The organism is Arthrobacter sp. ZBG10, from assembly GCF_001238605.1.
Lineage (GTDB): Bacteria > Actinomycetota > Actinomycetes > Actinomycetales > Micrococcaceae > Arthrobacter.
Genome location: NZ_LFQH01000060.1, coordinates 1 through 46,339 on the forward strand (window position 1 = coordinate 1; position 46,339 = coordinate 46,339).

A 46,339-nucleotide genomic window follows, 5' to 3' on the forward strand; every position below is an offset into this window, starting at 1 on the left:
CACCGGCGCCGGACCCCACGGACCCGGAACAGCCGTCAACACCGAACCAACCTTCGCCGTCCCGGACACCGTCGGCACCGGCGCAGACAACGTCCCGGCAGCAACAGTGACGGACGCCTGGCCGTGGTACGGCTGGAGCGGCCAGTCATAAACGCTGAGCCGGGCGGTGACTTTTTTGCCGGCGTCTGAAGTCTGCAGAAGGAACGTCCGCTGATTGGACCTGTAGTCCTGGACGCCATTCACGAACCAGTCGTAGTAGGGACCAAAATCGGGGACGGGGCTAAGTGTTCCGTGGTTGACGGTCAGGGTGTTTCCCGCGCTGGGTGTGCCCGAAATGGTGAACGGGGCCGATGCAGTGACGGCCTCGGCGCCCGATGCACCGGCGTGCACGGTCTCGGAGTAGGACGAATACCCGGCTTTGGTCCCCGTGACCTTTGCCCAGATGTCATACCCGGCATCGGCGGCAGTGGGCACATACGTGGTGGCTGTGGCGCCGGCTATGTCCTGGAGCTGGGCACCTTCCTTGGAGCGCTGCCACTGGTGGGCCAGATCCACCGGAGCGGGTCCCCATGCGCCGGGATCAACTGTGAGGGTCTGTCCTGCCTGCGCCGATCCGTAAACGTAGGGCCTGCCCGGAGCCATCGACAGGCCGTCCCGCTCCAGCTGGATTGCTGCGGGCACCCGCTGCCCGGCTGACGTTGCGGTCAGGATGGAAGCGGCTTCCATCGTGGCGACGTTGTTGTAGCACTCGGGCTTGTACCGGTACTCCCGGGGTGCGCCGCCGTAGACCGTGTCGGAAACGCAGAGCTTGTATTTTTTGCCCACGGTCATGCGCCAGTAGATCTTGCCGTTGGCGTCCGAGGTCAGTGGCCCCATTTGGGGGCCGTCCCAGGCGCCGGTTGCGTCGTTGTAGACCCACGGGACGTAACCGACGTCGGCAATGGGGGCGCCGTCCGGGCCCGTAACGGTTGCTTCGATCAGCGTTTCATTGCTCATTACAAAATTGGCGTTGGTCCACTTAACCCCGGCAGGAACAGTGGCTGGGGTGTAGGTGTCCACGGCAGCGGTCCCGTTCCAGTACTTCTCCAGGTAAAGCCGCTGCCCGGACTCGTCCCTGACGCTGATGTAGGCCTTGTTGGGCGGGACCTTGCCAAGCGTGTAATACCCGTTGGCATCGGGTTTGGTGCTGCTGACCTGCCCACCGCCGGCGGGCGACGCCTCGACGGAAACGGCTGTCAGCGGCTGCCCTGCCTGGTTGGTGATCCGGCCGCTGATGGTGCCGTACGCCTCCAGCTGCGGGTTGAACGTGGTGGTGGGGGCAGCATCGGTCACGGCCACGGGCGTCGAGTTGTAGGAGCCCGACTCGTTGTTGTTCCACTCGCTGGCATAGGTTGCCGAGCAGGGCCCGCTGCTGCAGGTGGTCCACATCTTGTAACTGCCGGCTGCCGGTACGGTGAAGCTGTAGGACCCGTCGGCCGCTGTCCACGCGCCGGCCACGGAGGAGGCCGCGGAGTTGTTGGTGTAGGCCCCCACCCACACATCCCCCAGCGGCGTGGCCGTTGCCGTGGCGCTCAGCTTCCCCTTAACAACGCCCTTGAAGGTATAGGTCGCGGCCGAGGCAGGAACGGCGCCGGCGAAGAGGCCGGCGGCCACCAGCACCACCGCCGCCAGGACAGCCCAGGGCCGCGCCCACACCCCCTGCCGTGGTCTTTGGATCGGATGGTCGGCAGCAGATCGCGGCAACGGCATGGGTAAGGTCCTTTTCCCCAAGAAAGTGACAGAAGGGACCGAGCGGTCCGCTGCCATCGTAGGCGCCGGTCCGCAGCAGCGCCATGGGGAGTTCTGCCCGGCGTCGCGGCAGCGCGGCGTGAACGGACGACGGCGGCGCGCACCCGGGAGCTCAGGTTCAGGCTCCTGGGTGCGCGGCTTCCTTAGCCCTGGCATCAGTGAGCAGGGCACCGGCCATCAGCGTGGCAGTCCGCACAATCGCTGCCCGGCGCCGGACGGCCCGGTCCGGCGCGCTCCCGGCCAGGAGGGCGTCGATCTGTGGCAGCACCGGCCAGCCGTCGCACAGCGTGACAACGGTGATCAGCAGGTCCGCCGCGTCCTCGCGGTCCACGCCCGGCAACACCTCCATCACCTGCCCCACCTTGATAGCGCAATGATCGGTGCGGGTGGCTCTGCTAACGGTTTCGCGCCCGCGTTCCAGCCCTTCCCAGAACACCAGCCGGGGCAGCACGCCGTCCGTGGTGTGCCTGTCGAACAGCCGGCCCGCATAGTCGCCAAAGGCTTCCGGGCCAGAGCCGCGGATGGGAACCTCGGTCATCACCCGGATCATTTCGGCGGCCAGGACGGCGTCGAACAGGTCGTCCTTTTTGCCAAAGTATTGGTAGATGCGCTCCTTGTTGACGCCCGCGGCGGCGGCGATCCGGTCCACCCGGGCACCGGCGAGCCCGTTGGCACTGAATTCCGCGGTGGCGGCAGCAAGCAGCAGCTCTTTGGTGCGTTCGGTATTCCAGGCCATGGCACCCATCCTACGCAATTTCCAACCAAGTAGTTGCAATTAGCCGGACGTCCCCGTAGTGTCGCCATCAACATAAGCAACTAACCAGTTGGAGATTTCGATGACTGCCGTGCCACAGCCCGCCACCGACACCCCTCCCGCGGCTGCCCTGACGCCTCTGCCGCCCGCACCGCCGTCCATCCATGCCCGCGCCGTCATGACCTGGCTGGCCATCTTTCCGCTCGTTTCCATCGGCATGCTGGCCCTCGGTCCGCTGATGGACAGCTGGCACCCGGTGCTCCGGGCCATGGGGCTGACCCTGCTGGTGGTTCCGTGCGCCGTTTACGTGGTGCTCCCCCGGTTGTTCCGGCTGCACGGGGCCATGGCCAGCCGCCGCGCCGCCCGCTGACAGCAGGCGTCACTGCAAAAAGGTGCGGTGCCGGCGAAAGCCGGCACCGCACCTTTTCCTGCATCTTCCGCTTACCCCGGCTGGGGCAACCGGGCGTGAACTAGCGCCTTGCCTCGACGAGGTCGGCACCGTCGTCGGACTTGGCAACGTCCCAAGCGTGGCCCTGTTCCTCATCCAGCTGGGTGGGCTTCTTGTTTTTCAGCGCGAAAATGTACACCAGCAGCGACAAGGCAATGGCCACCGTGACGTAGGTGAAGAAGAGCTCGATGTTGCCTGCCTTCTGCAGCGCCGCGCCAATCAGGGGAACCGTTCCACCGAACAGGGAGTTGGCGATGGCGTACCCCAGGCCCACGCCGAGGGCGCGGATGGAGGCCGGGAAGAGTTCGGCCTTCACCAGGGCGTTGATGGACGTGTAGCCGCCCACAATGACCAGGCCGCCGAGCATCAGCAGGAAGGCCGTGAAAGGATCCCGGGTCCCGCCCAGCGCGGACAGCAGCGGCCACGTAAACAGGACGCCGGTGATTCCGAACCACAGCAGCAGCGGCTTGCGGCCCACCTTGTCGGAGATGATGCCGTAGACCGGCTGCAGGCACATAAAGATCAGCAGCGCCCAGAAGTTGATCACGGACGTCTCGGTCTTGGCGATGCCGGAAGTATCGTTCATGAACTTCAGGATGAAGTTGGTGTACGTGTAGAAGGCAACGGTGCCGCCCAGCGTGATGCCGATGCAGATCAGCAATGGCTTGAGGTGCTTGGTCAGCAGGAGGCGCATCGTTCCGGGCTGGGCCTCGCCGGCAACCTTCACGTGTGCGGCGCGCAGCTGGTCGGAGGACAGCGTCTCCTCCATGGAGCGCCGGAGCCAGAGAACCACCAGTGCCGCCACCCCGCCGATCGCGAACGGGATCCGCCAGCCCCATTCGGTAAGCACGGTGCCGCCCATGCTGTTCTGCAGGATGATCAGGACCAGCAGCGCCAGCATCTGGCCGCCCACCAGGGTCACGTACTGGAAGCTGGAGAAGAACCCACGACGGCGGGACGTTGCCGCTTCCGACATGTAGGTTGCGCTGGTGCCGTACTCGCCACCGACGGAGAAACCCTGTACCAGGCGGATGAACACGAGGATGATGAGCGCCCAGATCCCGATGACGTCCTTGGTGGGCAGGATGGCGACGGCGAACGAGCCGGCGGACATCATGGTCACGCTCAGGGTCAGGGCGGCCTTGCGTCCCTTCCGGTCGGCGTACCGGCCGAAGAACCAGGCTCCGATGGGCCGCATCAGGAAGGTCGTGGAAAACACCGCCATGGCCTCAAGGCCCGCCTGGAGGTCACTTTCGGAGCTGAAGAAGTGGGACTGGAAGTAGGCGGCGAAGACGGTGTAGACGTAGAGGTCGTACCATTCAACGAGGTTGCCGGCGGATCCTTTCAGGATGTTGCCCACGGCCCTCCGGGTCTGGGCCGCCTCGTTACGCGGCGTTGCGTGTTGGGTGCTCATCAGTGAACCTTCCTTGGCGTGGACAGTCTCCCGAACGGTTGGAGGACTTCCACCAAGTTAGGGGTGATGCGGCGCACAACCAACGCCGGGACGGCTTTCCTAACACTTCCTTAGGATTCGCCCAGCCGGGCCCCGCCCATGCCGCCGCAGGTATCCGGCCAATGGCCCGCCCCGGGTAATTCCGGCCCGCACGCGATAGTCTCCAGTGACGCTTCCACCCGGCAGCGCAGAAAAGGACAGGCAATGGACGTGCTGATCGTCGAGGACGACGACGCCATGGCCGCTGCCCTGACCGCCGCGGTTGGCTCAGCCGGACTGCATACCACCCGGGTCTCCCGCGGAGCCGACGCCCTGCTCTCGCACCGGAACTTCCAGGTGATCCTCCTGGACCTGGGGCTGCCGGACATGGACGGGCTGGAGGTCCTGCGGAAGCTCCGCCAGGTCACGGACTGCCCCATCCTGATCCTGACCGCCCGCGATGATGAACGCAGTGTGGTCCTGGGCCTGCGCTCCGGCGCGGACGACTACCTGGTCAAACCCGTCAAGTTGGTGGAGTTGTTGGCCAGGATCGAGGCGGTGACCCGCCGGGCAGGGCGCGCCCGGGACAGCGCGCCGGCCACCATTTCCCTGGCCGGGCTGGAGATCGACGTGAACCGGCGGTCCGCCACCCGCGACGGCGCGGTCCTGCCGCTGACGGCCACGGAGTTCGACCTGCTGGCCCTGCTGGCCCGCCATGCCGGATCCGTGGTCACCCGGGAACAGATCCTGGACGCGCTGTGGGGCGATGCGTTCCTGGCCTCGTCCCGGTCGCTCGACGTGCACCTTACCGGGCTGCGGGCCAAGCTGCAGAAGCCCGGCTTCATCATCAACGTGCGTGGGGTGGGCTATCGGGTGGAGGCTGATCCGGCGTGAGGATCCGGGTCCTGGGCATCCTGAGCGTGCTGTGCCTGGCGGTGGTTTTCCTGGTCACCGGAACCATCCTGACCTCGGCGTCCCGGGAGCTGACCCAGGAACTGCAGATCAACCGCGCAGCCTCGCTGAACCGGCTGGCGCAGGTGGCCTTCGATGCCTCGTCCGACGGCGACACCGCCCGGCTGCAGCGCGACATGGACACGTACTCGGGGTTGTACGGGGAGGGCATTGTGGTCCGGGTACAGCAGTCAATGCTGCGGTCCGGCGGCCTGGACGGAGACCGGGCGGACGTCGCTGCTGCGTTGTCGCAGGCCAGGCTCAATGTAAACGGCACCTCGCTGGCGCCGATTGAGCCGTTCGGTGCCGGTTCCCAGCTCATGTTCCGGCCCTTCGGAAGTGCCAGCCAAGTGCTGGGGGCGGTGGTCCTGGAAGTTGACCTGGACGCCGCCCGCCAAAAACTCCGGGAACGCTGGCTGCTGGTGGGAGCTGCCGCACTGGCGCTGGCAGCCGTCCTGCTGCTGGGGGCCGCACGGCTGACCGGCTGGGTCCTGCGGCCCGTCCTGCGGCTGGATTCCGCCGTGACCGAGCTGGAACGGACAGGCCGGGCAGGCAGGCTGCCGGAGGACGGCCCGCCGGAGCTCCGCCAGCTGGGCAGGTCCTTCACTGCCATGGCCGGTACGCTGACGGCCAGCCTCGACTCCCAACGCCAGCTGATCGCCGACACATCCCACCAGCTCCGGAATCCCGTGGGAGCCCTGCGGCTGCGGATGGACCTGCTCCAACTGGAGTTGGCAACGGCCCGGGAACGCGGCGCCGCGGACAGTGTCATGGCGGAGCTGGAACGTGTGGAGGAAATCCTGGACGGCGTTCTTAAGCTTGCCGCCGCCGAGCACCGGTCATCCGAGGACGCCGCCCGGCCGTTCAGCGGTCCGGCCCGGCCGCCGGCCCAGACCATGGACCCGTACCCGGTCCTGCAGGGGGAAGTGGAGCGGGCCCTGCCGGCGGCGGAGCGGGCGGGCTGCCGCCTGGTGCTGGCCCCGCCGCCGGCGCCCAGCGCGTTGGTGGGCTGCCATCCGGCGGAACTCGCGCAGATGGTGGCTGAGTTGCTGAACAACGCCGTCAAGTATGCGCCGACTGCAACGGTCACAGCGAGCCTCCAAGTTGACCCCGGCACTGCAGTGGTGGAAATTTCCGACGACGGTCCCGGGCTTTCCGCGCCGGACCGGGCCGCCGCCGCCACCAGGTTCTGGCGGGCGGCGCAGCACTCCGCGGTCCGGGGGACGGGGCTGGGGATCACTATTGTGGGTGAGCTGGCGGCAGCCAACGGCGGCCGGTTGGTGCTGGCCGCGGTCGAACCCCATGGCCTGGCGGTGCGGCTGGAGTTCCCGGTGCTGCCGGATCAGCGGCTGGCCACGGACCCGGGAGCCAGGCGTGGCTGACGCCGGTGCGGGGCTTTCACGGCGGATGGTCCTGCGGGGCGGGCTTGCCGCAGGACTCGCCCTGGGACTGCCGGCTGCGCTGGCCGGCTGCACAGGTGCCGGCCGCCCTGATCTGGTCACCGTTGCCGGTGGTGAGCCTGGCGGCTTCTACCTTGAGTTCGCTGCCCTCCTGGCCGCTGCGCTGGAACGGCACGGGGTGGCCGGCAAAGCCACTGCCGTCCCCACCGGCGGCAGCCTGGACAACCTGGCGGAACTGCGGGCGGGCCGGGCCACGTTTGCCGTGGCCCTGGCGGACGCCGCGGGCACCGGAACGCCGGTTGAGGCCGGGACGGATCTTGCTGCCCTGGGCCGGGTTTATGAAAACTATGTTCATTGCGTGGTGCGGCGGGACAGCGGCATCAGTGCACTCGGCCAGCTGGCCGGCCGCCGGATCGCCGTGGGCCAGCCGGGCTCCGGCACCTCCCTGACCACACCAAGGATCCTTGCGGCTGCCGGCCTGTCCGCCTCGCCGGAAGGTGCGGCATCGAAGGCGGGGACCGTCGTCGTCCTCAACCTGGGGCTCAACGAGGGACTGGCCGCCCTGCGGGCTGGCTCCGTGGACGCCTTGTTCTGGTCCGGCGGTGTGCCCACGGCGGCCATCGCCGTTGCGGGGCAGGACGTGGCGCTCGGGCTGCTGGACCTGTCCGCGGTGCTCCCGGAGCTCCGCCGGCAGCACGGGGCGGTGTACGACAGGGTGCTGATCCCCGCCGACAGCTACCCGGGCGTGCCGGCGGCGTGGACCGTGGGCGCCGCGAACCTGTTGCTGTGCCGGCCCGACCTGGACGCCGCAACGGTGCAGCGGACCGTGAAACTGCTGGTGGACAACGCCAGTGAGCTGATCCCGGAATCAAGCCTCGGGGTGCAGTTCCTCAGCCCGGAAAGCCTGATCAACACGGCCGGCATCACCCTGCATCCGGCGGCCGCTGCCGCGTACCGGGAGTTGCACGGCTAGGGCGTTTCGCGGTGTTTTCCACATACGTCCGATGGGTCGTGGCTGCCGGATATCTTCGGGCCTAGCTTTGGAGCACAGCCTGTCAATGCTGACAGCGCAGGAGAGGAAACGATGGCCACAAAATCACGCAACGCGAGGGGTCAACGGCATCATGCCAGGTGTCAGCCGGGAAACCCCTTCGTCAACGCAGACCAACACGTGGTTCTGCCCTCGCCAGCTAATGTACGCGAACTGGAAGCCCTCACTCCGGCCTTTATCCGCTGGTTCCGGGCGGGCCCCGGTAATCCTGACGCGACGTTTGTCGTCGAGCATCTGGCCTTCTTCTTTCGCTTTTACCCGCGGGACGAAGAAACATCCTCCATCACTGCATTGCATCCGGAGGATGTGGCCGCGAAGATGGCTTCGCTCCTTCTGCATACAGTCCAGGAAGGAATAGTGGCCATGTACTGTTTGATGCACTTTGTGGAATTTCTCCGCGATTCCAGCCGGTGGACCGGCGACCAGGAATCGTTCCGGGCAGTCCACGGGCTCCTTACCGATTTCATCTGCATCGATCTCAGGGCGGCGCGCCAAAGCCTGGACAGGGCAGTACGCCGCGGCTAAGCCGGCTCAGCTTCCCGAATGCGCCTGCAGGAAGCTGTACACCTCGGTTTCGTCCACGCCGGGGAACGCGCCGGGCGGCATCGCGGCCAGCAGGTGCGAGTGGGCGCGGGCGGACGGCCAGGCGTTTCCCGCCCATTCGGACGCCAGCGCCGCCGGCGGCCGCTTGCAGCAGTTGGGGTCCGGGCACAGCGACTTTTCCCGTGCGGTGGTCTCCCGTCCGCGGAACCACTTCACGTGCTGGTACGGCACCCCGATGGACAGGGAGAACTCGCCGTTGGCGGAGCGCTCCGTCCGCGCTGTGCACCAGTACGTGCCGGACGGCGTGTCCGTGTACTGGCTGTAGGCACTGAACTTGTCGGGCACATCGAAGACGGCCCGCGACGTCCACGCCTTGCACGACGGTTGGCCCTCGATGGCGCCGGTATGGTCCTGCGGGAACGTCACGCCGTCGTTCTCATAGGCCTTGTAGATGATGCCGCTTTGGTGGGTCTTCTGGAAATGGGTGGTGATCCCCAGATGCCGGGTGGCGAGGTTGGTGAAACGGTGCGCGGCCGTCTCGTAGGAAACCGCAAACGCGTCCCGGATATCCTCAACAGCGATCTCCTTCGCCGCCTTGGCCTTCTGCAGGAAGTCCACCGTCGTCTGCTCAGGCAGGAGCAGCGCCGCCGCGAAATAGTTCGTGGCCACGCGCTGGGCCAGGAAATCACCGTAGTTTTTCGGCGTCTCGTGCCCCAGCACGTAGTGGCCCAAGGCCTGCAGCAGCACGGAACGGGGGTCATGGTCCTGCCGTTGGCTTTGCGTCAGGTAAATTCGGCGGTTCTTCAGGTCCGTCACCGACCGGGTGGAATGCGGCAGGTCCCCTACGTGGTGGAGGCTGAAACCCAGGTTCTCCGCGATGTCCGCGATGACGTGCTGGGACAACGGACCGGAGGTGTACCCCACGGCGGCCAGCACCTTCTTCGCCTCCGCCTCGTACTCCGGGAAGTAGTTGCCGCGCTCGCGCATCATGGCCCGCAATCCGCCGTTGGCCCGCCGGGCCTCCTCGGGGGTTGCCACCTGTTCGTTCAGCTTGCGTTCCAACTCGTGCAGCAGCCCCACCTGGGCTTCCAGCACATCCAGCGGAAGCCTTGAGCTGATGCGGATTTTGGGGATGTTCAAGGTCTCATACAAGGGCCCCCGCTGGTAGCGTTCCAGCTCGATCTCCAGGGCCGCCCGGCGGCTTGGCGGTTCGGCCCCAAGCAGCTGTTCGATCCCCACCCCCAGGGCAGCGGCGAGCTGCTGCAGCATCCCGAGTTTGGGTTCCCGCTTGCCGTTCTCGATCAGGCTCAGCTGGCTTGGCGCAGTTCCCACCGCGGCACCCAGGCCGTCAAGGGTCAGGCCTGCCGCTTTCCGCAGGTGCCGGACCCTGCGGCCCAGGCTGATGACGTCCAGTTCGGGGACGGCGGCGGGGACGGTGGACGGCGCAACGTTGCGGTTCCAGCTGGTAGGCGGCATTTATGCAGGATAAGCGAAGAAACGCACTTCTTTCCAGTCTTTTGATCTATTTTCCGGATTGCAACTACGGAAAAGTGTTGTTCACGGAAAAGATTTGCACCACCGTACCGGCCCGCCGGCAACCGCAGCGAAGCGGCCCGGCGGCCGGAACCCTGGCGCATAAACGAGGAGACAACGATGACTGCAGCTTTTGAGCCCGCCCAGCAGACGCCCGGCCAGCAGGCAGCGGCCCTGGAACTTGAGTGGGCTGCCAACCCCCGCTGGGAAGGCGTGACCCGCGACTACTCAGCCTACGACGTCGTCAAGCTCCGCGGCCGGGTCACCGAAGAGCAGACCCTGGCCCGTCGCGGTTCGGAAAAGTTGTGGAAGCAGCTCACGGAAGAGCGCCAGACCGGCGGCTACACCAACGCCCTTGGCGCCCTCACCGGCAACCAGGCCGTGCAGCAGGTCAAGGCCGGGCTGCGCGCCATCTACCTCTCCGGCTGGCAGGTCGCCGCGGACGCCAACAACTCCGGGCACACCTACCCGGACCAGTCCCTGTACCCGGCCAACTCGGTCCCCACCGTGGTGCGCCGGATCAACAACGCCCTGCTCCGGGCGGACCAGATCGAGTTCTCCGAAGGCATCCAGACCGTCGAGGACTGGCTGGTGCCCATCGTGGCCGACGCCGAGGCAGGCTTCGGCGGGCCGCTGAACGCCTACGAACTCATGAAATCCATGATCCAGGCGGGCGCGGCCGGCGTGCACTGGGAAGACCAGCTCGCCTCTGAAAAGAAATGCGGCCACCTGGGCGGCAAGGTCCTGATCCCCAGCCAGCAGCACGTCCGCACCCTGAACGCTGCCCGGCTCGCCGCCGACGTCGCCGGCACCCCCACCGTGGTCATCGCCCGCACCGACGCCGAGGCCGCCACCCTCATCACCTCGGACGTCGACGAACGCGACCAGGAATTCATCACCGGCGAACGCACGGCCGAAGGCTTCTACAAGGTCCGCAACGGCGTCGAACCCTGCATTGCCCGCGCCAAGGCCTACGCCCCCTACTCGGACCTGATCTGGATGGAAACCGGCACCCCGGACCTGGACCTGGCCCGCAAATTCGCCGAAGCCGTCAAAGCCGACTTCCCGGACCAGATGCTCTCCTACAACTGCTCGCCCTCCTTCAACTGGCGCAAGCACCTGGATGACGACACCATCGTCAAGTTCCAGCGTGAACTCGGCGCCATGGGTTTCACCTTCCAGTTCATCACCCTGGCCGGATTCCACGCCCTGAACTACTCGATGTTCGACCTTGCCCACGGTTACGCCCGGGACGGCATGAGCGCTTACGTCGAGCTCCAGGAAAAGGAATTCGCCTCCGAGTCCCGCGGCTACACCGCAACGAAACACCAACGCGAAGTCGGCACCGGCTACTTCGACAGCATCGCCACCGCGCTCAACCCGAACGCGTCAACACTCGCCCTCGTGGGATCCACAGAAGAAGGCCAGTTCCACTAATCCCCAGCCGCCTTTCCCACCCACTTGCCCTATCACCTATGGTCCCTATCGACAGCTGTTGGGAGCCATAAGTGATAGGGCAACGGGGTGGACAGCCAAGGAGCAACTCCCATGAACACTTTCACCGACAACTTCAGCATCAACGGAATCACCCTGACCGCGCAGCCCGTGTGCCGGCAGGACGAGGTCCTCACCCCTGACGCGCTGGCGTTCCTCGCCAGGCTCCACCGGGCCACGGCGGGACGCCGCCAGGAACTGCTCCAGGCCCGCCGGGCACGCCGCGCCGGAATCGCAGCAGGACAGGACCCGAGGTTCCTCCGCGAAACCGAGGACATCCGCAACGACCCCACCTGGCGGGTGGCTCCCCCGGCCCCCGGCCTGGAGGACCGCCGCGTGGAAATCACCGGCCCGGTGGACAAAAAGATGACCATCAACGCCCTGAACTCAGGTGCCAAGGTCTGGCTGGCGGACATGGAGGACTCCTCCACCCCCACCTGGCGCAACGTCATCAAGGGCCAGCTGAACCTGACCGACGCCCTGGAGCGCCGCATCGACTTCACCTCGGAGGAAGGCAAGGAATACCGGCTCCGCCCCGCCACCGAGCTGCCCACCATGGTGGTCCGGCCACGGGGCTGGCACCTGCCGGAAAAGCACATGCTGGTCGACGGCACCCCCATCGCCGGCGGAATCGTGGACTTCGGGCTGTTCTTCTTCCACAACGCCCGCCGCCTGCTCGCCCAGGGCAAAGGCCCCTACTTCTACCTGCCCAAGATCGAGAACCACCTCGAGGCCCGGCTCTGGAACGACATCTTTATCCTGGCCCAGGACCTGCTGGGCATCCCGCAGGGCACCATCCGTGCCACCGTGCTGATCGAAACCATCACCGCCGCCTTCGAAATGGAGGAGATCCTCTATGAACTGCGGGACCACGCCGCCGGCCTGAACGCCGGCCGCTGGGACTACATCTTCTCCCTCATCAAGAACTTCCGCACCCGCGGCCCCCGGTTCGTCCTCCCGGACCGGGCCCAGGTGACCATGACGCAGCCGTTCATGCGGGCCTACACGGAGCAACTGGTCCGTGCCTGCCACAAGCGCGGCGCCATGGCCATCGGCGGGATGGCGGCAGCAGTGCCCAACCGCAAGGACGAGGCCGCCAACAGCATCACCTTCGAAAAGGTCCGTGCCGACAAGGCACGCGAAGCCGCTGACGGGTTCGACGGCTCCTGGGTGGCCCACCCGGACCTCGTTCCGGTCTGCCGCGAGGTCTTTGACGAAGCCCTCGGCAGCAAGCCCAACCAGCTGGACCGGCTCCGGGCGGACGTCACCCCCGATGACCGGGCCCTGATCAACGTGGCCGCCACGGAAGGGACCATCACCGAACACGGCATCAGGATCAACATCGAAGTGGGCATCCGCTACATCGAATCCTGGCTCCGCGGCAATGGCGCCGTGGCCATCCACAACCTCATGGAAGACGCCGCCACCGCCGAAATCTCCCGTTCCCAGCTGTGGCAGTGGATGTACGCCCACGCCATCACGGACCAGGGCGAGATCATCACCCAGCAGTGGGTGGAGGAACTCCTCGATGAGGAATTCGCCCGCCTGGAGCGCTTCGACGGCGACCGTTTCGAGGATGCCCGGGACATCTTCGAAGAGGTCACCCTGGCCCAGGATTTCCCGTCCTTCCTGACGCTGCCCGCCTACGCCCGCTACCTCACCGAGACCCGCGAAAAGGCCACCGTGGAGGAACTCGCCGCGGCCTGACATCCTTCCATCCGCCGGCCCGGCACGCCCCTCGCAACAAGGCACCCCGAAATCCGGGGCGCCGGGCCGGCACGGAACCCCCGTCCCACCCCCTCCCTGAGTGGGTGGGACAATCCCGTTTTGCTGGCGGGCGTTCGGGGTCGCGTACGACGGCGGCACCCGGCTCAGCGGCCCCGCGGCACCTGGCGCACGGACAAGGTGGTGCCGGCGAAGAAGACCAGTACGGAACCAAGGATCAGCAGCAGGGGCAGGGTCCAGGAACCGGACGCATCATGGACGAAGCCCACCAGGGGCGGCGCGAGGGCCGCGAAGCAGTAGCCCAGGCCCTGCACCGTGGCGGACATCCGCCCGGCGGACGCCTGGTCCCGGGCCAGCCGGATGACGGCGATGAACACGACAGTGATGCCGCCGCCCTGGGCGATACCGCCGGAAACGCTCCACAGCCACCACAGCCCAGGCGCCAGCAGCAACCCGACAGGAACCGCGACCCACAGCACTCCCAGGGTGATGGCCACCGTTTTCATGCTCCAGTACTTGGCGGCAAACGGAACGCCCAGGCCGCCCACGATGGCCAGGATCTGGAAAATCGAGGAGGCCGCGCCGGCTCCGGACGCGGACATGCCGAGTTCGTCGTGCAGGTAGCTGGGCAGCCAGGCGGTCACCCCGTAATAAGAGAAAGCCTGGCCTGCAAAGCCGGCAGTCACGCCTGCCGTGACCCAGCCCGCGCCCTTCACCGGCGGCAACGGCGCAACTGCAGGCACCTGGCCGGACACCAGGAAGGCGTTCCGCGGCCCCACCGCCAGCGTCCACCCCACGATGGCGAGGACGGCCAGGACCGCCACGGCCGCGAGCGCCGTCCGCCATCCTGCCGCGGCTGCCAGCGGGGCGGTCACCACGGACGTCAGAAAGGACCCCACGTTCAGGGCGGCCGTGTAGATGCCCATAGCGGTGCCTTGCCGGCCGGGAGCAAAATCACGCCGGATGATCAACGGCGCCGCAATGTTGCCCACCGTGATGGCCACGCCGATCAGCACGGTGCCGGCCACCACCAGCACCGGCCCCCCGGCGGACCGCAGCAGCACACCGGCCAGGACCCCCAGGATGGTCAGCGTCACCGCGAACTCGGCCCCGAATTTTCTGGCCGCGAGGGATGCCAGCGGCGCCGCGAGCGAGAAGCAGAGCACGGGGATGCTGGTCAGCAGCCCAAGCATCACCGGTGAGAACGCCAGTTCCGCCTGCATCAGGTCCACCACAGGCGCTACGGCCACAAACGGCCCGCGCAGGTTCAGCGCCAGCAGGCCAATGCATGCCAGCAGGATCCAGCCGGCAGGAATCCTGGCGGAAAGCCGGCCGGTCATGGGCGGCGGGCGGGTCGGGGCCGAAAAATCATCACCCCCATTGCTATCACGGCGCCCTTCCCCGCTTCAGAGTGTTGCCCCGTGAGGGCCTGCTTTACGATGAACATCACGCCATTCCGGGACAAAGGACACCGCCATGAAGCACCGCCTAGCCATCCTCGACGACTACCAGGACGTGGCCTCCGGTTTCGCCGACTGGGCCGCGCTCGAAGCCCAAGGCATCACGGTCACCACGTTCCGCAAGCCGTTCGCGTCCCCGGAGGCCCTGGTGTCGGCGCTGGCCGGCATAACAATTGTCATCGCCATGCGCGAGCGGACCGCATTCCCCCGCGAGGTCCTGGAACAGCTCCCGGCGCTGAAACTGCTGGTCACCACCGGCATGGCAAACGCCGCAATCGACACCGGGGCAGCAGCCGACCTCGGCATCACCGTGTGCGGGACGCCGGGCTCCCCTGCCGCCGCACCGGAGCTGACCTGGGGGCTGCTGCTTGCCCTCGCCCGGCACCTGCCCGCGGAGGAGCGTTCACTCCGTGCCGGCACCTGGCAGTCCACGGTGGGCTTCGAACTCGCCGGCAAGACCCTGGGGATTGTGGGCCTGGGCAAGATTGGCCGCAGGATAGCCGGCTACGGCAAGGCCTTCGGCATGGACGTGGTGGCCTGGAGCCAGAACCTGACGGCAGAGGCTGCTGCGTCCGCCGGTGCCCGGCTGGTCAGCAAGGAGGAACTGTTCCGCGCCGCAGACGTGGCCACCCTGCACCTGAGGCTCTCAGCCCGTTCCGAGAACGTTGTGGACGAACCGGAACTGCGGCTCCTGGGGCCGGAAGGGCTCCTGGTCAACACCGCCAGGGGACCGCTGGTCAACCAGGACGCGCTGGTCAGGGCGCTGAACGGCGGCTGGATCCGCGGTGCCGCCCTGGACGTCTTCGACCAGGAACCCCTGCAGGCGGGCCACCCGCTCCTCACCGCACCCAACACCGTCCTCTCCCCGCACCTTGGCTACGTCACCACGGAAAGCTACCGCCAGTTTTACGGCGGCGCCTTCGAGGACGTCACCGCTTGGCTGGCCGGTTCGCCCGTCCGCACCATCACCGCCTGACAGGAAGACCCATGAGCCACCTCCTTCGGCAGGCAACAGCGGACGACGCCGGCGCGCTGGCGGAGCTGGCGGCCGTCACCTTTCCGTTGGCCTGCCCGCCGTCGTCGTCGGCTGTTGACATCGCCGCGCACCTCGCGGCGACCCTCAGCGAAGCCTGCTTCGACGACTACCTCGCGGACCCGGACATCACCATCACGGTGATTGACTCCGAGGGTGCGCTGGACGGCTACAGCCTCCTGGTGGCCCGGCCCGCCACCGACCCCGACGTGGCGGCCGCCCTGACCCTGCACCCTTCGGTGGAGCTGAGCAAGTGCTACGTCCATCCGGCCCAGCACGGGCTCGGCGCCGCCGCCGAACTGATGCGCGCCACGCTGGCCGCAGCCGCCGCTACCGGCGCTGCGGGCATCTGGCTGGGTGTCAACAACCAGAATGAGCGGGCGCTCCGGTTCTACACCAAGTCAGGTTTTCGGCAAGTGGGAACCAAGTCGTTCCGGCTGGGCACCACCGTGGAACACGACTTCGTCCTGGAGCGTGCCCTCACCCCTGAACCGCCGGTGTGGGATATCCAACAGCGGCAGGAGGAATAGCCGCCGCTGCCGTGCGGTTGTGCCCACCATGAAGGTAGAGATCTGGTCAGACGTTGCTTGTCCCTGGTGTTTTATTGGCAAGCGCCGCTTCGAGGCCGCGCTGGCCGAGTTCCCGCACCGTGCCGCGGTGGACGTCCAGTGGCGCAGCTACCAGCTGGATCCGGCACTGCCGGAACACTACGACGGCACCGAACAGGACTACCTGAGCACCCGCAAGGGTATGGCGCCGGACCAGGTACAGCAGATGTTCAGCCATGTCACCGAGGTGGCCAAGGGCGAAGGCCTGGCGTATGACTTCGACTCGGTGGTGGTGGCCAACAGCTTCACCGCCCACCGGCTCATCCATCTCGCCGCCACGCAGGGCGTCCAGGATGCCGCCAAGGAGCGCCTGCTCAGCGACCATTTCGAGCACGGCAGGGACATCGGCAACCAGGACTACCTGGCCGCACTGGGCCACGACCTTGGCCTGCCCCAGGCTGAGGTGGCGGAACTCTTCACCTCGGACAAGTACGCAGCGGACGTCCGCTTCGACTTCGAGGAAGCCCGGGCCCTGGGCATCAGCGGTGTGCCGTTCTTCGTGATCGACCGGAAGTTCGGACTGTCCGGCGCCCAGCCCGCGGCCACGTTCACGGAGGCGCTGACCCGCGCCTGGGAGGACGCCAACCCGCTGGTGCTGGTTGACGCTGCCAACGCCGGGGAAGCCTGCGGGCCGGACGGCTGCGCCACCAACTGACCGTTTTACTGACACATCGGGGTAAAGTGTCTGTATGCCACGGATTACAGCCGCCAGCAACGCAGACCAGCGCGCGGACACGCAGCGCCGGATCCAGACGGCGTTCGGTGAGCTCCTGTTTTCCCACGGCCTGCCCGGCCTGACCATGACGGATGTTGCCCGGCACGCCGGGGTTGGCCGCACCGCCGTGTACAACTATTACGCGGACATCGAGGAACTGCTGATCGCGTACGCGCTGGATGAGACGGAGAAGTTCCTCACCGAGCTCCGTGACTCGCTGGCCACGCTCGAGAACCCCGTGGACCGGCTGGCACTGTACGTGCGCGCCCAGGTGGTGGACCTCTCCCGCCGCCACCTCCCGCCGGGCCCTGCCATGGGCGCTGTGCTGTCGCCGTCGTCCTTTGCCAAACTGGCCCATCACGTGGGCGACCTCAGCGTGCTGCTGCAGGGCATCCTGCGCGACGGCATGGAGCAGGGCTTCCTGCCGGCCGCGGACATCAGCCAGCAGGCGCAGCTGATCCTGGGGACGCTGTCCTCCAGCGCGGCCCGCGGCAGCGACGAGGCCGCGGAACTGGAGGCACGCGTGGCCCGGACGGTGCGCTTCATCCAGCTCGGTGCCGGCGCCAGGTTTGACGACGGCGGCCGGCCCGTCCGCCAGGGGCTGGACCCCGCACCCCTCCCCTGACTTGCGCTATCAGATGTGGTCCCCATCGCCCCGGTTTAACGACCAGGACTGATAGCTCAACGCGAGGGCGGGGGCCTAGGGAGCGGCGGACGGGACGACGGGTGACTTATCGTCGTCGGCGATCCGGCGGCTGTCCCGCGGGCAGCTGAGCCGGCCGGGCGTCTGGTCCACAACCTCCGGCGCAGTCAGTGCGCTGTAGGCCTGGGACAGGATCACGTCCACGCTGCCATCGGTCCTGCCGTCCTGGAAGTAGTCCGAGCCCGGCAGGTTGCGCTGGATGCTGAAGGCCGAGGACTGGCCGGTGGGGCCGGAGACCACGGCGGCGATGCCCCGGTAGCCGGCGTCGATGTTGGCCACGGCGCCCACCACGAACTTCCGGGCCAGGAGCTCATCCGCCACGGCGCGGGCCAGGCCGGGGCGGCTGGTGGAGTTGTACACGTTGACGTTGATGGTCTCGTTGGGCGCATAGTCAAAGGTGGCGGGAGGACAGGTGGCAGCAGTTTCCCTGGCTGCCTCGGCCGCCGGGATCTTGAGCTGTCCGTTCATGATGGCCATGGCGGTGATGATGGCTGCCGCGATCATGCCGACGAGGAGCACCAGCACTGCCCCGTGCACCGCGCGGCGACGCACCTTGGCGGTGCCGTCGTCGTCCCGGACCGCATCCAGCGCGGCACGAAGCTCCGGTCCGCTGACCACATGATGGCCGTGCAGGACCGTGGTGTCCTGCGGCTTTCTCCTAGCCATCGAGCACCAGGACCCTGGCGTGGATCGCGGTGCGCTGGTGCAGTGCCGTCCGGACGGCCCGGTGCAGGCCGTCCTCAAGGTAAAGGATCCCCTGGTACTGCACCACGTGCGGGAAAAGGTCGCCAAAGAACGTGGAGTCCTCGGCCAGCAGGGCTTCGAGGTCCAGGGTGCGTTTGGTGGTCACCAGCTCGTCCAGCCGGACCGGGCGGGGCGGAAGCGAAGCCCACTCCTTGGGCGTGGTGTAACCATGGTCGGGGTACGGGCGGCCCTCGCCCACAGCTTTGAATATCACCATGCCACCCTAGGCATCCTGCCAGCCCAGCGAAAGTCTCCAGCGCCGGCGGCGGGCAGGTTGTAGCCAAAAAGCAACCATTGGCCACGTCCCGGGCGGGCCCGTAACGGGGGCCTGCCCGGCGCCGCCCGCCTGACAGAATGGGACCCATGACAGGTTTCCAGTCCCCCGCCGTGCCCACCGCCGAAGCCCACCACCCGGCAGCGCCGCCGCTGGCGCTTTTGCTCGACGTCGACGGGCCCGTGGCCAGCCCCGTCACGCGCTCGGTCAAACCGGAAATCATCAACGACCTGCTGGCGCTGGCCGCCGCGGGCATCCCCGTCATCTTCAACACGGGACGGTCGGACGCCTTTATCCGCGAGCAGGTTATGGACCCCATGATCCAGGCCGGCATCCCGGCCGGCACCCTGATCCACGCCATCTGCGAGAAGGGAGCCGTATGGTTCACGTACACGGCGGCCGGTGCGGGCCCCCTGCATGTGGACCACGAACTTGCCGTGCCTGCCGCCTACGGCAACGACGTCAGGACCCTGGTGGCTGACAAATACGCGGAACACATGTTCTTTGATGAAACAAAGCGGGCCATGGTGTCCGTGGAGCAGCACATCGGGGTGGCCAGCGCTGACTACCTGGCCGAGCAGAAGCTGTTCGACGCCGATGCCATGGATTTGATGACGAGCCATGGCCTGGGTGTGGTCCGGTTGGACCACCACGTCCCCGATTCCGATGATGCAGTGGACTACCGGGTGGACCCCACCATCATTTCCACCGACATCGAGTCGGTCCGGCTTGGGAAGGACCTGGGCGCCAGCCGGGCGGTGGAGCTGCTGGCCGCGCAGGGCATCACGCCGCAGGCCTGGCGGACAGTAGGCGATTCCCGCACGGACTACGCCATGGCCGACTGGCTGCACCACAACGGCCATGCCGTAAAACACGTTGATGTCCGCCCCGCGGATGGCGTCCCGGTCAAACCGTACACAGTGCTTACCGCGGCGGACCTGGGACTTGGCGAAGACGTCATCCACGACGACGCCGGCGGAGCATTCCTGCGCAGCTGGCGGGAGGAATCCAGCCGCTGAACCGGGTGGCCCCGGGCAGTCAGGATCGGTCCGGTAAACATTGCGTTAGCCCGGCAGGACTATCATGCAGGTAGGAACGCAACATATACCAGCATGGAGACAACCATTACAGAAGCAACGGTTCAGGACGAGGTCTACTACGGTGGACAGGCGTCGGCAGCAGAAGAATTCCATGCAGAGGTCACATCGGCCGAGGCGCAGCAGCGCCTGAAGCACCGCCCCGATGTTGTCCGGCACAAGGGCCGCTACGCCCTGATCAACGACACCAGGACGCCTTACCAGGCCATGGTGGAGGATCTGGTCTTCCTGCGCAACGTGCTCACCGACGCTGGACTGGCCTATCTGCTGGTCCGTGGCAACAACCACCGCCCCGTCATCGCCCTGGACTGGAAAGACCGGAAGAAGCTGCGGGCGGCGCTGGTTGAATCCTGCCGGGACGAGCCGTTCTACTCCATGACGGTGGACGCCAAAAAGAAAACGTCGGTCCTGGTGGCTGACGGGGAACTGTCCTCCAACCGGCAGGCCCGGATCTTCCGCCTGTACCGGCCCCGGGTGGAACCCGTGGGCGGCTTCGAGTTCGGCGCTTCCGCGGGCGTCCAGATTGAGCTGTGGTCCTTCGAAGGGGAAGAGCTCACCCTGCCCATCGAGAACTCGCTCACCCGCCGCACCCTCCTGCGCCAGGACGCGGTCCGCGGCACGGTGGAGCGTTACGGCCACTCCTGGCCCACCATCGAGAACATGTTTGCCGACCACGCCAGCGACATCAGCTTCGACATTGACCTGGTGTTCTCCTGGGTGGACGGCAGTTCCCCCGAATACATCGCGGCGCGGCGCTCCCAGCAGAAGGACGTGGTGCTGGGCGAAGGCGACGACCACGAGGCCCGCTTCCGGCAGATCAACGAGCTCAAATACGCGCTGCGCTCGGTGTACATGTTTGCGCCCTGGATCCGCCGGATCTTCATCGCCACCGACTCCCCCGCGCCGTCATGGCTGGCGGAGGAGCACCCGGCAGTGACCATTGTCCGCAGTGAGGAGTTCTTCTCCGACCCGTCGGTCCTGCCCACGCACAATTCGCAGGCCGTGGAGTCCCAGCTGCACAATATCGATGGCTTGTCGGAGCACTTCCTGTACTCCAACGACGACATGTTCTTCGGCCGTGCCGTCAGCCCTGACCTCTTCTTCACGCCCGGCGGCATCACCAAGTTCATCGAAGCCGAAACCCGGATCGGCCTGGGCGACAACGCCGCCGAACGCAGCGGTTTCGAGAACGCCGCGAGGGTCAACAGGAAGCTCCTCTGGAACAGGTTCGGGCGGATCACCACCCGGCACCTGGAACACACCGCTGCTCCGCTGCGCCGCAGCGTAGTCTCCCGGATGGAGAAGGAGTTCCCGGACGAGTTCCGCAAAACAGCGGCCAGCCGGTTCCGGGCCGCCGACAACATCTCGGTCACCAACTCGTTTTACCACTATTACGCCCTGCTCACCGGGCGTGCGGTGACGCAGACCGCGGCGAAGGTCCGCTACGTGGACACCACCATGCGGAGCGGGCTGAACTACCTGCCCAAACTCCTGTCCAAGCGCAACATGGACTTCTTCTGCCTGAACGATGGCAGTTTCCCCGAAGTAAGCTCCGATGAGCGCGCGCAGCTGGTGACGGACTTCCTGGAGAAGTACTACCCCATCAAGGCACCGTGGGAGAAGTAACCGCTGGTCGTCCCTCCGTTTAACCCAAGAGGCCGGCACCTGGGTGCCGGCCTCTTTCTTCCAACCGGGACTGTCGCGCCGGACCTGCCGGAAACTACGTGAACCGGGATGGCTGGCCGAGTTTGGGGCCGACCGCCTGCTTGCGGGTCTCCGGGATCCGGACGCCCGCGGCGGCCAGCCGCCTGGCTGTCTCGGCCGCAGGAACGTATTCGCCCACCGTCGCGGCGCTGCCCAACGGCACCACCGAGTGCACAATGGTGTGCTCGTAGACATGGACCAGGTTGAAGGACTGCCCGTTGTCCTGGCCCCGGGTGCCGCCGACAGGGACATTCAGGTCCTGCGTGTAGCAGCTGGCCGATGCCACCGAAACCGGTACCCCGGCGAAGCTGGCGGTGGTGGAGTAGTGCAGGTGCCCGGCGAGGATGGTCCGGACGTCCGAGTTCCGCACCACGGCCGCCAGTGAGGCCTGGTCCCGCAACTCCACCAGCACCGACAGATCCAGGACCGACGGGACGGGCGGGTGATGCAACGCCAATATGGTCCCATCCGGTGCCGGCGTTTCCAGCTCCCGGGCCAACCAGTCCAGTTGATCGGGGCTTAGTTCTCCGTGATGGAAACCTGGCACCGTGGTGTCCATGGTGATGACCCGCAGGCCTTCGATGAAGTAGCTGTGATCAACCGGCTCATCCGTCCCGGGCTGGTCCAGCAGTCCGCGCCGGAAGTTAGCCCTGTTGTCATGGTTGCCCATGGCCCAGATGATCTTGGCGCCCAGTTCTTCACACGCGGGTTCAACGATGGCCCGCAACTTTGTATAGGCGTCAGGATCGCCTTTATCTGCAAGGTCACCGGTGAAGATGACCGCCTCCGGCCGCGCCCCTGATGCCTTGACCTCTTCAAAAAGTTGAATCAGCCTGGCTTCGCTGTCAACGACGCCATAAAGGGGGTCCGGTCCTCCCAACAAGTGGGGATCGCTCAGGTGGAGAAGGAAGTGGCGTGGCCGGGGATGTTCGGCCTCGATGTGCTCCATTGCTGCCTCTGTGGTCGGTGGGAAACGGCGTTTCCCTTCTACCTTCAGTAACGTTTATCCAACCAGACATCCGGCAAACTTTGGGCAAATCGCCGACGCCCATGTGGAAAAAGGTAAAAAAACTGCGCTTCTGCGCCGCAAATTCGCGGAACGCGCGGTTTTTCTTATCCCAAGGCCTTTTCGACGGCGTCAATGACCTCCGCCGAGTCCGGTTCCGTGGTGGGGGCAAACCTGTCCACAATCTCGCCGTCGCGGTTGACCAGGAACTTCTCAAAGTTCCACTTCACCATCCCCGGCAACAGGCCCTTCTTGAACGTGGTGAGCTCCGAGTAAAGCGGGTGCTGGCTCTTGCCGCGGACATCAGCCTTGACCGTCAGCGGGAAGGTGACGCCGAAGTTGCGCTCGCAAAACTCGGCGATCTCGCTGTCCGATCCGGGCTCTTGTCCGGCGAACTGGTTGCAGGGGACGCCCAGGATCTCGAAGCCGCGGTCCTGGAACTTCCCATAGAGCGCCTCAAGGCCAGCGTACTGGGGGGTGAAGCCGCAGTTCGAGGCCACATTGACCACCATCACCACGTTGCCTTTGAACCTGCCGAATTCGGTCTCGGTTCCGTCGTTAAGGGTCAGCGGGATCGGGTACAAAGATGCCACGGGTCTCGTCCTCAGAAAGTTGTCCATACAGGGTGTTCGTTACCAAAGACCCAACGTACTGGTGGGTGCTGGTGGTTTCCTGTACGCGGAATTCGGTGCGGCGAAGGACCGTTGCGGGAGGCGGGGCAGCAGGGGCGCAGTTACCCGAGCGTGGGACGTAGCGTCGGCGTCAGTGTTGGCCCCGGCGTTGCAGCTGGTTCAGTTTCCGAGCGGGCAGGGGCCGACGACGGCGTGACGGCCTGTTTCAGCGCGGCAGGTGGCGTTGTGGTCGGCGTAGTCGTGGCCGTGGCAGTTGCCGGCGGGGTTGGGGCCGGCAACGTCGCCGGCACCGCCGCCTTCGTTGGAGTGGGGGTTGTCGTTGGTATTGGCGTGGGGGTCGGCGTTGCCGTGGATGAAGGCGTAGGTGAAGACGTGGAAGTAGCGCTTGGCGCCGGAGTTGCAGTGGGCGACGGCGACGGCGTTGTCGGGGTCGGCGTAGGAGTCGGCGACGGCTTTGTCGGCGTTGGCGTCGGTGAAGGGCTGGGCGACGGTGTAACTGTCGGCGACGGTGAAGGGCTGGGCGACGGTGTAACTGTCGGCGTTGGCCTTGGTGAAGGGCTGGGCGACGGTGTAACTGTCGGCGACGGCGAGGGGCTGGGCGTCGGAATGACTATCGGCGACGGCGAAGTGCTGCCCGACGGCCCGGTCACGTCTTCGTCGCCGGGTTCCTCACTTGTGGACGGAATCGCGGCAGCCTGCCCGCCGGGAATGGTCCAGATGATGGATCCGCCGGTGGCTGGACCGCTGCCGGGAAGATACGACTGCGCCGGGGTGGAGTCGCCGCCCGTCACCGCACTCAGCGGAACCAGGCCCCACGTCTGCGGATTCACGTATTTTCCGTTGACGATCGTTTCGAAATGCAGGTGGCATCCGGTGGACCAGCCGGTGGAACCAACGTGTGCGATGGCCTGGCCCATCCGGACCGGATCTCCGGCGCGAACCGAGATGGACTGCAGATGGTTGTACGTGGTGACGAGCCCGTTGCCGTGGTCGATCTCCACGCGGTTGCCGCCGCCCCACGGGTGCCAGCCGGCAGCGCGGACCACACCCTGGTCGGCCGCGTACACCGGGGTTCCGCAGGCCGCGGCGTAGTCCTGGCCCAGGTGGAAATCGCCGCCTCCGCCGGTGAGCGGACTGACCCTGAAGCCGAAGGGCGAACTGGGGCTAAGCGCCGCAAGCGGAGCCATCAGGAAACCCGCTGGAGGGCGTCCGACTCCGCTCGTGCCGATGGCCGAAGGCAAGATGCCGGCGGTGCTTTGGCCGGTGATCGGCGATCTGGTGAAGGGTACTGCCGCAGTGGGATCCGAAAAAATGACCGGCGCAAGCGCACCCGCGCCCACGGTGCCGGAGGCGGGCTGGCCGGAGTCACCGGTTGCAGCGCCGGAGCCGGGAGAACCAAAAGCGCCCGTAGCGGCTCCATTGAAACTCGCGGCCGGGTCGACGGACCCGCGGGACAGGGCCGCCGCGCCCCGAAGGTTGGTGCCGCCGGCAGGGGCGCCCGACTGGCTGACCACACACACCACAGCGGCCAACACGGCAGAACCTGATGCAGCACGACTGGCAGCGCGGAAGGAACGTCGACGTTCCTGGCCGTTTCCGGCGCCCCAATGCTTGCCCAATAGATCGACTCCGATGGTGATCCAGCGCATGTTGCCCTTGCGCGTTCTCCCATGGGAACACACCTCCGGCGGCGTGTGAACCCTGCTGGGCTGCGGTGTGGCAATAATTGTGGAAATACGCCACCCCCGCCGGTTCCATGCGGACCAACACCACCCTGTCCTGGGTCCAACCGCCGCATTCGCCCGCGGCTGGGCAACAATGGGGCCTGCGGAATTTCTTCAGCGAATGGCGTGACGAAGTCCGGAAAACCTTCTCGGGCAAGTCCGGGGCGCCACCGGAATGGACGCTGCGCCTGGCCGACGGCGATGATCCGGGCTACCACCTGCCGGGGTCGGCAGTCTGGGCAGTACATGGTTCCATGTCCCCCATTGTCGGGGGCATCCGGACGCTGCTGATGCAGTCCCTGCATCCTGGCGCGCTGGCCGGCGTCCACGAGCACTCAAATTTCAGGGAAGACCCGCTGGGCCGGCTGGCAAACACCATCCGATGGATCTTCACGGTCACCTACGGGTCGCAGGCAGCCGCCCGGGAAGCGTCCCGACGGGTACGGCGACTGCATGAACCGGTGCAGGGCAGCTACCAGGACAACCAGGGTGCCAGCCAAAGCTACAGCGCCAACGATCCGGATCTTGCCAACTGGATCCACATCGCCTTCACGGACGGATTCCTCGCGGCCCACAAGCTCTGGGGCGGCCCCATCCCTGGCGGCGCCGACGCCTACGTCCGGGAGTGGTCACAGGCAGGAACGCTGATGGGAGTGGAACATCCGCCCCGCACAGAAGCCGACATGCGGCGCCAACTCGACACATGGCACCGTAACGGCGACCTCCGCGTGGATGCCAGGGTCCAGGAAACTGTTGCCTTCATCCGTGATGCACCACTGCATCCCATGCTCCGGCCCGGATACCGGATTCTGTTTGCCGGCGCGGTCTACAGCCTGGAGCCCGAATACCGCCGGATGCTGGGCCTGACTGTTCCCCGGCTAGGGCCGTTCCCCCTGCCGGTAAAGCTGGCCACCAAAGCCGTTCTCGGCGTCGTCCGCCTTGCCCTGGGACCCATGGGTCCCAGCGAAGTCTCTGCCCGGCAGCGGCTGCGCCGGCTGGGCTCCCCGGCGGCGGACCGGCCTTAAGGGGCCCCGGAAGCACCGGGGGTATCTCCGGCCGGCCCTTCCGCTCATTTGCCTACGTACACGTTCTGGTGAACCCGCTTCAAGCCTTCAGACTCGAGTTGGGCGGCGTCCGCGTTGTCCCGCACCAGGACGGCCGGTCTCCTGTCTGACCCGGTCACGGTCACGATCTTGTTGCTGGAGCTGCCGGCTGCAGCTGCGCATCCCGCGTAATCGGTGACGTGCCCATCGGCATTGACCACCGCCAGGCATGCCTGGGCGCCATCGGTACTCTGCGCTGCAAAGAACTGCCGGCCGTTATCTTCGACCAGGAACCGCAGGGTTGTGGCATCAATGTGTTCAGGAAACTGAAAGTGCGCATCGCTTGGGAGTTCGTCTTCAGGTCCGGCAGGAGTTGTCAGTGCAGCAATACCTGACCCGTCGCCGGCGCAGCCTCCGAGCAGCAGTGGAACCGTCAGTATTGCCATCGCTGCCGCTGGTTTGAGCTTCATCGCCTGTCTCCCCCGTTAGTTACCGCGCCAAGGATGCTAGCGCACGGCTATCGGCAGGTCTTGTCATACGCGGGAAGGCCTGAGCGGCCAAGCCGCATAGGCCTCGTAAGCCGCGGGGCGGTTAAACCAGGAAATCCGGCCCCATCATGATGGGACCGGATTTCCGTTCGGCGGAGAATGGGGGATTTGAACCCCCGAGGGCGTTAACCCAACACGCGTTCCAGGCGTGCGCCATAGGCCGCTAGGCGAATTCTCCAACTGCTTCTGAATCAAAAGCAGATACTAGATTACCTGAACTTTTCCCCATCGCCCAATTGGCGCCTTTTCCGGTTTGCGTACGGGGCCTGGCAGTGTCCGGAGGGCCGGCGCTTAAAACCGAAATGGACGCCCCCAATGCGCCCATTCCCGTGTGCCACCGTTGAGCTGCCGGGTCCGGCCCCGTTCTCCCAGGCCCCGCAGCTCACAACCTTGAGATTGCCCCAATCGGTGTACATACCCATGATCGGGGGTGGCGGGGGGATAAGCAATCAAATTCGCTGATTGGCCGGACTCAGCAGCCGCCACCGGGGCCCGCGCCCGCCGATTCGAGTCACGCCGGATGTTCGGGTAAAGTAACTGGCGGCCCCTCATGTGGCGTCATCCTGTTGAACTCCCCCAGGACCGGAAGGTAGCAAGGGTAAATGGGCTCTGGCGGGTGCATGGGGGGTCTTTACTTTTCCCCCACAGGGCGGCAGGTTGTCGGCCCGGATTGGTAGGGTTTTCTCTGTGACAGTTACTACCGCCCTCTACCGCAGATACCGTCCGGATTCCTTTGCAGACGTTATCGGGCAGGAACACGTCACGGAGCCGCTCATGACGGCCCTGCGTAAGAACCGCGTCAATCACGCCTATCTTTTCTCCGGCCCCCGCGGCTGCGGCAAGACCACCTCTGCGCGCATCCTGGCCCGCTGCCTCAACTGCGCCAAAGGCCCCACGGACACCCCCTGTGGCACCTGCCCCAGCTGCGTCGAACTGGCCCGGGGCGGCTCCGGATCGCTTGATGTCATCGAAATCGATGCGGCGAGCCATGGTGGCGTTGACGATGCGCGCGATCTTCGCGAGCGGGCCACCTACGCCCCGGTCCGCGACCGCTACAAGATTTTCATCATTGACGAGGCCCACATGGTCACGTCGGCCGGCTTCAACGCGCTGCTGAAAATCGTCGAAGAGCCGCCGGAACACATCAAGTTCATCTTCGCCACCACGGAACCGGACAAGGTGATCGGCACCATCCGGTCACGGACCCACCACTATCCGTTCCGCCTGGTTCCGCCAGAACCGCTGATGGCCTACCTTGAACTGCTCTGCAACCAGGAGAACGTGCCCGTGGCCCCCGGCGTCCTCTCCCTGGTGATCAGGGCCGGTGGCGGCTCCGTCAGGGACTCGCTGTCCGTCCTCGACCAGCTAATGGCCGGAGCCGGCCCCAACGGCCTGGACTACGAACTGGCTGTTGCCTTGCTGGGTTACACCCACGCATCGCTGCTTGACGACGTTGTGGAAGCGGTGGCGGCATCTGACTCAGCTACCGTCTTCCGCGCAGTGGACCGGGTCATCCAGACCGGGCACGACCCCCGCCGTTTCGTTGAGGACCTGCTGGAGCGCTTCCGCGACCTCATCATTGTCCAGGCCATGCCCGAAAGTGCGCAGACCATTCTTCGGGGAATGCCTGCGGACCAGATTGCCCGGCTGCAGAACCAGGCCCACAACCTGGGTGCCGCTGAACTGTCCCGCGCGGCTGACGTCACCAACACCGCCCTGACCGAAATGACCGGGGCCACGTCCCCGCGCCTGCACCTCGAACTGTTGTGCGCCCGGATCCTTTTGCCCAGTTCCGAACAGAACGAACGCGGCATGGCCGCGCGGATCGACAGGGTGGAACGCCGCCTCAATTACGCCGGGAACGACGTCGGGGCTGCCGCCACCGCGGGTCCGGACGGCACCGCGACTGCCCCTCCCGCGGGCCCGAGCGGCTCTGCCCCGGCAGCGGCAGCGCCCATGGCTGCAGCCGCCACGGCTCCGCCCGCGACTCCGGGTCCGGCCCCGTCTTCCACCTCCCTGGCAGGCCCGTCCGCCAACTCCACCCCGCGGGCCACGCCGCCGGCAGCAACCGCGCCGTCGGCCCAGGCTGGGCAGTCCGCAGCCCAAGCTGGGCAACCGGCAGCCCCGGACACTAACGCCGGGACGGCCGCCCCGGAACCTTCGTCCGCCAACCCGGATGAGGCTGAAGGTGCAACCCGGCAGCCGCTGACACCACCCAGGGTCAGCACCGCCGACTGGCCCGTCGAGGACACAGCTGGCCGCCGGCCCCAGGCCACCGAGGCATCCCCCGCATCCCCGTCCACCAGTGGCACCAGCGCAGGCAGTACCCGCGACGCCAGCGTGGCGGCTGGCAGCGGCGGCACCGGCAGCGGGGATTCGGCGCCCACCGTGTCCCGCAGTGCGCCCTCCGGATTCGGCGACGTCGAAGTGCTGCGCCGGGCCTGGCCTGAAGTGCTTCAGGCACTGTCGAAGATCAAGCGCAGCACGTGGGCGCTGGTCGAACCCAACGCACAGGTCAGCGCCTTCGATGGCACCATCCTGACGCTCTCGTTCTCCACGCAGGGACTGGCCGGCGCCTTCGGGCGTGCGGACCACGCGGAAAACCTGCGCCAGGCCATTCACAAGACCTTGGGCATCGACTGCCAGATCACCGCTGTTGCCGGCGGCGGACAGTCGAGCTCTGACCCAAACCCAAAAGCACCGGCCAAGGCAACGCCCCCGGCCACCCCCAGTACCCCGGCGGCCGCCAGCTCGGCTGACGTCGCCTGGGGCCTGGCACCTGCGCCCGCACCGGGCGCGGAACCCGCTCCAACTGCAGCGGAGGTGTCGGCGGCTGCGCCTGTATCTACGTCTGCGGCTGCCCCTGTGGAGGAGCCGGCCACAGCGGGACCTGCCGCGCCGGCAGATTCACCCGCGGCGGGAGGCAGCGCAGGTTCAGCGAACGGCCTGTCAGGCTGGCCAGTCACCAGCCAGGATCTTTCACGCCACAATGACACCGCTTCCACCAATCAGCCGACACCTGCGGATCCTACGGTAACGACTGGGGCCACTGCTGCCACGGCAACTGCTGCCCCGGAAGGTCCTGCCGGGACAGCGGCGGCCGCTCAGGAGCTGCCAACCGGACGCACCGCGGCTGCAGCGACCCCTGTTCCGGAATCGCCTCAGCCGGTGCAACAGGACACCCACGGCGTGGCAGGCGACTATTCGTACTCCGACGACGACTGGGGACCGCCCCGGGATGAGGACGCTCCCCCGCTGGAGGAGGAGCCGCCCATGGACTGGGCGCCGCCGCGCCAGTCCACGCCCCCGGCGTCCGCTGCTGCCGCCAGCTCCGGCTCAGGTACCGGTCGCGGCAGGGCACCGATCGCGGATGCTCCGGATCGCTCACAGAACAAATCTTCGGCACAGCAGTCCGCCCAGGCTGACAGCGGGACAGACCCCTTGGCCCGCGACCCCTGGGCCCGCGCCGTGGAGCAGGCCCCCGGAGTCTGGGTGGTGGGCGACACCAGTAACGTGGGCGCCACCGCGGAAACCTCCGAACCGGGAAGTCCGGGATCGGGTACTTCGGAATCCGGCGCTTCGGCACCGGGTACTTCGGCATCGGGCACCTCGGCACCGGGCACCTCGGACCCGCAGCCGCACTACGAGCCTGCAACCGCTTCTGTTCCACCCTCAATTCCAGCTGGCCTGCCGGGAACATCATCAGGGCCGGAATGGGGCGCTGTCACGGGCTCTGACCCGGCGCCGGGTCAGGCGCCGGCGCCTGCGCCGGCCACTGAACCGGCGAGCGCTTCGGCGCGTGCGTCTGCGTCCGCTCCGGAGGCAGAGCCTGCACCCATACCTCCTGCCGCGCCGTCCGCTGCCGCCGCTCCAGCCGTGTCCGAGCGGCGCGAACCCGCCTACGCAATGGCCGCGGCAGCTGCGGCCCCGACTTCGACTGCAGCTGCAACTGCGGCCCAGGCCCAGTCACCGGCCGCCGTCGAAACCCGGCAAAGCCTCTACCAGCGGCTGTCCAACAGTCCGGAAGCCGAGGCCGGCCGGGCCAAGGCGCCGGCACGCGCAGTGGCCACCGCCACCTACGTCCAGGATGTCCCCAGCGCAGATGATGAGACCATCGAAGAGTCCGGGGTATTTGGCCGGGCCGCAGTGGAACGCATCCTGGGCGGCAAACTCATTGAAGAGCGCTCAGCCGATGGCAGCCCCATCGCACCAAGATACTGACCCCGCACGGTTTGGCCGCGGGCCGGCTGACCACAATCCACACCAAGTTAAGAGGAAATCGTGTACGAAGGTGCTGTCCAGGAGCTGATCGATGAGCTCGGACGCCTTCCCGGCGTGGGCCCCAAATCCGCGCAGCGGCTGGCCTTCCACATCCTTGAAGCCGACCCGCAGGACATGAAACGGCTGGTGGAGGCGATCACAACGGTGAAGGAACGGGTCAAGTTCTGCACAGTGTGCGGCAACGTCACGGAGCAGGAACTTTGCAACATCTGCAGGGACCCCCGCCGGGACCCCGCGATGATCTGCGTGGTTGAGGAATCCAAGGACGTCCTCGCCGTGGAGCGCACGCGTTCCTTCCGGGGCCGGTACCACGTCCTGGGCGGGGCCATCAACCCCATCGCCGGCGTAGGCCCGGAACAGCTGCGGATCCGGGAACTGCTGACCCGGCTCAACGATGGCGCCATCCAGGAAGTCATCATCGCCACGGACCCCAATCTGGAAGGCGAGGCCACCGCCACCTACCTTGCCAGGATGCTGAAAACCATCGGTATCGCCGTAACGCGGCTGGCATCTGGCCTGCCGGTGGGCGGCGACCTGGAGTACGCCGATGAGGTCACGCTGGGACGCGCCTTCGAGGGCCGCCGGAACGCCCTGACGTAGCAACACCTGGTTGGCGAAGCACAGGACTGAGCCGATTCCTCAGACCGGAAGCTTCCGGCTGCGTCCCGCCCGCTGGCCGGCCGCCAGCACGACACCTGCGGCGGCCAACTGCGTCCCAAACCCCACCGGAGCCAGGGGCACCCCGCTACCGGCCTCCTCGCCGTCGTTCCCCGCCACGCACGGAACCTGCATGCCCTCCGCGGCGGCCTGCAACTCCCCCGGCACCCAGTTGATGGCATCCACGCGAGGATCGGTTTCCCCTGCCAGCAGTGCCAGGAGCACCACCGGGTGGCTTGTGGCCAGCCACATTATCCGTTCCGTATGGTCAACCACGCTGGTACCGCTTACCTCGGAAGAGCAGCTGTACGATGTGACCCGCCCCAGCTCATCCCGCTGGATATTGATGGTCACCAGGACCAATTCCTCCGCCCGGACCGTGGGCAACAACGCCACAACCGCTCCGACGTTTCCCACCAGGAGCAGTCCCGCCATCCCCCAGGCCAAAGCCCGGCCCCGCCAGTCCTCGAACCAGCAAGCGGCGCCGGCACCAATACCGGCGAAAACCACTGCTTCCACCACCATCAGTCCAAACGAAACTGCGGCGACGGCAGGGCCGGACCCCGCCAAGGCCGCAAACAGTGCAAGGAGCAGCCCGGCGGCTGCAGCAAACACCGTTCCTTTGGCCGTGGCCTGGGCCCAGCCCCGCCACGGACCATCGGCCCGGCCGTCGGGCGTCCCGGGTAGCACCGGAACCGCACCCCATCTGATGGCCAGCACGCAGCACGCCACCACCAGGGCTGCGGCGGTCAGGATGTAGGTCCAGCCGTGGGAATCCGGTGGCAGGCCACCGATGGCAACTGCGGCGCTCACCAGCAAGGCGCCCGCGCAGCAGCACACGGCGAGGACGGCCGCGCTCCACCCCCAAAACCAGCGCGAACGGGTGCCTTTGAGTCCGGCAGCGAAACCACGACGCAGGAGGAACCAGATATGGGGTGCCGCGGGCGACGGCGGCCCGCCGCTGACGTCGTCAGCGTCACCAACGCCGGGACTGCCATCCCCGATCGGCTCGTACCGGGGCTCACTGGCAGCCGGGTTGTCACCGTCAGTCATGGTGCCCCTCCCTCCCGGTTGGACAGGCCCAACCCACTTTTTAGATGGCCGTCCCACTGGCTGTTCCAATCGTGATCCGCTGTGGTGTCCGTGTCCAGTACCGGCAGATGCCATACCGGCCGGGCGGACCACAGCGGGTCCTGGCGCGCCCTGGCGGCATGTGAGAATGGGCGTGGCCAGCGGATGGAAGGAGCACCGGCAGTGGAAGTACCTTCGGAATCTTCGTCCATGGCCCAAGGCCTTCGGATCGTCCGCATGGTGGCGGATCGGGAAAAACGGGGCAGGCGGCTGCTGGGCGTTTCCCAGCTCGCCGCGGAGCTTCACATGGAGCCAAGCCGCGTCTCCCGGCTGGCCCAGGAACTATGTGAACTGGGGCTGCTGGAACGCGTAGAGAGAGGACCATTCCGGACGGGGCCGCGGTTCTTCACGCTGGCAGCCTCGCTCAACACCGGTTGGATTCGCGGAGCCCGGACCGAGCTGGAGGCCCTCGTGGCCATGTCCGGGTTCAGGTTCAGAATTTCCGTGCGTGATGGCTACCGCGTGGTTCTGCTGCGGACGTCCAGCAACGATGCGCTGCCCGGAAGCTTTGTGAAGCCGGGCATGGTGACACCCGTCTGGTGTACCGGAGCGGGCCGGGCACTGCTCTGGGACCACGGACAGGCAGCGGTTGAGGACCTGCTCCGCGGGGTGAACTTCATCGGCATCGGCGGTCCGGGTGCGGCGCATTCGCCGGTCGAAGTCTGGGGACTGATGGAACGTGACAGGCCCCGCGGCTTCGTCACGGCTGCCGAAGAATTCGAGCACGGCATCCATGAACTGGCAGTTCCCGTCCGGAATCCTGAGGGCATCATCCTTGCCTCGCTCAGCGTCCTCGGCAGCGGTCCCGCGCTCCACGACAGCACCAGCCGCCTCGCCGGCGCCCTGCTGGTGGCCGCCGACCGGCTGGGATCCGGTGGCAGCCCTACCCTGGACGGCGCCGGCCCGGCGTCTGACTGAACCGCGTTCCTTGCCCGGCGCGCGCGGGCATCCACCAGCTCACGGGTCATCCCCCGGCGCTTATCATTGTGCTTCGGCCCGCTCCGGCATCACATGGCCAAGCGCAGACTCAAGCCACTTTCCCCACGAAATCAGAGCCGCCGCGCAGGCCTCCCGCCGCGGCTCAAGCCGTGTTTTGGACCCCACGATCTGCAGCGCAGCCACCACCTCGCCCTTGAAATCCCGGATCGGAACAGCCAGTGAATAGAGGCCTGGCTCGGCTTCTTCGTCGACCACGGCGTACCCTCGGGCCCGCGCTTCCCGCAGCCGGCTGAGGAAATCCTCGGCGTCCACGGGTGTGCTGGGGCCGTGCCGAACGAAGTCGGCTGCGGCGAGCACGGTCCGGACCTCGGTATCCGAGGCTTCCCACAGCAAAGCCTGGCCCGCGTCGCTGCAGTAGGCGGGGTACGGCCGGCCCAGCCAGGAGCCCACCATGTTGCTGCTTGCCGGAACATTTTCGCCGATGGTCACGGTGCTGTCCCCATGCAGCACTCCCAGGAAACATCCTTCATCCGTCTCCCGGGCCAGGCCTTCCAAGGCGATGGCACCGTCCGTCTGCAGCCGCTGTTCGGTCAGCAGTTGGGCGTCGGTGAAAAGCGACCAGTCCAAGGCGTAGGATCGTTGATCCCGGCGCTCCAGGAAGCCTTCCTGCTGCGCACCGCGCAGGCTCCGGGAGACCTGGCTTCGATCCTTGCCGAGATCCGCGGCTATGCCGGCGACCGTTCCGCCGGGAAAGCCCTTGGCGGCGCGGGCACCGACCGCCAGGACGGCCATGATCCCGCGTCCCATGCTGGATGTCGTAGGCATGGCTCCGATTCTAGCCCCGCACTGCGTCGCCGGAATGCCCTCGCGCCCGGGCCGGAATCCGGCACTTCCGTGACCGCGGAAAGGCCCAATGGCCGGGATGCGGTCACAATTGTCCGCCGCGTTGCGGGCGGCGATAAACTGTCGGAGGAAGTCGCGCCATGCCGGCGTCAGGCTGCCAGGCCTCCAGAATTCCAACTGATCCAGTGAAGGTATGCGCATGAGTACGCCCACTACCGAAGTGCACAACGCAACCGAGCAGCAGGTGCTGCCCACCGGCCGTGCGGTGACCAAACAGCTCATCGTGCAGAAATTCGGTGGCTCTTCAGTCTCCGACGCAGCCGGCGTGAAGCGCGTGGCCAAACGCGTGGTGGACGCCCAGGCCGCCGGCAACGAGGTTGTGGTGGTGGTCTCCGCGATGGGCGACACCACTGACGAGCTCCTGGACCTCGCCTCACAGGTCACCGATTCCGCTCCCGCCCGCGAAATGGACATGCTCCTTTCTGCCGGCGAACGGATCTCCATGGCGCTGCTGGCCATGGCCATCAACAAACTCGGCGCCTCTGCCCAGTCGTTCACCGGTTCGCAGGCGGGCATGATCACCGACGGCATCCACGGCAAGGCCCGGATCATCGACGTCGATCCGCACCGCATCCGGACCGCCCTGGACAAGGGCAACATCGCCATCGTCGCCGGTTTCCAGGGCATGAGCCGCACCACCAACGAAATCACCACCCTGGGCCGCGGCGGCTCCGACACCACGGCTGTGGCCTTGGCCGCAGCACTGGAAGCCGATGTCTGCGAGATCTACACCGACGTCGACGGCATCTACACCGCCGATCCCCGCGTGGTTCCCTCCGCCCAGAAAATCGACACCATCTCCAGCGAGGAGATGCTGGAACTGGCAGCGTCAGGCGCCAAGATCCTGCATCTGCGGTGTGTTGAGTACGCACGCCGGTTCGGCGTTCCGCTGCACGTCCGATCCTCATTCAGCCAGCACGAAGGCACCTGGGTCATTCCCAGCGCCGAAGACAAGATCACCACTCAAGAGGGAGTTGCCTTGGAGCAGCCAATCATCTCCGGCGTTGCACATGACCGTTCCGAAGCCAAGGTCACCGTTGTTGGCGTCCCGGACATTCCCGGCAAGGCCGCAGCGATCTTCCAGGTCATCGCCGACGCACACTCGAACATCGACATGATTGTGCAGAACGTGTCCACCCACGGCACCGGCCGGACGGACATCTCCTTCACGCTGCCCATCGTGGAAGGCGCGGACGCGCTGGCTGCGCTGCATGCGGCGCACGACCAGATCGGCTTCGAGACCATCGAGTACAACGAGCAGATCGGCAAGCTGTCCCTGATCGGCGCCGGCATGCGCTCACACCCCGGCGTTTCAGCGACGTTCTTCAAGGCGCTCTCCGACGCCGGGATCAACATCAACATGATCTCAACGTCGGAGATCCGCATCTCCGTGGTGACCCACGCGGACCTGCTGGATGAGGCCGTGCGCGTCATCCACAACGCCTTCGACCTGGACAGCGACAGCGAAGCCACCGTTTACGGCGGCACCGGACGCTGACGCTGCGGCTTTGACCCGTTGGCGGCCCGGCAACCGGGCAGTCAGCGGGTCCCGCCGGTGTCCTCGCGCCGGACGGCGTAGTGATGTCCGGTTGAATCTGATTCCACTACAAAATGCGACAGGTCCTCTTCCGAGGCCTGCTCGAATTCGTCGTGCCGGTGCACCACCGGTGTATCGGCGTCGAGCCTGGTGGCGGGACCGAAGACGAACCGGAGCCTGTCGGTGAGGCCCATAAACCCCTTGAGTGCGTGTGCCACTGTTTCCACCCCCTTCCCTGCAGGGTAGGACTCGAGGCCGCCGTCATGGGCGAGCCAGTGACCCCATTTTACGCTTGGACCAGCGAAAAGGACCGGGCTTCCCCCGGCCGGAAGACGCCGGGAGGCGGGGACCTCAGGCTGTCACCGGAGGGATTTGTCGTCCGGGTTCCGGGGTACCACGTAGGTGCTGCCGTCCGGCCGGGTCAGCGTTTCCCACTGCTGGCTCTCCGCCTGGCGTTCGGCCAGCAGCTTCCGGTTGTCCTCCGTCATGGCGTGGCCCAGCGACGAACGGTTTGCCGGGCCGAACACGGCCCGGAGCTTTCCGGTGGCCCGCATGAACCGCTGAGAGGCGTTTTCCCTGCCTTCGGGGCTGGACTTACCCATGGACCTGGATTCCTTTCATCCACCGACTACCTGATCCCAGTGTAGGCTAATAATTAGTGCACTAACAATTGGAGGTCTGATGACCAACCGCGCCGACGCCCCGGCTGAGGATGACCTGCTCCTGGAACAGCAATTGTGCTTCGCGCTGACAGTTGCCGCCCGGAGTGTGGTGGGGGCCTATAAACCCGTGCTGGAGAAACTGAACCTCACCCACCCGCAGTACCTGGTGATGCTGTGCCTGTGGGAGGCCAGTCCGCGTACGGTCAGGAACATCAGCGACGCCCTGGCCCAGGAACCCGCCACCATTTCACCGCTCCTGCGGCGGCTTGAGGCCGCCGGCCTGATCACCCGACGCCGCGCCGACGGCAATGAACGTGCCCTGGCCGTCGACCTCACGCCCGCGGGCGCGGACCTCCGGAACGAAGCGCTCAAGGTCCCGGGCACCATGATGGACAGGCTGGGCCTGACCCGCAGCGAGGTGGCAGGCCTGCACGCGTCCATGATGGGCCTTATCGCCGCCACAGCCGGTTCGCCGGAGGCGCGCACCGCTAGAATTGAACAATGACGGGAGTACCTGCAGATGCGTAGCGCGCGGTGGCACCTGGCACTCTTTGTGCTGGCGGCGGGCCTGCTGGCGTCCTGCTCCGGCGCTCCTGGCACGGTCGCCCCATCGTCAGCTCCTGCCGCCTCAGCCTCAGCCTCAGCCTCAGCCTCAGCAGACCCTGACCCGCTGCCTGATCCCGGGAGCACAGTACCTGCACCCTCGCCGGAAGCCAGCCCGCCGCCGTCGGCCGGCCCAGGGCAGGGCGACGCGGAACTTGCCATTTCCGTGGTTCCTGACGTGGGCCAGGAACCCGTGAACTACACCCTGGTGTGCCGGGCGGGAGTTCCGGCCGCCGAGAGCAGCCATCCCACTGCCCAGGCCGCCTGCGCCGCGTTGAAGGCCAACGCGGCGCTGCTCAGTCCGCCGAAACCCACGGCCGCGGTGGCCTGCACCCAGCAGAACGGCGGCCCCCAGAAGGCCACCGTGACCGGGGTGGTGGACGGCGTGCCCGTTGACACCGCTTTCAGCCGCAACGACGGCTGCGCCATTGGCGCCTGGAACACCGCCCGCAGCATCCTGGGTCCAGCCGGTGGAGCAGTTTAGCGTCCTGGCGCCGGACCAGTGGCAGGCGCTGGAGCGCGCCCACCAGGACCGCGTCAGCCGCTACGCCGATCCCTACCTTGCCCGCCGGTCCGCGGGCCGGAAGCATCCCGTGGAGGACTTCCTTTTCACTTACTACACCCAGAAGCCGGGCCAGCTGCGCCGCTGGCATCCCGGCGCGGGCACCGTGCTGCTCGGCCCACCGGCTGCTGCCCGCAGCAGCTGGAAGCATTACCGGACGCTTGACGACGGCGAACTCGCCGGGCTGGGGATTGCCGCCGGAACCAGCGCTGTCACCGTGGACCGGGCCGCCTTCCTGGCCGACCGCAGGGACGCTGTGGTGTTCGCGGACGTCATCCTGCGGGGCACCGCTGCCCGGCCCGCCCAGTTCGGCTGCTTCGGCCTGCATGAATGGGCGATGGTGTACCACCAGGACAGGTTTGACCTGCGCCACGAGTACCTGCAGCTCCGGCTCGGCTCCAAAGGTACGGACAAGGTGGTGGAGGACAACCGGATCCGCTGCACGCACTTTGACGCGTTCCGGTTCTACACCCCTGATGCCACGCCGCTCAACGAGCTCGAACCGACCCGGGAAAACCAGCGGCAGCTGGAACAGCCCGGCTGCCTGCACGCCAACATGGACCTCTACAAATGGGCGTACAAGCTGACGCCGGCCTTGCCCAGCGAGCTGGTCATGGACTGCTTCGAACTGTCCTGGCGGGTGCGGGCCATGGACATGAAGGCTTCCCCATACGACCTGGCCGAGTGGGGCTACCCGCCCATCCGGATCGAAACACCTGACGGCAAAGCGGACTATGTGGCCCGGCAACGCGCTTTCGCCCAGGAGGCAGCTGTCCTCCGCAGCAGGCTGACTGCCGCCCTCCACACGGCAACGGCCGTCGAGGAAAGGGACGTTGACCATGCCCGCACCGCTTGAGCTTCGTTTGGCCATCCGCCTCAGTGACACCCCTGACGGCCCGCACCATGACTTCTCTCTGGTGGCCAGCGAGGGAGTGCTGGCCGACGGCTCCACCGTCCCGGATCCGCAGGCAGCCCTCGCGGCGGTGCTCCGGTACGGCGAAGGTATTTTCTTTCCCAAGCCGGGACCGCCCAGGATCTGCACCCAGCAGTACGGCGGCCCACAGCGGGCCGTTATCACCGGCACGTTCGGGGGCCGGCAGGTCCACACCGAGCTCTCCCTGACGGACGGCTGCGAAATTGCGCGGTGGCGGGCCCTGGCGCCCCTGCTGGGCGGAACCGCCACCTAACCTCCGCCGAATCTCCCCGCCTTCGAGGGAACAGCAACGGCGCACCGCTTGGAAAATGCGGCGCGCCGTTGGTGTTCACTGGCGAAGCTGGGGAATTTCAGCGGTCAGTGCCGCCTACACCCCCAGGTCTGCGTTGCCGGAGTTCTCCGGCAGCTCCTGCTTCTTCTTCTCCTTTTTGACCTTGTCCTTTTTGTCCTTCTTGGACGGGTCCGTCTGCTCGTCGTCAGGGACGACAACCGGCGCACCCGGGGTAACCACCACGGAAACGAAGGTGGGCTGGGCGCCGCCGGAGTAGTTCACGCGGCCGATGTAGGAACCCGGTGCCAGGTTCTTCCAGTCCAGCGTCACCTCACCGGCGGAACCGTTGGCCAGCCGGAGCGGGTTGGGGCTCACCGTTGCGTTACCCACGTTGGCGCCCAGCACCGCAGCGTCCAGGGAAGCCTTGGTGGGCTGCCCGTTGGGGCTTGCATAGAGATTGGCGAACATGGTGTAGACACCTGCCGGCGGGTTGACGACGGACACCGACTCGCTGGCGGACACCGTCTGGGCGGCAAGCTGCCGTCCGTCCGGGGCGAAGACCAGCAGGTCGAAGTCAGCGGTCTCGTCCGATGAGAATACGGAGAACTTGGCCAGCGGAGACCCTGCAGCCACAGTAACCTGCTTCACGGCGTTGGCCGGGTTGTTGGCCAGGGCCAGCGGGCCGGGGACCAGTTCAATGGCGGTGGAGTCCGCCTTGGACAGCCCATCCACGGTCATGCTGATCGGCGCGTTGGTGCCGGACACCACGGGGATCTTCCCCTGTCCATTGCCACCCACCGAGCTGAAGGCGGCGTTGGCCGGGGCCACTGCCGACTGCGGCCGGACGGCCACCGGGGATGCGACGTTCTTGCCGGCGCCCTGCCACACCAGGCTGCCCATGGCGAACTGGCCGGTGGGTGCTGAGGTGTTTTCGAACTTGACCTTGAACGTCCGCTTTTCGCCGGCGGCGCTGAAGTTCAGGATCGACGGCGTGACGGTCACCTTGACGCCCGGCACATTGGCCTGCGCCCGGTAGAGGCCCGGGGTCAGGGCGGTGACGGTCCGGGTCACTTCGGTTTTGCCGGTCAGTGCGCCGAGGGCGAAGGATGCCACGTTCATGTCCCGCGGAGCGGTGCTCCCCAGGTCCGGGATGCCCAGGTCGAGGCCTGTGCCCTGGATGAACTTGAGGTAGTCGTTTTCGTTGGCGTCGTACACCAGGCCCGGATCGAGGACCTTGGCCACGGAGACCTGGCCGGCGCCGGTGGCGAAGACGTCAGTGTTTTTGCTGCCGTCCGCGTTCTTGACGTCAGCGGCCGTGGTCATCATTGCCGACTTCACGGTGGCCGGTGACCAGGTGGGGTTCTTGGCCAGGACCAGGGCACCGAAACCGGCCACATGAGGGGCGGCCATTGAGGTGCCGGACATCATGCCAAACTGGGCGCCGCCTTCGGCGATGGGTGAAACGCCAGCCAGGACAGCGACGCCGGGAGCGGCAACGTCAGGCTTGAGCAGATCCGAACCGGTGGCCAGCAGCGGTCCGCGTGAGGAGAACCCGGCGATCTGCGGCTGGGGTGCCTGCGGCAGTCCGGTGGTGTCCTTATTAACCAGGGCCGCCGTGATCTCCGGATTGGCCGCCAGCTTGTCCTTGATCTGCTGGGTTGCCGGCGGGTTCACGTGCACGGTGGGTACTGCGTGCTGGTCCACGTCCTCGGAGGATGCAGTGACGTTGACCAGGATCATGCCCACACCACCCGCACGCTTGACCTCGGAGCTCTTGGCGACGCGGTCCACTACCCCGCGGTCGCAGACCACAATCCGGCCCGTCGCTTTGGCGGGGTCCAGGGTGTTGGGTCCGCACAGTTCCGGGCTGGCTGCGCCTGCGGCAGCAGCGTTGGCGGCCAGGACCAGCCGGCTGGCCGGGACGTTGTTGGCCATCAGGCTGGCGCCGCGGAACTTGGTGCCGTCGGCGAATTCGACGGTTCCCTGCAGCTCAGTGGAGAAGGAGCTTGCGGCGACTGTGGTGAGCCACGGAGCACCGTGGTTCACGGTGCTGGCCGTGGGGCCGGAGTTGCCTGCGGAGGCAGAGACGAACACGCCGGCCGAGGCTGCCGAGAGGAACGCCAGCGCCACCGGGTCGGTGGTTGTGGAGGTGCTGCCGGAGATGGAGTAGTTCAATACATCCACGCCGTCCAGGATCGCCTGGTTGATGGCGGCCACGGAAGCGGAGCTGTAGCAGCCGCCCGTGTTGGGATCCGTGTCTTCCCAGCAGACCTTGTAGATGGACAGCTTGGCGGCAGGGGCCACGCCGCCGGTGATGCCCATGTCGCGGGCTCCCAGGTTGGCCCGGACATTGGCGTTGCCGGCCGCAGTGCTGGCGGTGTGGGTGCCGTGGCTTCCCACGTCAACGGGCGACAGGACTTCTTCAGGTGCGCGGTCCTCGACCGGGACGTAGGCCTTGAAGTCGTCAGCGAAGTAGCGGGCGCTCAGGACCTTGGAGTTGCAGGCGCTGCCGTCAAAGTCAGCGCCGGTGCCCTCACCCTTTTGGCACTCGCCAACGAACGTGTCGCCGTCGGACTTCAGCATGGCGATGTTGCCGTCGCCGTTGCGGTAGGGAACCCCGACGACGGGTGCGCCCTCGAGCGGCTTGACGTCAGCGCCCGCGAAGAAGGGGTTGGAGGGCGTGTAGCCGGAATCGATGACACCGACCACCACGCCCTTGCCGGCGTTCTCCGTACCGCCGAATGACGTGTTCCAGATGCCCTGCGGACCGGACAGCTGGAGGAAGTCGGTGGTGGAGTAGTCAGGGGCGTTTTCGGTGTCCGGTGCCACCATCAGGACTTTGGGGTCCTTGGCCAGGTTCAGCGCCTGATCCGCGGACAGGTCGGCGGTGAACCCGTTGATGGCCGCGGTGAACGTGCGCTTGATCTGGACGCTTTCGTCCTTGGCCACTTCCTTCTGCCGGGTTTCCAGGTGCTGCTGGTACCGCTGGACCTCGGGCTTGGAAGCGTCCAGCTTTTTGCCGGTCTGGGGCTTGGTTGCGCTGAGCCCGTCGGTGCCGCCATCGTAGGTGGCCGCCGGTTTTTCGGCCAGCACTACGATGTACCGGCCCGCCTGGTAGTCCTTCGGGTCAACGTTTTTCTGCTGGACGGACGGGACCTGTCCCGCGGCGGGGGCCGCGGTGGCCGGCATGACGGCTACTGATGTGAGGAGTAATGGAATGCCGATGGAGAGCGCCGCCGCCCTCCGGACCCCTGGGCTTCGAAGGAAGCTCTTGCCTGCTGATTTCACGGGTGGTTTGAACCTTTCCTAAAGGAACGCTCCCGGCGGTGCCGGGCACACGAAGCCAGCCTGACGATGTGACAGATTTTGTCGGCCTTTTCCCGAGGCTGGCCGAACTCACACTACAGACTGAGAGCTAAATATGACATAGGTAACACGCAAGATTCATACGGTGTCACGTGAATTTACACAGCCTTTACACAGCCGGTGGGCGTAGTCTCCTGCGGCGGGCACGGGCACGGTTGCGGGCCGGAGAGGGGTCAGGGCTTGCATAAGCGGCCGCCGGCATACGCCGGGCAGGCCGCGGCCAGCCGGTCCACAGCGTGCCGTGAAGGCGGGGCCGGGGCCTGATTGCCGGAAGGTGCCTTAGCGCGGAGTGCGCACCACGTCGCTGATCCATTGGCGGGTCTTCTCGTCAACGGGACCAGCCAGCTTGCTGTCCCGGGACAGACGGTCCGCTTTGACCTTCTGCAGCACCATCCGTCCCAGCCCGGCAAACACGGCTGCTGCCATCACGGGCAGGAGGAGCGACTTCGATTTCTCGGCCATCCAGCCATCCTAATGAAGGCCCTGCAACAACTCCAGACCCAACAGCCGCTGCGCCGGAAACGAGGCGGCCGTCACGGGCCGGCCGGCGGAAGCAGCCGGATGCGGAACGGGGCGCTGCGGCCGGTAGAATAGGTACGCAAGCTCGCGGAGCGCCCGTCCTCACTGTCCATTGCCGGCAGATCCCACCTTCGGAACGGCGTGAGACGGCATCACTCCGCTGCGCCCTTACCCAAGCTCACGCACAGGAGTTGCCGGATGCCCCGGATCGTTGTTGACGTCATGCCCAAGCCCGAGATTCTGGACCCGCAGGGGAAGGCAATCGTAGGCGCCCTCCCCCGGCTGGGCTTCACCAGCTTCAGCTCTGTCCGCCAGGGCAAGCGGTTCGAACTGACGGTGGACGGCGAGGTGACCGAGGAGATCCTGGCCCAGGCACGCGATGCCGCCGCGACGCTGCTCTCCAACCCCGTTATTGAGGACGTTGTCAACGTCGAGGTCGTCGAGGCCTGACATGACTGAACTTCCCCTCATCGGCGAAGCCGTCGCCGTCGCAGCGGTGCCGCGCCTGGCAGGCGCCCGGATCGGCGTCGTCACGTTCCCCGGCACCCTTGATGACCGCGATGCCGCCCGCGCCGTCCGGCTGGCCGGCGGAACCGCCGTCCCGCTGTGGCATGCCGACACCGCCCTTGGTGACGTGGACGCCGTCGTAATTCCCGGCGGCTTCTCCTACGGCGATTACCTGCGCGCCGGTGCGATCGCCCGGTTCGCGCCGCTGATGTCAAAGATCATCGACGCCGCCAACTCCGATGCGAAGCTCCCCGTCCTGGGCATCTGCAACGGCTTCCAGATCCTGACCGAGTCGCACCTGCTGCCCGGTTCCATGATCAAGAACGACCACTTGAAGTTCCTCTGCCGCGACCAGGTGCTGCGGGTCGAAAACAGCAACACCGCCTGGACGCTTGACTACCAGGCGGGCCAGGAAATCACCGTTCCGCTGAAGAACCAGGACGGCCAGTACCTCGCCGACGAAAAGACGCTGGACGCCCTGGAGGCCGAAAACCGCGTGGTGTTCCGCTACGTGGGTTTCAACCCGAACGGCTCCCGCCGGGACATCGCCGGCATCTCCAACGCGGCCGGCAACGTGGTGGGCCTGATGCCGCACCCGGAGCACGCAGTGGAAACCGGCTTCGGCCCCGAGTCGCTGGACGGCATCGGCGGCGCGGACACGGACGGGCTGGGCTTCTTTACCTCCGTTTTGACCAAGATTGTGGGAGGCGACAAGTGAGCACCGAAACCACCAAGAAGTTCAACATCGACACGGTGGCTAACGCCGAAAAGTCGCCGGACACCGAGCTGCCCTGGGCCGAGCTGGGCCTGAAGCAGAACGAGTTCGATGACATCCTCAAGGTCCTGGGCCGCCGCCCCACCGGCGCGGAACTGGCCATGTACTCGGTCATGTGGAGCGAGCACTGCTCCTACAAATCCTCCAAGAACCACCTGCGCCAGTTCGGCGAGAAGGTGACCCCGGAGATGAAGAAGGACATGCTGGTGGGTATCGGCGAGAACGCCGGCGTGACCAACCTCGGGGACGGCTGGGCCGTGACCTTCAAGATCGAATCGCACAACTCGCCGTCGTTCGTGGAGCCCTACCAGGGCGCCGCAACCGGCATCGGCGGGATTGTCCGCGACATCATCTCGATGGGCGCCCGGCCCGTTGCCGTGATGGATCCGCTGCGCTTCGGCGCCATCGACCACCCGGACACCGCACGCGTTATGCACGGCGCCGTGGCCGGCATCGGCGGCTACGGCAACTCCCTGGGCCTGCCGAACATCGGCGGCGAAATGGTGTTCGACGCCGTTTACCAGGGCAACCCGCTGGTCAATGCCCTAGCCGTGGGCGTGATGCGCCACGAGGACATCCGCTTGGCCAATGCGTCCGGCAAGGGCAACAAGGTGGTCCTGTTCGGTGCACGCACCGGCGGCGACGGCATTGGCGGCGCCTCGGTGCTGGCCTCCGAGTCCTTCGACGACACCAAACCCTCCAAGCGGCCCGCCGTGCAGGTAGGCGACCCCTTCGCGGAGAAGGTCCTCATCGAGTGCTGCCTTGAACTTTTCAAGGGCTCCCTCGTGGAAGGCATCCAGGACCTGGGCGCAGCCGGCATCTCCTGCGCCACCTCGGAACTGGCCTCCAACGGCGATGGCGGCATGGCCGTCGAGCTGACATCGGTGCTGCTCCGCGACCCCACACTGACGCCGGGCGAAATCCTGATGTCAGAGTCGCAGGAACGCATGATGGCAGTGGTCACCCCGGAGAACGTCGCGGCCTTCGAAGCCGTGATGGACAAGTGGGCCGTGGAATACGCCTGGCTGGGTGAAGTGACCGACAGCGGCCGCCTCATCATCACGTGGGAGGGCGAGGTGATTGTCGACGTCGACCCCCGTACCGTGGCGCACGACGGCCCGGTCTACGACCGCCCGTTTGCCCGTCCCGACTGGCAGGACGCCGTCCAGGCTGACCTGTTCACCGGGTCCGTGCAGGACGCCGGGCGGCCCGCCGCCCCGGCCCAGCTTGCGGCGGCAGTCACCGAACTGGTGGCGTCCCCCAACATGTGTTCCAAGGCCTGGATCACGAACCAGTACGACCGGTACGTGGGCGGCAACACCGCCATGGCGTTCCCGGACGATGCAGGCGTGGTCCGCGTGGACGAGGAATCCGGCCTGGGCGTTGCCCTGGCCACGGACGCCAACGGCCGCTACACCTACCTCGATCCGTACCACGGCGCCCAGCTGGCCCTGGCCGAGGCCTACCGCAACGTCGCCACCTCCGGCGCCGTCCCCATGGCCGTCAGCGACTGCCTGAACTTCGGGTCCCCGGAGGACCCGGACGTGATGTGGCAGCTTGCCGAAGCCATCCGCGGCCTGTCCGACGCCTGCATGGTGCTGGGCATCCCGGTCACCGGCGGCAACGTTTCGCTGTACAACCAGACCGGCACCACGCCGATCCACCCCTCACCGGTGGTGGCTGTGCTGGGCAAGCTCGACGATGTCGCCCGCCGCACGCCGTCGGGCTGGCGGGAAGACGGCCAGGCCATCTACCTGCTGGGCACCACGGCCGCGGAGCTGGACGGTTCGGAATGGGCCAACATGCGCGGCCACCTGGGCGGCCTGCCGCCCAAGGTTGACCTCGACGCCGAACGGGCGCTGGGCGAGATCCTGATCAACGCCTCCCGCGACGGCATGGTCGACTCCGCGCACGACCTCTCCGAAGGTGGCCTCGCAGCCGCCCTGGTGGAGTCCTCGCTGCGTTACGGCGTGGGCGCCCGCATCGCCCTGCAGGATGTTATGGACCGGGACGGCGTGGACCTGTTCACGGCGCTCTTCTCCGAAACCCAGGGCCGCGCCGTGGTGGGCGTCCCCCGCTCCGAGGAAGTCCGCTTCACGGACATGTGCACCGCCCGCGGTTTCGCGCACACCCGGATCGGCGTGGTGGACGCGGACAGCGGAACCCTTGCCATCAACGGCGTGGACGAACTGGCGCTCGACGCACTCCGCGAAGCCCACGAAGCGACCCTGCCGAAGTACTTCGGCTGAACCGTAACACCGCCAGCGCGGGGTCGCCTCCGG

42 protein-coding genes, 1 tRNA gene and 1 other RNA gene are annotated in these 46,339 nt (G+C 66.7%); 26 read left to right on the forward strand and 18 right to left on the reverse strand.

Features of this window, described 5'->3' with window-relative positions:
• Nucleotides 1-1,749, reverse strand: a 1,749-nt coding sequence (locus ACU18_RS14580; protein ID WP_197273591.1) for a carboxypeptidase regulatory-like domain-containing protein, incomplete at its 3' end; no start/stop codon positions are given.
• Nucleotides 1,750-1,906: 157 nt separating this feature from the next.
• Nucleotides 1,907-2,524, reverse strand: coding sequence for a TetR/AcrR family transcriptional regulator (locus tag ACU18_RS14585; protein WP_050686720.1), 618 nt, complete (start codon nucleotides 2,522-2,524; stop codon nucleotides 1,907-1,909).
• Nucleotides 2,525-2,624: 100 nt separating this feature from the next.
• On the opposite strand from ACU18_RS14585, the gene ACU18_RS14590 reads away from it, so the two are divergent.
• Nucleotides 2,625-2,912 (forward strand): hypothetical protein, encoded by a 288-nt coding sequence (locus tag ACU18_RS14590; protein WP_050686670.1) that lies wholly within the window; start codon nucleotides 2,625-2,627, stop codon nucleotides 2,910-2,912.
• A gap of 100 nt (nucleotides 2,913-3,012) precedes the next feature.
• Here ACU18_RS14590 and ACU18_RS14595 read toward each other — a convergent pair whose 3' ends face one another.
• Nucleotides 3,013-4,404 carry an MFS transporter gene (locus tag ACU18_RS14595; RefSeq protein ID WP_050686671.1) on the reverse strand — a complete coding sequence of 464 codons (1,392 nt, stop codon included), beginning with the start codon at nucleotides 4,402-4,404 and terminating at the stop codon, nucleotides 3,013-3,015.
• Between the two features lie 243 nt (nucleotides 4,405-4,647).
• On the opposite strand from ACU18_RS14595, the gene ACU18_RS14600 reads away from it, so the two are divergent.
• The 4 genes from ACU18_RS14600 to ACU18_RS14615 all read left to right on the forward strand — a co-directional run bounded on the left by ACU18_RS14600 (nucleotide 4,648) and on the right by ACU18_RS14615 (nucleotide 8,349).
• A complete protein-coding gene (locus ACU18_RS14600; protein ID WP_050686672.1) occupies nucleotides 4,648-5,316 on the forward strand; it encodes a response regulator transcription factor in 669 nt (222 codons plus the stop codon).
• Nucleotides 5,313-6,755: a sensor histidine kinase gene (locus ACU18_RS14605; RefSeq protein WP_050686673.1), complete on the forward strand. Its 1,443-nt coding sequence runs from the start codon at nucleotides 5,313-5,315 to the stop codon at nucleotides 6,753-6,755. Before ACU18_RS14600 ends, ACU18_RS14605 begins: the two co-directional genes overlap by 4 nt.
• Before the next feature lie 25 nt (nucleotides 6,756-6,780).
• Nucleotides 6,781-7,746 (forward strand): TAXI family TRAP transporter solute-binding subunit, encoded by a 966-nt coding sequence (locus ACU18_RS14610; protein ID WP_050686722.1) that lies wholly within the window; start codon nucleotides 6,781-6,783, stop codon nucleotides 7,744-7,746.
• 111 nt (nucleotides 7,747-7,857) lie between these two features.
• Nucleotides 7,858-8,349, forward strand: a complete 492-nt coding sequence (locus ACU18_RS14615; RefSeq protein ID WP_157407730.1) for a hypothetical protein — start codon at nucleotides 7,858-7,860, stop codon at nucleotides 8,347-8,349.
• 6 nt (nucleotides 8,350-8,355) lie between these two features.
• Here ACU18_RS14615 and ACU18_RS14620 read toward each other — a convergent pair whose 3' ends face one another.
• Complete coding sequence (locus ACU18_RS14620) at nucleotides 8,356-9,843, reverse strand: XRE family transcriptional regulator (RefSeq protein ID WP_050686675.1); 1,488 nt, start codon at nucleotides 9,841-9,843, stop codon at nucleotides 8,356-8,358.
• Nucleotides 9,844-10,020: 177 nt separating this feature from the next.
• Between ACU18_RS14620 and aceA the strand changes: the two genes are divergently transcribed.
• Both aceA and aceB read left to right on the forward strand, forming a co-directional pair.
• A complete protein-coding gene (gene aceA, locus ACU18_RS14625; protein WP_050686676.1) occupies nucleotides 10,021-11,337 on the forward strand; it encodes an isocitrate lyase in 1,317 nt (438 codons plus the stop codon).
• 111 nt (nucleotides 11,338-11,448) lie between these two features.
• Nucleotides 11,449-13,101, forward strand: coding sequence for a malate synthase A (gene aceB / locus ACU18_RS14630; RefSeq protein ID WP_050686678.1), 1,653 nt, complete (start codon nucleotides 11,449-11,451; stop codon nucleotides 13,099-13,101).
• A gap of 164 nt (nucleotides 13,102-13,265) precedes the next feature.
• Here the strand turns inward: aceB and ACU18_RS14635 are convergent, their stop codons facing one another.
• A complete protein-coding gene (locus ACU18_RS14635; RefSeq protein ID WP_050686680.1) occupies nucleotides 13,266-14,459 on the reverse strand; it encodes an MFS transporter in 1,194 nt (397 codons plus the stop codon).
• A 136-nt stretch (nucleotides 14,460-14,595) separates the two neighbouring features.
• Between ACU18_RS14635 and ACU18_RS14640 the strand changes: the two genes are divergently transcribed.
• From ACU18_RS14640 to ACU18_RS14655, 4 genes are read left to right on the forward strand one after another with little or no spacing between them, the layout of a single operon-like run.
• Nucleotides 14,596-15,555 carry a D-2-hydroxyacid dehydrogenase family protein gene (locus tag ACU18_RS14640; RefSeq protein WP_050686682.1) on the forward strand — a complete coding sequence of 320 codons (960 nt, stop codon included), beginning with the start codon at nucleotides 14,596-14,598 and terminating at the stop codon, nucleotides 15,553-15,555.
• An 11-nt stretch (nucleotides 15,556-15,566) separates the two neighbouring features.
• A complete protein-coding gene (locus ACU18_RS14645; RefSeq protein ID WP_050686683.1) occupies nucleotides 15,567-16,142 on the forward strand; it encodes a GNAT family N-acetyltransferase in 576 nt (191 codons plus the stop codon).
• A 28-nt stretch (nucleotides 16,143-16,170) separates the two neighbouring features.
• On the forward strand, nucleotides 16,171-16,875 hold the full coding sequence (locus ACU18_RS14650; protein ID WP_050686724.1) for a DsbA family oxidoreductase: 705 nt from the start codon (nucleotides 16,171-16,173) through the stop codon (nucleotides 16,873-16,875).
• A 34-nt stretch (nucleotides 16,876-16,909) separates the two neighbouring features.
• Nucleotides 16,910-17,560 carry a TetR/AcrR family transcriptional regulator gene (locus tag ACU18_RS14655; RefSeq protein ID WP_050686685.1) on the forward strand — a complete coding sequence of 217 codons (651 nt, stop codon included), beginning with the start codon at nucleotides 16,910-16,912 and terminating at the stop codon, nucleotides 17,558-17,560.
• 75 nt (nucleotides 17,561-17,635) lie between these two features.
• On the opposite strand, the gene ACU18_RS14660 is transcribed toward ACU18_RS14655, so the two are convergent.
• Nucleotides 17,636-18,304, reverse strand: a complete 669-nt coding sequence (locus ACU18_RS14660) for a LytR C-terminal domain-containing protein (protein WP_050686686.1) — start codon at nucleotides 18,302-18,304, stop codon at nucleotides 17,636-17,638.
• Nucleotides 18,297-18,596 carry a type II toxin-antitoxin system VapB family antitoxin gene (locus ACU18_RS14665; protein WP_197273594.1) on the reverse strand — a complete coding sequence of 100 codons (300 nt, stop codon included), beginning with the start codon at nucleotides 18,594-18,596 and terminating at the stop codon, nucleotides 18,297-18,299. The genes ACU18_RS14660 and ACU18_RS14665 overlap by 8 nt, the downstream gene beginning before the upstream one ends.
• Before the next feature lie 149 nt (nucleotides 18,597-18,745).
• On the opposite strand from ACU18_RS14665, the gene ACU18_RS14670 reads away from it, so the two are divergent.
• Together ACU18_RS14670 and ACU18_RS14675 are read left to right on the forward strand one after the other, a co-directional pair.
• Nucleotides 18,746-19,675: a hypothetical protein gene (locus ACU18_RS14670; protein WP_050686690.1), complete on the forward strand. Its 930-nt coding sequence runs from the start codon at nucleotides 18,746-18,748 to the stop codon at nucleotides 19,673-19,675.
• 93 nt (nucleotides 19,676-19,768) lie between these two features.
• A complete protein-coding gene (locus ACU18_RS14675) occupies nucleotides 19,769-21,379 on the forward strand; it encodes a stealth family protein (protein WP_082178353.1) in 1,611 nt (536 codons plus the stop codon).
• Between the two features lie 94 nt (nucleotides 21,380-21,473).
• Here ACU18_RS14675 and ACU18_RS14680 read toward each other — a convergent pair whose 3' ends face one another.
• The 3 genes from ACU18_RS14680 to ACU18_RS19375 all read right to left on the reverse strand — a co-directional run bounded on the left by ACU18_RS14680 (nucleotide 21,474) and on the right by ACU18_RS19375 (nucleotide 24,744).
• A complete protein-coding gene (locus ACU18_RS14680; protein WP_050686691.1) occupies nucleotides 21,474-22,406 on the reverse strand; it encodes a phosphodiesterase in 933 nt (310 codons plus the stop codon).
• A gap of 164 nt (nucleotides 22,407-22,570) precedes the next feature.
• Nucleotides 22,571-23,056 carry a glutathione peroxidase gene (locus ACU18_RS14685; RefSeq protein ID WP_050686694.1) on the reverse strand — a complete coding sequence of 162 codons (486 nt, stop codon included), beginning with the start codon at nucleotides 23,054-23,056 and terminating at the stop codon, nucleotides 22,571-22,573.
• A 140-nt stretch (nucleotides 23,057-23,196) separates the two neighbouring features.
• Nucleotides 23,197-24,744: a M23 family metallopeptidase gene (locus tag ACU18_RS19375; protein WP_082178354.1), complete on the reverse strand. Its 1,548-nt coding sequence runs from the start codon at nucleotides 24,742-24,744 to the stop codon at nucleotides 23,197-23,199.
• Nucleotides 24,745-24,920: 176 nt separating this feature from the next.
• On the opposite strand from ACU18_RS19375, the gene ACU18_RS14695 reads away from it, so the two are divergent.
• The gene (locus ACU18_RS14695; protein ID WP_050686728.1) at nucleotides 24,921-25,844 is read left to right on the forward strand and encodes an oxygenase MpaB family protein; all 924 of its coding nucleotides are present in this window, start codon (nucleotides 24,921-24,923) and stop codon (nucleotides 25,842-25,844) included.
• Between the two features lie 44 nt (nucleotides 25,845-25,888).
• On the opposite strand, the gene ACU18_RS14700 is transcribed toward ACU18_RS14695, so the two are convergent.
• Both ACU18_RS14700 and ACU18_RS14705 read right to left on the reverse strand, forming a co-directional pair.
• Nucleotides 25,889-26,332: a hypothetical protein gene (locus ACU18_RS14700; protein WP_050686696.1), complete on the reverse strand. Its 444-nt coding sequence runs from the start codon at nucleotides 26,330-26,332 to the stop codon at nucleotides 25,889-25,891.
• A 171-nt stretch (nucleotides 26,333-26,503) separates the two neighbouring features.
• Nucleotides 26,504-26,588, reverse strand: a tRNA-Ser gene (locus ACU18_RS14705).
• Between the two features lie 361 nt (nucleotides 26,589-26,949).
• Here ACU18_RS14705 and ffs point away from each other — a divergent pair.
• The 3 genes from ffs (at nucleotide 26,950) to recR (ending at nucleotide 31,291) form a co-directional block, all read left to right on the forward strand.
• Nucleotides 26,950-27,046, forward strand: an RNA gene (ffs, locus tag ACU18_RS19380) — signal recognition particle sRNA small type.
• A gap of 51 nt (nucleotides 27,047-27,097) precedes the next feature.
• A complete protein-coding gene (locus ACU18_RS14710) occupies nucleotides 27,098-30,631 on the forward strand; it encodes a DNA polymerase III subunit gamma and tau (protein WP_082178356.1) in 3,534 nt (1,177 codons plus the stop codon).
• Nucleotides 30,632-30,691: 60 nt separating this feature from the next.
• A complete protein-coding gene (gene recR, locus ACU18_RS14715) occupies nucleotides 30,692-31,291 on the forward strand; it encodes a recombination mediator RecR (protein WP_050686699.1) in 600 nt (199 codons plus the stop codon).
• Nucleotides 31,292-31,330: 39 nt separating this feature from the next.
• Here the strand turns inward: recR and ACU18_RS14720 are convergent, their stop codons facing one another.
• Nucleotides 31,331-32,401: a hypothetical protein gene (locus tag ACU18_RS14720; RefSeq protein ID WP_050686701.1), complete on the reverse strand. Its 1,071-nt coding sequence runs from the start codon at nucleotides 32,399-32,401 to the stop codon at nucleotides 31,331-31,333.
• Nucleotides 32,402-32,629: 228 nt separating this feature from the next.
• Between ACU18_RS14720 and ACU18_RS14725 the strand changes: the two genes are divergently transcribed.
• Entirely contained in the window at nucleotides 32,630-33,397 is a 768-nt protein-coding gene (locus ACU18_RS14725) for an IclR family transcriptional regulator (RefSeq protein ID WP_442853715.1), read from the forward strand.
• Between the two features lie 63 nt (nucleotides 33,398-33,460).
• On the opposite strand, the gene ACU18_RS14730 is transcribed toward ACU18_RS14725, so the two are convergent.
• Nucleotides 33,461-34,243: an IclR family transcriptional regulator gene (locus ACU18_RS14730; protein WP_050686703.1), complete on the reverse strand. Its 783-nt coding sequence runs from the start codon at nucleotides 34,241-34,243 to the stop codon at nucleotides 33,461-33,463.
• 217 nt (nucleotides 34,244-34,460) lie between these two features.
• Here ACU18_RS14730 and ACU18_RS14735 point away from each other — a divergent pair, with 217 nt between their 5' ends.
• Complete coding sequence (locus tag ACU18_RS14735; protein ID WP_050686704.1) at nucleotides 34,461-35,819, forward strand: aspartate kinase; 1,359 nt, start codon at nucleotides 34,461-34,463, stop codon at nucleotides 35,817-35,819.
• Nucleotides 35,820-35,860: 41 nt separating this feature from the next.
• Here ACU18_RS14735 and ACU18_RS14740 read toward each other — a convergent pair whose 3' ends face one another.
• Together ACU18_RS14740 and ACU18_RS14745 are read right to left on the reverse strand one after the other, a co-directional pair.
• Nucleotides 35,861-36,076, reverse strand: coding sequence for a hypothetical protein (locus ACU18_RS14740; RefSeq protein ID WP_050686730.1), 216 nt, complete (start codon nucleotides 36,074-36,076; stop codon nucleotides 35,861-35,863).
• A gap of 141 nt (nucleotides 36,077-36,217) precedes the next feature.
• Nucleotides 36,218-36,460 (reverse strand): hypothetical protein, encoded by a 243-nt coding sequence (locus ACU18_RS14745; RefSeq protein WP_050686706.1) that lies wholly within the window; start codon nucleotides 36,458-36,460, stop codon nucleotides 36,218-36,220.
• Nucleotides 36,461-36,539: 79 nt separating this feature from the next.
• On the opposite strand from ACU18_RS14745, the gene ACU18_RS14750 reads away from it, so the two are divergent.
• From ACU18_RS14750 to ACU18_RS14765, 4 genes are read left to right on the forward strand one after another with little or no spacing between them, the layout of a single operon-like run.
• A complete protein-coding gene (locus ACU18_RS14750) occupies nucleotides 36,540-37,025 on the forward strand; it encodes a MarR family winged helix-turn-helix transcriptional regulator (RefSeq protein ID WP_050686707.1) in 486 nt (161 codons plus the stop codon).
• A gap of 15 nt (nucleotides 37,026-37,040) precedes the next feature.
• Nucleotides 37,041-37,607 (forward strand): serine protease inhibitor, encoded by a 567-nt coding sequence (locus ACU18_RS14755; protein ID WP_050686708.1) that lies wholly within the window; start codon nucleotides 37,041-37,043, stop codon nucleotides 37,605-37,607.
• Nucleotides 37,594-38,541 (forward strand): hypothetical protein, encoded by a 948-nt coding sequence (locus tag ACU18_RS14760; RefSeq protein ID WP_050686710.1) that lies wholly within the window; start codon nucleotides 37,594-37,596, stop codon nucleotides 38,539-38,541. The genes ACU18_RS14755 and ACU18_RS14760 overlap by 14 nt, the downstream gene beginning before the upstream one ends.
• Nucleotides 38,525-38,872 carry a hypothetical protein gene (locus tag ACU18_RS14765; RefSeq protein ID WP_050686711.1) on the forward strand — a complete coding sequence of 116 codons (348 nt, stop codon included), beginning with the start codon at nucleotides 38,525-38,527 and terminating at the stop codon, nucleotides 38,870-38,872. The genes ACU18_RS14760 and ACU18_RS14765 overlap by 17 nt, the downstream gene beginning before the upstream one ends.
• Nucleotides 38,873-38,986: 114 nt before the next feature.
• Here the strand turns inward: ACU18_RS14765 and ACU18_RS14770 are convergent, their stop codons facing one another.
• Entirely contained in the window at nucleotides 38,987-42,178 is a 3,192-nt protein-coding gene (locus ACU18_RS14770; protein ID WP_432245543.1) for a S8 family serine peptidase, read from the reverse strand.
• 357 nt (nucleotides 42,179-42,535) lie between these two features.
• The gene (locus ACU18_RS14775; RefSeq protein WP_050686714.1) at nucleotides 42,536-42,718 is read right to left on the reverse strand and encodes a hypothetical protein; all 183 of its coding nucleotides are present in this window, start codon (nucleotides 42,716-42,718) and stop codon (nucleotides 42,536-42,538) included.
• 255 nt (nucleotides 42,719-42,973) lie between these two features.
• Here ACU18_RS14775 and purS point away from each other — a divergent pair, with 255 nt between their 5' ends.
• From purS to purL, 3 genes are read left to right on the forward strand one after another with little or no spacing between them, the layout of a single operon-like run.
• Nucleotides 42,974-43,225 (forward strand): phosphoribosylformylglycinamidine synthase subunit PurS, encoded by a 252-nt coding sequence (gene purS, locus ACU18_RS14780; protein WP_050686715.1) that lies wholly within the window; start codon nucleotides 42,974-42,976, stop codon nucleotides 43,223-43,225.
• A gap of 1 nt (nucleotide 43,226) precedes the next feature.
• Nucleotides 43,227-44,000 (forward strand): phosphoribosylformylglycinamidine synthase subunit PurQ, encoded by a 774-nt coding sequence (gene purQ / locus ACU18_RS14785; RefSeq protein WP_050686717.1) that lies wholly within the window; start codon nucleotides 43,227-43,229, stop codon nucleotides 43,998-44,000.
• Nucleotides 43,997-46,306: a phosphoribosylformylglycinamidine synthase subunit PurL gene (purL, locus tag ACU18_RS14790; RefSeq protein ID WP_050686718.1), complete on the forward strand. Its 2,310-nt coding sequence runs from the start codon at nucleotides 43,997-43,999 to the stop codon at nucleotides 46,304-46,306. Before purQ ends, purL begins: the two co-directional genes overlap by 4 nt.
• Nucleotides 46,307-46,339 lie beyond the last annotated feature (33 nt).

Excerpts from the sequence above, each read along its gene's own strand:
- ACU18_RS14585 (WP_050686720.1), bottom strand. The coding sequence starts at position 2,524 with ATGGCCTGGAATACCGAACGCACCAAAGAGCTGCTGCTTGCTGCCGCC.
- ACU18_RS14590 (WP_050686670.1), top strand. The coding sequence starts at position 2,625 with ATGACTGCCGTGCCACAGCCCGCCACCGACACCCCTCCCGCGGCTGCC.
- ACU18_RS14595 (WP_050686671.1), bottom strand. The coding sequence starts at position 4,404 with ATGAGCACCCAACACGCAACGCCGCGTAACGAGGCGGCCCAGACCCGG.
- ACU18_RS14600 (WP_050686672.1), top strand. The coding sequence starts at position 4,648 with ATGGACGTGCTGATCGTCGAGGACGACGACGCCATGGCCGCTGCCCTG.
- ACU18_RS14610 (WP_050686722.1), top strand. The coding sequence starts at position 6,781 with ATGGTCCTGCGGGGCGGGCTTGCCGCAGGACTCGCCCTGGGACTGCCG.
- ACU18_RS14615 (WP_157407730.1), top strand. The coding sequence starts at position 7,858 with ATGGCCACAAAATCACGCAACGCGAGGGGTCAACGGCATCATGCCAGG.
- ACU18_RS14620 (WP_050686675.1), bottom strand. The coding sequence starts at position 9,843 with ATGCCGCCTACCAGCTGGAACCGCAACGTTGCGCCGTCCACCGTCCCC.
- aceA (WP_050686676.1), top strand. The coding sequence starts at position 10,021 with ATGACTGCAGCTTTTGAGCCCGCCCAGCAGACGCCCGGCCAGCAGGCA.
- aceB (WP_050686678.1), top strand. The coding sequence starts at position 11,449 with ATGAACACTTTCACCGACAACTTCAGCATCAACGGAATCACCCTGACC.
- ACU18_RS14635 (WP_050686680.1), bottom strand. The coding sequence starts at position 14,459 with ATGACCGGCCGGCTTTCCGCCAGGATTCCTGCCGGCTGGATCCTGCTG.
- ACU18_RS14640 (WP_050686682.1), top strand. The coding sequence starts at position 14,596 with ATGAAGCACCGCCTAGCCATCCTCGACGACTACCAGGACGTGGCCTCC.
- ACU18_RS14645 (WP_050686683.1), top strand. The coding sequence starts at position 15,567 with ATGAGCCACCTCCTTCGGCAGGCAACAGCGGACGACGCCGGCGCGCTG.
- ACU18_RS14650 (WP_050686724.1), top strand. The coding sequence starts at position 16,171 with ATGAAGGTAGAGATCTGGTCAGACGTTGCTTGTCCCTGGTGTTTTATT.
- ACU18_RS14655 (WP_050686685.1), top strand. The coding sequence starts at position 16,910 with ATGCCACGGATTACAGCCGCCAGCAACGCAGACCAGCGCGCGGACACG.
- ACU18_RS14660 (WP_050686686.1), bottom strand. The coding sequence starts at position 18,304 with ATGGCTAGGAGAAAGCCGCAGGACACCACGGTCCTGCACGGCCATCAT.
- ACU18_RS14670 (WP_050686690.1), top strand. The coding sequence starts at position 18,746 with ATGACAGGTTTCCAGTCCCCCGCCGTGCCCACCGCCGAAGCCCACCAC.
- ACU18_RS14675 (WP_082178353.1), top strand. The coding sequence starts at position 19,769 with ATGGAGACAACCATTACAGAAGCAACGGTTCAGGACGAGGTCTACTAC.
- ACU18_RS14680 (WP_050686691.1), bottom strand. The coding sequence starts at position 22,406 with ATGGAGCACATCGAGGCCGAACATCCCCGGCCACGCCACTTCCTTCTC.
- ACU18_RS19375 (WP_082178354.1), bottom strand. The coding sequence starts at position 24,744 with ATGCGCTGGATCACCATCGGAGTCGATCTATTGGGCAAGCATTGGGGC.
- ACU18_RS14700 (WP_050686696.1), bottom strand. The coding sequence starts at position 26,332 with ATGAAGCTCAAACCAGCGGCAGCGATGGCAATACTGACGGTTCCACTG.
- ACU18_RS14720 (WP_050686701.1), bottom strand. The coding sequence starts at position 32,401 with ATGACTGACGGTGACAACCCGGCTGCCAGTGAGCCCCGGTACGAGCCG.
- ACU18_RS14725 (WP_442853715.1), top strand. The coding sequence starts at position 32,630 with ATGGCCCAAGGCCTTCGGATCGTCCGCATGGTGGCGGATCGGGAAAAA.
- ACU18_RS14730 (WP_050686703.1), bottom strand. The coding sequence starts at position 34,243 with ATGCCTACGACATCCAGCATGGGACGCGGGATCATGGCCGTCCTGGCG.
- ACU18_RS14735 (WP_050686704.1), top strand. The coding sequence starts at position 34,461 with ATGAGTACGCCCACTACCGAAGTGCACAACGCAACCGAGCAGCAGGTG.
- ACU18_RS14745 (WP_050686706.1), bottom strand. The coding sequence starts at position 36,460 with ATGGGTAAGTCCAGCCCCGAAGGCAGGGAAAACGCCTCTCAGCGGTTC.
- ACU18_RS14750 (WP_050686707.1), top strand. The coding sequence starts at position 36,540 with ATGACCAACCGCGCCGACGCCCCGGCTGAGGATGACCTGCTCCTGGAA.
- ACU18_RS14755 (WP_050686708.1), top strand. The coding sequence starts at position 37,041 with ATGCGTAGCGCGCGGTGGCACCTGGCACTCTTTGTGCTGGCGGCGGGC.
- ACU18_RS14765 (WP_050686711.1), top strand. The coding sequence starts at position 38,525 with ATGCCCGCACCGCTTGAGCTTCGTTTGGCCATCCGCCTCAGTGACACC.
- ACU18_RS14775 (WP_050686714.1), bottom strand. The coding sequence starts at position 42,718 with ATGGCCGAGAAATCGAAGTCGCTCCTCCTGCCCGTGATGGCAGCAGCC.
- purS (WP_050686715.1), top strand. The coding sequence starts at position 42,974 with ATGCCCCGGATCGTTGTTGACGTCATGCCCAAGCCCGAGATTCTGGAC.
- purQ (WP_050686717.1), top strand. The coding sequence starts at position 43,227 with ATGACTGAACTTCCCCTCATCGGCGAAGCCGTCGCCGTCGCAGCGGTG.